At 61.2% G+C, this 57,671-nt stretch carries 52 protein-coding genes (2 of these 52 only partly in view); 47 read left to right on the top strand and 5 right to left on the bottom strand.

Features of this window, described 5'->3' with window-relative positions; genetic code table 11:
- On the bottom strand, nt 1–667 hold the 5' portion of the coding sequence (locus K5880_RS10395; protein ID WP_291125505.1) for a CaiB/BaiF CoA-transferase family protein. 401 nt of this gene lie to the left of the window's left edge; only the first 667 of its 1,068 coding nucleotides appear in the window; its start codon is at nt 665–667; the stop codon falls past the left edge of the window.
- 106 nt (nt 668–773) lie between these two features.
- Between K5880_RS10395 and K5880_RS10390 the strand changes: the two genes are divergently transcribed.
- From K5880_RS10390 to K5880_RS10355, 8 genes are all read left to right on the top strand, one after another.
- On the top strand, nt 774–1,586 hold the full coding sequence (locus K5880_RS10390) for an enoyl-CoA hydratase/isomerase family protein (protein ID WP_291125508.1): 813 nt from the start codon (nt 774–776) through the stop codon (nt 1,584–1,586).
- Nucleotides 1,587–1,601: 15 nt separating this feature from the next.
- Nucleotides 1,602–2,828, top strand: a complete 1,227-nt coding sequence (locus K5880_RS10385; RefSeq protein ID WP_291133988.1) for a phenylacetate--CoA ligase family protein — start codon at nt 1,602–1,604, stop codon at nt 2,826–2,828.
- A gap of 282 nt (nt 2,829–3,110) precedes the next feature.
- The gene (locus K5880_RS10380; protein WP_297651412.1) at nt 3,111–5,288 is read left to right on the top strand and encodes a ribonucleoside-diphosphate reductase, adenosylcobalamin-dependent; all 2,178 of its coding nucleotides are present in this window, start codon (nt 3,111–3,113) and stop codon (nt 5,286–5,288) included.
- A gap of 264 nt (nt 5,289–5,552) precedes the next feature.
- Nucleotides 5,553–5,798 carry a hypothetical protein gene (locus tag K5880_RS10375; RefSeq protein WP_297651410.1) on the top strand — a complete coding sequence of 82 codons (246 nt, stop codon included), beginning with the start codon at nt 5,553–5,555 and terminating at the stop codon, nt 5,796–5,798.
- Between the two features lie 379 nt (nt 5,799–6,177).
- Entirely contained in the window at nt 6,178–7,107 is a 930-nt protein-coding gene (locus K5880_RS10370) for a hypothetical protein (protein WP_297651408.1), read from the top strand.
- Between the two features lie 238 nt (nt 7,108–7,345).
- Nucleotides 7,346–8,452 carry a DUF3150 domain-containing protein gene (locus tag K5880_RS10365; protein WP_297651407.1) on the top strand — a complete coding sequence of 369 codons (1,107 nt, stop codon included), beginning with the start codon at nt 7,346–7,348 and terminating at the stop codon, nt 8,450–8,452.
- 48 nt (nt 8,453–8,500) lie between these two features.
- Nucleotides 8,501–10,684 carry a VWA domain-containing protein gene (locus tag K5880_RS10360; RefSeq protein WP_297651405.1) on the top strand — a complete coding sequence of 728 codons (2,184 nt, stop codon included), beginning with the start codon at nt 8,501–8,503 and terminating at the stop codon, nt 10,682–10,684.
- Nucleotides 10,685–10,935: 251 nt separating this feature from the next.
- Complete coding sequence (locus K5880_RS10355; protein ID WP_297651404.1) at nt 10,936–12,000, top strand: primase-helicase zinc-binding domain-containing protein; 1,065 nt, start codon at nt 10,936–10,938, stop codon at nt 11,998–12,000.
- A 52-nt stretch (nt 12,001–12,052) separates the two neighbouring features.
- On the opposite strand, the gene K5880_RS10350 is transcribed toward K5880_RS10355, so the two are convergent.
- Nucleotides 12,053–12,676 (bottom strand): hypothetical protein, encoded by a 624-nt coding sequence (locus tag K5880_RS10350; protein ID WP_297651402.1) that lies wholly within the window; start codon nt 12,674–12,676, stop codon nt 12,053–12,055.
- Nucleotides 12,677–12,921: 245 nt separating this feature from the next.
- Here K5880_RS10350 and K5880_RS10345 point away from each other — a divergent pair, with 245 nt between their 5' ends.
- From K5880_RS10345 to K5880_RS10190, 32 genes are all read left to right on the top strand, one after another.
- A complete protein-coding gene (locus K5880_RS10345; RefSeq protein WP_297651400.1) occupies nt 12,922–13,524 on the top strand; it encodes a hypothetical protein in 603 nt (200 codons plus the stop codon).
- A gap of 38 nt (nt 13,525–13,562) precedes the next feature.
- Nucleotides 13,563–14,225, top strand: a complete 663-nt coding sequence (locus tag K5880_RS10340; protein ID WP_297651399.1) for a hypothetical protein — start codon at nt 13,563–13,565, stop codon at nt 14,223–14,225.
- A gap of 85 nt (nt 14,226–14,310) precedes the next feature.
- Nucleotides 14,311–16,185, top strand: a complete 1,875-nt coding sequence (locus K5880_RS10335) for a TraI domain-containing protein (protein ID WP_297651397.1) — start codon at nt 14,311–14,313, stop codon at nt 16,183–16,185.
- Nucleotide 16,186: 1 nt separating this feature from the next.
- Nucleotides 16,187–18,142: a conjugative transfer system coupling protein TraD gene (traD, locus tag K5880_RS10330; protein WP_297651395.1), complete on the top strand. Its 1,956-nt coding sequence runs from the start codon at nt 16,187–16,189 to the stop codon at nt 18,140–18,142.
- Nucleotides 18,139–18,756: a hypothetical protein gene (locus K5880_RS10325; protein ID WP_297651393.1), complete on the top strand. Its 618-nt coding sequence runs from the start codon at nt 18,139–18,141 to the stop codon at nt 18,754–18,756. The genes traD and K5880_RS10325 overlap by 4 nt, the downstream gene beginning before the upstream one ends.
- 15 nt (nt 18,757–18,771) lie before the next feature.
- Nucleotides 18,772–19,410, top strand: coding sequence for a DUF4400 domain-containing protein (locus tag K5880_RS10320; protein WP_297651391.1), 639 nt, complete (start codon nt 18,772–18,774; stop codon nt 19,408–19,410).
- 81 nt (nt 19,411–19,491) lie between these two features.
- On the top strand, nt 19,492–20,484 hold the full coding sequence (locus K5880_RS10315) for an ATPase, T2SS/T4P/T4SS family (protein WP_297651390.1): 993 nt from the start codon (nt 19,492–19,494) through the stop codon (nt 20,482–20,484).
- Between the two features lie 59 nt (nt 20,485–20,543).
- Nucleotides 20,544–20,933: a TrbC/VirB2 family protein gene (locus K5880_RS10310; RefSeq protein WP_297651389.1), complete on the top strand. Its 390-nt coding sequence runs from the start codon at nt 20,544–20,546 to the stop codon at nt 20,931–20,933.
- Nucleotides 20,934–20,936: 3 nt separating this feature from the next.
- Nucleotides 20,937–21,242 (top strand): VirB3 family type IV secretion system protein, encoded by a 306-nt coding sequence (locus K5880_RS10305; RefSeq protein WP_297651388.1) that lies wholly within the window; start codon nt 20,937–20,939, stop codon nt 21,240–21,242.
- A gap of 56 nt (nt 21,243–21,298) precedes the next feature.
- Nucleotides 21,299–23,839, top strand: a complete 2,541-nt coding sequence (locus K5880_RS10300; RefSeq protein WP_297651387.1) for a type IV secretion system protein VirB4 — start codon at nt 21,299–21,301, stop codon at nt 23,837–23,839.
- Complete coding sequence (locus K5880_RS10295) at nt 23,826–24,605, top strand: hypothetical protein (protein WP_297651386.1); 780 nt, start codon at nt 23,826–23,828, stop codon at nt 24,603–24,605. The genes K5880_RS10300 and K5880_RS10295 overlap by 14 nt, the downstream gene beginning before the upstream one ends.
- Before the next feature lie 23 nt (nt 24,606–24,628).
- On the top strand, nt 24,629–26,035 hold the full coding sequence (locus tag K5880_RS10290) for a type IV secretion system protein (protein ID WP_297651385.1): 1,407 nt from the start codon (nt 24,629–24,631) through the stop codon (nt 26,033–26,035).
- Nucleotides 26,036–26,111: 76 nt separating this feature from the next.
- Complete coding sequence (locus tag K5880_RS10285) at nt 26,112–28,103, top strand: AAA family ATPase (RefSeq protein ID WP_297651384.1); 1,992 nt, start codon at nt 26,112–26,114, stop codon at nt 28,101–28,103.
- A complete protein-coding gene (locus tag K5880_RS10280; protein ID WP_297651383.1) occupies nt 28,103–28,705 on the top strand; it encodes a lytic transglycosylase domain-containing protein in 603 nt (200 codons plus the stop codon). Before K5880_RS10285 ends, K5880_RS10280 begins: the two co-directional genes overlap by 1 nt.
- Nucleotides 28,706–28,710: 5 nt before the next feature.
- Complete coding sequence (locus K5880_RS10275; protein WP_297651382.1) at nt 28,711–29,202, top strand: hypothetical protein; 492 nt, start codon at nt 28,711–28,713, stop codon at nt 29,200–29,202.
- Nucleotides 29,203–29,416: 214 nt separating this feature from the next.
- Entirely contained in the window at nt 29,417–30,193 is a 777-nt protein-coding gene (locus K5880_RS10270) for a type IV secretion system protein (RefSeq protein WP_297651381.1), read from the top strand.
- The gene (locus tag K5880_RS10265; RefSeq protein ID WP_297651380.1) at nt 30,193–31,089 is read left to right on the top strand and encodes a TrbG/VirB9 family P-type conjugative transfer protein; all 897 of its coding nucleotides are present in this window, start codon (nt 30,193–30,195) and stop codon (nt 31,087–31,089) included. The genes K5880_RS10270 and K5880_RS10265 overlap by 1 nt, the downstream gene beginning before the upstream one ends.
- 1 nt (nt 31,090) lies before the next feature.
- On the top strand, nt 31,091–32,389 hold the full coding sequence (locus K5880_RS10260) for a TrbI/VirB10 family protein (RefSeq protein WP_297651379.1): 1,299 nt from the start codon (nt 31,091–31,093) through the stop codon (nt 32,387–32,389).
- 14 nt (nt 32,390–32,403) lie between these two features.
- Nucleotides 32,404–34,068, top strand: coding sequence for a TcpQ domain-containing protein (locus tag K5880_RS10255; protein WP_297651377.1), 1,665 nt, complete (start codon nt 32,404–32,406; stop codon nt 34,066–34,068).
- Between the two features lie 16 nt (nt 34,069–34,084).
- Nucleotides 34,085–34,477, top strand: a complete 393-nt coding sequence (locus tag K5880_RS10250) for a TcpQ domain-containing protein (RefSeq protein WP_297651375.1) — start codon at nt 34,085–34,087, stop codon at nt 34,475–34,477.
- Nucleotides 34,477–36,156 (top strand): PilN family type IVB pilus formation outer membrane protein, encoded by a 1,680-nt coding sequence (locus K5880_RS10245; protein ID WP_297651373.1) that lies wholly within the window; start codon nt 34,477–34,479, stop codon nt 36,154–36,156. The genes K5880_RS10250 and K5880_RS10245 overlap by 1 nt, the downstream gene beginning before the upstream one ends.
- Entirely contained in the window at nt 36,156–37,448 is a 1,293-nt protein-coding gene (gene pilO2, locus K5880_RS10240) for a type 4b pilus protein PilO2 (RefSeq protein WP_297651371.1), read from the top strand. The genes K5880_RS10245 and pilO2 overlap by 1 nt, the downstream gene beginning before the upstream one ends.
- Nucleotides 37,435–38,094: a hypothetical protein gene (locus tag K5880_RS10235; RefSeq protein ID WP_297651369.1), complete on the top strand. Its 660-nt coding sequence runs from the start codon at nt 37,435–37,437 to the stop codon at nt 38,092–38,094. The genes pilO2 and K5880_RS10235 overlap by 14 nt, the downstream gene beginning before the upstream one ends.
- Nucleotides 38,095–38,125: 31 nt before the next feature.
- Nucleotides 38,126–39,625, top strand: a complete 1,500-nt coding sequence (locus K5880_RS10230) for an ATPase, T2SS/T4P/T4SS family (RefSeq protein ID WP_297651368.1) — start codon at nt 38,126–38,128, stop codon at nt 39,623–39,625.
- Between the two features lie 2 nt (nt 39,626–39,627).
- Nucleotides 39,628–40,707 (top strand): type II secretion system F family protein, encoded by a 1,080-nt coding sequence (locus K5880_RS10225; protein ID WP_297651366.1) that lies wholly within the window; start codon nt 39,628–39,630, stop codon nt 40,705–40,707.
- A gap of 53 nt (nt 40,708–40,760) precedes the next feature.
- Nucleotides 40,761–41,300 (top strand): type 4 pilus major pilin, encoded by a 540-nt coding sequence (locus tag K5880_RS10220; protein ID WP_297651364.1) that lies wholly within the window; start codon nt 40,761–40,763, stop codon nt 41,298–41,300.
- 41 nt (nt 41,301–41,341) lie between these two features.
- Nucleotides 41,342–42,319: an ATPase, T2SS/T4P/T4SS family gene (locus K5880_RS10215; protein ID WP_297651363.1), complete on the top strand. Its 978-nt coding sequence runs from the start codon at nt 41,342–41,344 to the stop codon at nt 42,317–42,319.
- Nucleotide 42,320: 1 nt separating this feature from the next.
- Complete coding sequence (gene pilM, locus K5880_RS10210; protein ID WP_297651362.1) at nt 42,321–42,779, top strand: type IV pilus biogenesis protein PilM; 459 nt, start codon at nt 42,321–42,323, stop codon at nt 42,777–42,779.
- Nucleotides 42,780–42,783: 4 nt separating this feature from the next.
- Entirely contained in the window at nt 42,784–43,842 is a 1,059-nt protein-coding gene (locus K5880_RS10205; protein WP_297651360.1) for an ATPase, T2SS/T4P/T4SS family, read from the top strand.
- 22 nt (nt 43,843–43,864) lie between these two features.
- Complete coding sequence (gene pilV / locus K5880_RS10200; RefSeq protein WP_297651358.1) at nt 43,865–45,403, top strand: shufflon system plasmid conjugative transfer pilus tip adhesin PilV; 1,539 nt, start codon at nt 43,865–43,867, stop codon at nt 45,401–45,403.
- Nucleotides 45,404–45,557: 154 nt separating this feature from the next.
- The gene (locus K5880_RS10195) at nt 45,558–45,713 is read left to right on the top strand and encodes a hypothetical protein (protein WP_297651356.1); all 156 of its coding nucleotides are present in this window, start codon (nt 45,558–45,560) and stop codon (nt 45,711–45,713) included.
- 89 nt (nt 45,714–45,802) lie between these two features.
- The gene (locus K5880_RS10190) at nt 45,803–46,360 is read left to right on the top strand and encodes a hypothetical protein (protein ID WP_297651354.1); all 558 of its coding nucleotides are present in this window, start codon (nt 45,803–45,805) and stop codon (nt 46,358–46,360) included.
- Nucleotides 46,361–46,485: 125 nt separating this feature from the next.
- Here K5880_RS10190 and K5880_RS10185 read toward each other — a convergent pair whose 3' ends face one another.
- Complete coding sequence (locus K5880_RS10185) at nt 46,486–47,268, bottom strand: hypothetical protein (protein ID WP_297651352.1); 783 nt, start codon at nt 47,266–47,268, stop codon at nt 46,486–46,488.
- A 326-nt stretch (nt 47,269–47,594) separates the two neighbouring features.
- On the opposite strand from K5880_RS10185, the gene K5880_RS10180 reads away from it, so the two are divergent.
- From K5880_RS10180 to K5880_RS10160, 5 genes are all read left to right on the top strand, one after another.
- The gene (locus K5880_RS10180) at nt 47,595–47,852 is read left to right on the top strand and encodes a hypothetical protein (RefSeq protein ID WP_297651350.1); all 258 of its coding nucleotides are present in this window, start codon (nt 47,595–47,597) and stop codon (nt 47,850–47,852) included.
- Nucleotides 47,842–48,168, top strand: coding sequence for a hypothetical protein (locus tag K5880_RS10175; RefSeq protein ID WP_297651349.1), 327 nt, complete (start codon nt 47,842–47,844; stop codon nt 48,166–48,168). The genes K5880_RS10180 and K5880_RS10175 overlap by 11 nt, the downstream gene beginning before the upstream one ends.
- Nucleotides 48,168–48,572: a hypothetical protein gene (locus tag K5880_RS10170; RefSeq protein WP_297651348.1), complete on the top strand. Its 405-nt coding sequence runs from the start codon at nt 48,168–48,170 to the stop codon at nt 48,570–48,572. The genes K5880_RS10175 and K5880_RS10170 overlap by 1 nt, the downstream gene beginning before the upstream one ends.
- Nucleotides 48,573–48,839: 267 nt before the next feature.
- Nucleotides 48,840–53,990 (top strand): DEAD/DEAH box helicase family protein, encoded by a 5,151-nt coding sequence (locus K5880_RS10165; protein ID WP_297651346.1) that lies wholly within the window; start codon nt 48,840–48,842, stop codon nt 53,988–53,990.
- A gap of 438 nt (nt 53,991–54,428) precedes the next feature.
- Nucleotides 54,429–55,064 carry a hypothetical protein gene (locus K5880_RS10160; protein ID WP_297651345.1) on the top strand — a complete coding sequence of 212 codons (636 nt, stop codon included), beginning with the start codon at nt 54,429–54,431 and terminating at the stop codon, nt 55,062–55,064.
- A gap of 93 nt (nt 55,065–55,157) precedes the next feature.
- Here the strand turns inward: K5880_RS10160 and K5880_RS10155 are convergent, their stop codons facing one another.
- Nucleotides 55,158–55,646: a hypothetical protein gene (locus tag K5880_RS10155; RefSeq protein ID WP_297651343.1), complete on the bottom strand. Its 489-nt coding sequence runs from the start codon at nt 55,644–55,646 to the stop codon at nt 55,158–55,160.
- 26 nt (nt 55,647–55,672) lie between these two features.
- Nucleotides 55,673–56,236 (bottom strand): hypothetical protein, encoded by a 564-nt coding sequence (locus K5880_RS10150; protein WP_297651341.1) that lies wholly within the window; start codon nt 56,234–56,236, stop codon nt 55,673–55,675.
- A gap of 432 nt (nt 56,237–56,668) precedes the next feature.
- On the opposite strand from K5880_RS10150, the gene K5880_RS10145 reads away from it, so the two are divergent.
- Nucleotides 56,669–57,247, top strand: a complete 579-nt coding sequence (locus K5880_RS10145; RefSeq protein WP_297651339.1) for a hypothetical protein — start codon at nt 56,669–56,671, stop codon at nt 57,245–57,247.
- 353 nt (nt 57,248–57,600) lie between these two features.
- Nucleotides 57,601–57,671 carry the 5' end (the start) of a hypothetical protein gene (locus K5880_RS10140; protein ID WP_297651337.1) on the top strand. It continues 997 nt past the right edge of the window, so only the first 71 of its 1,068 coding nucleotides appear in the window; its start codon is at nt 57,601–57,603; its stop codon lies off the right edge, out of view.

The raw sequence follows: 57,671 nt of genomic DNA, 5'->3' as shown, positions 1-57,671 counted from the left end.
CCGGATCAAAACCACCTGCGGCGCTGATGATCTGCACCAGCGGAGACAGCATGGCCAACACATCCACGATGGCGCCATCCACCACACAGCCCTGCCCGCTCGACCTGGCCGCCAGCAAGCCGGACACCATGCCCAACGCGAAACCCAGCGCGCCCGCCGCATCGCCCAGCACCGTGGGGGGCAGCATGGGCGGGTGACCAGGGCGCTGCGTCAACGCCATGAGGCCGGTGAGCGCCACATAGTTCATGTCGTGGCCGGCGGCCTGCGCCAGTGGCCCGTCCTGGCCCCAACCGGTCATGCGCCCGTACACCAGGCGCGGGTTCAGCGGCGCACAGGCGCCCGGCCCAAGACCCAGGCGCTCCATGACGCCGGGCCGGTTGCCCTCGATCAGCCCGTCACTCGCCGCAACGATCTCCAGCGCGTGGGCGCGGCCGTGGTCCTCTTTCAAGTTCAAGACCACGCGGCGCTTGCCGCGAGACAACAAACCATCCTCACGCGGCGTCATGTCCTTGGGCAATGCGCCCGGTCCCGGACGCGCCACCAGCGTGACCTCCGCCCCGAGTTGCATGAGCAGCAAGCCGGCCAGAGGCCCCGGTCCGATGCCCTCGAACTCCACCACTTTGATCCCCTTCAACGGAGACCCCTGCAATGCCGCCTGCTGGTTCATTCTGCTCTTTCGGTTGTTTAATTTTTACTGTAAAGTAAAATTAACAACCCTGCAGTAATGGAAATTACCGAGGGCCCGACTGCCGGTTGAATCGCAGAATCCGATCATGAAAAAACAAGCCATGGAGAGAGAAACAATGCCGCCACCCGCTGTTGTCGTGGAAGTCCGCCAAGGGGCGATGTGGATCCGCCTGAATCGGCCGGAGGCCATGAACGCCCTCACACCGGAACTGCTCAACGGCATTGATCAGGCCCTGAACGAGGCCGAGAAAAACCCCGAGGTTCGGGCGGTCGTTCTCACCGGCGCGGGCCGGGCCTTCTGCGCCGGGGCTGATCTCAAGTACGTTCGCGCGCAATCGGACCCGGACGGCCCGCGTCGGTTTCTCGACTGTGTCCTGACCACGATGAACCGGCTGGACAGCTTCCCAAAACCGGTGATCGCCGCACTCAATGGACTGGCCCTGGCCGGCGGCCTGGAGTTGGTGCTCTGCTGCGACCTAGTGCTGGCCGCTCGTGGCGCCAAGATCGGCGATGCCCATGCGAACTACGGTTTGTTGCCGGGCGGAGGGGGCTCGGTTCGCCTACCCCGCGTCATTGGGCCCACACGCGCCAAGTACCTGCTTTTCACAGGTGACTTTCTCACTGCGGAAGACATGATGCAGGCCGGTCTGGTCAACCAGGTGGTGGACGCAGGAGATCTGGAGGAGGCCACCCAGACTCTGGTGGACAAGATCGCCACCAAGAGTCCGCTGGGCGTGAGGCGCATGAAGGCGCTGATCGACGATGGCCTGCAACAACCCATGGAGACCGCATTGCGCCTGGAACTGCTCGCCTCGGAAGTGCATTCGCACAGCGCCGACCAGTGCGAAGGATTGTTGGCCTTCGAAGAGAAGCGGCCGCCCCGATTCACGGGCCAGTAGGCGAAGAGGCCGACCATGACGTACCCCTTGCCGCCGGATCGGCTCGCCTACCTTCGTGCCGCGCAGCAGAACGCCTACGACCGCGCGCCCGCCATCCGCGACATCTACGAGCGCACGGGCATGACGCCGCAGGAGATCCGCAGTGCGGCCGACTTGGCGCGCCTGCCCGTCACGAGCAAGGACGCGCTGCTGGACCACCAGCGCAAGGCGCCGCCGTTCGGCGGCTTCCTGGCCGCCGACGAAGCAGCGATCCGGCGCATCTTTGTGTCGCCAGGCCCCATTTACGAACCTCAGTTGAACGACGATCGGGACGGTCACGGCTTTTCCCATAGCTTCCGGCGCGCGGGCATCGGCCCACAGGACCGGGTGCTGAACACATGGTCGTATCACCTGGTACCTGCAGGTGTCCTGCTCGACCAGGGCATCGCGGCCACAGGCGCCACCGTCATTCCCTGCGGCCCCGGTGGCGCCGAACAGCAGGCCCAACTGATACTGGAACTGGGTGTCACCTGCGTCTGCGCCTCAACGGCCTTCTTCATCACGCTGATCAACACACTGGAGCAGTTGGGCCATCCGCTTCCGGCGGCCTGGAAACTCAAGTCGGTGCTGCTCGGTGGGGAAATGGGCGACTGGATGGGCAAGCGGCGTGCACTGGAGAACCGCTACAGCATCAAGACCTTCTCAGCGTACGCGACCGGCGATTTTGGCCTCATCGGCTACGAAGAAGCGGGCCATGAAGGCTACACCGTGCAGCCGCAAAGGCTGGTCCAGATTTGTGACCCCCGAACGGGCATTCCCTTGCCCTTGGGTCACACCGGTGAGATCGTGGTCACCACCCTGAATCACGGCTGGCCCCTTGTGCGGTTTGGTACAGGCGATTTGGCCGAAGGTATCGCCACCTCGACCGACGGATTCGTCAGCCGCATCAGCCCGCTGAAGGGCCGGGTTGGACAGGCGGTGAAAGCCCGCGAAATCTTCATCTATCCGCGCAACATTGAAGAGATGCTGGTGCGCATCCCGCAGATTCAACGCGCGCAAGTGGTTGTCTCGAAGCGTGAGCACAGAGAGATTCTTACCTTCCGTGGGGTGCTGCAGCCCGGTTTGACTGCAACCTCGATCGAGAAGGACTTGCGAGAGCTCTTCAAAAAATACATTCGACTGAAGCTCGATGCAGTCGAATGGATATGCGGGGACGATCTGGCCGCCGACGCCGCTCTTCTGGTCGATCTCAAGCACATCTAGCCCACCGGCAATCAAGCCATTGCTCATCACCCATTGTGTGAGCGATGCAACTCGCGGTTTGCATGCCCGAGCCATTTTTCTGCAAGGCAGCCGCCCGCCATCGACAAAGTTTTCAGCGTCTCGCCAGAAGTCAAGTTGCAAGAACCTTGGCGGCGAAGCAGGTCGGTCGCACCAACTTTGGTCCGAGCGGGTCCAGCCCTGTGGCACGAAGTCCCGCAAGTCCTTGATTTCTCCAATGCGCCAGAGCAACTACTCTGGCGCCCTACGGGTGATTTCAACCTGGTGCACGAAGCCCCTCCGCGCGGCGCGACCGAAACGGTCGTCTGCAAGGACGGCAAAGCGCGCTACGTCTACCGCACGATCAAGGCCCGCTACCTGTGGCAGAAGATCATGCGAAACACGTACGAGACGGCGGACCCTGGCGTGATGTTCCTGGACACCATCAACGAAGCCAACAACCTACGATACTGCGAAACCATCGCGGCGAGCAATCCATGTGGTGAGCAAATGTTGCCAGGCTACGGCTGCTGCGACCTTGGTGCACTGAATCTCTACCGCTACGTGAAGAACCCCTTCACGCACGAGGCGGAGTTCGACTACGAGGCGTTCAGGCGCGTGGTGCCGGGCGCCGTTCGAATGCTCGATCGTGTGCTCGATGCAACCAAGTGGCCGCTGGAGCAACAGAAGCAGGAAGCGCACCTCAAGCGTCGCATCGGTCTGGGCTACCTTGGTCTGGCAAACGCGATGGCAATGCTGGGCCTGAGCTACGGTAGCGAAGAGTCCGCTGAGTTCGCGTCGAAGGTGACGCGCGAGATGCGTGATGCCGCCTACATGGCTTCCGTGGAGCTGGCAAAAGAACTGGGCGCGTTCCCCCTGTTCGACGCGGACAAGTACCTGGAAGAGGGTACCTTCGCATCGACGTTGCCCGAGCACATCAAAGAGGCCATACGCAAGCATGGCATCCGCAATTCGCATCTGCTGTCGATTGCGCCAACTGGCACGATCTCGTTGGGCTTTGCGGACAACGCAAGCTCCGGCATCGAGCCCACGTTCGCGCTGAAGCAATACCGCAACGTGCGTACCGGCAAAGGCGAGGAGCGCAAGCTCTGGACCGCGGACGATCACGCATACCGCGTGCTGAAGATGGTCAAAGGCGAGGACGCGGACACCTCTGTGATCGCGACGGCGCTGGAGCTATCGGTTGAGGAACACCTGCGCGTCATGGCGGCTGTGATTCCTTTCATCGACAGCGCAATCAGCAAGACGGTGAACGTGCCGGCCGACTACTCCTTCGAGGCCTTCTCGCGCATCTACATGGATGCATGGAAATCGGGCCTCAAAGGGATCACCACCTATCGCCCCAACGAAATGACGGGCGCGGTGCTGATGACGGAAGAAGAAGCCAAAGGCGCCGGCAAAGGTGAGCAGGATCTGCGAACCGATGATCCGGACCGTCGCGTGGAGATCAAGGACGTTCCCAACGTCGTTGACAACCTGCGTTGGCCGAGCCGACCGGACGTAGTGGCAGAGGGTGTCACCTACAGCGTGCGTCACCCGCAAGGGGACTTCGCGGTGGTTGTGAACCACTGGCAGAACGGCGAGAAACATCCGTTGGAGGTCTACATTGCTGGTAACGAAGCGCCGCGCGGCCTGGGAGCAATCGCAAAGGCCCTGAGCGTGGACATGCGTACCGACGACGGCGCCTTCTTGCAGATGAAGCTGGACTCCCTGATCAACACGGTCGGTGATGACGGTTTCGAGATGACCCACCCGGCAACGGGCGCACGAGTGCTGATGCCGTCACTGACGGCTGGCTTCGCGGTCCTGGTCAAGCATCGCTTGAACGAGATCGGTGCGCTCAATGAACACAAGGCCTCGCCGATGATGGAAGCCCTGTTCAGCCGGCGCGAGCCTAAGACTGGGCCCAACGGTGGTCTTGGCTGGCATGTGGACGTAAGCAACCCGGCAACGGGCGACGACTTCCTCCTGCATACGAAGGAACTGAAGTTGCCCAACGGCCAGATCCGCCCGTACTCGGTGTGGTTGTCTGGTACCTATCCGGCGGCTCTGAACGGCCTCATGAAGGTGCTGTCGATCGACATGCGAGTGAGCGACCCGAAATGGGTGGCCATGAAGCTGGAGAAGCTGGCGAACTTCGGTGAGGTGCGTGGCGACTTCCTGGCCCAGGTGCCGGGAGACGTCAAGCAAGAGAACTACCCGAGCACAGTTGCCTACGTGGCCACCCTGCTGCTGGCGCGCATGAAAGCGCTGGGCCTGCTGAAAGGCGCTCCGCTGGCTCGCAGTGACAACACCTCGGGTGTGGTCGACGTGGGCGCCAAGGAAAGCCGTGAGGTTCGCCTGGGCGGCAAGCAGTGCCCGGAATGCGGTGCCATGGCGCTGCACAAGGTCAACGGGTGCGAGTCGTGCGATGCGTGCGGGCACATTGGTAGCTGCGGCTAACCAAAATAGTGGAATCGGGGGTAGCGCCCCGGTTTCGCAGTTCCCTCGAAAGAGGGGACTGTCTAAAGGCAACCGAGCTTTCAGACAGTCAAACAGGCCTATTGTCGAGAAGTGAACAACACTTCAGAATTCGACTGCCAGCTGCAACAGCTGGGCGACAGACTAGCCACTGGAGCCAATACGCGATGACCGCGTATGACAAGGTGCTTCTGGCAGTCCCGTTTCCGTTGTGGTCCACGTCTGTACGAGCATAGAGGAGGGCGTATGGAGGCTGTCTATTTGCGCATGGCTTCGACAGGAAAACTGGCCAATCGAGATCCGGTGTTGCTTCGGCGCATACCCATCAAAGGTGAAATCATCATTGCCGCGAATCGGCGGGCTTTTGTGGTGATTCGAGTCGTTCACGATTGGGACGATGCGAACCAGGCAGTTGTTGTGTGCGACCTTGCTCCCGCGGAGGCGGTTCTGGCACAACACAACAACGCGTCTGGCCCGGAGATCGAGATGTAGCTGCTTGGACCTCGGGAGGTGCTTGATGAGCGACTTGCTGGACTTCTTGATCCGGAACCAGGTGGCCTTGTTCTCCCTGACAGGGACGGTAGCTGTAGTTGCACTCGCGTTGCTCGCAATACTGCGAAGATCAGACTCAGTTGCCGTGCAATCGGAGCGTGCTACGGCTGAAGCGGAATCTTTCATCAAGCACGCCAACCGAGATACAAGAAGGAGGCGGCCAAGTTCCAGACTGCCGACACTTTGGCTTCTTGTGGCTTTTGTCGGTGTGTCTCTTGCTTTCTGGAGTCTGCTCGGGGTGCCGACCGCGGTGGAGATTCCGGGTCTGTCAGAGTCGAGCACTGTGCCACGGTGGTTGCGCTCACTGCCTGGGTACATATTGAGCCTCGTCGCCCACGCTGCAGTAGTGGTTGTGGCGGGGGCACTGACGATACGCGTCTATCGCGCAGTCGGAACAACGGCGTACTGGAAAGTGAGCGGCGCCGATCGGTACCGCGCGGCACGACGAGTGGGGACCGTGATTGGGATAGTGCTTGCGCTTGCCATTGCGGTCTGGCCGCGCGTCACGGGGAGCCTGATCATCCCACCTACGGCGGGGCTTGAAGAGCCCGCAGTGGTGAGAAGGGGTACGCAGAACCACAAACTACTGGTGCTTCTGCACGGTTGGAACGGCGATGCGTCCGGCACTTGGAACCAGTTTCCGCAATTGCTCAAGAACGACTCTCGACTCGAGGAGTTCGACCTGTGGATGGTTGAATACCCCACGGTGCTCGCAAGACGAAACTTGCGAATCCGTCAGATGTCACGCTGGCTGAACGAACTCATGGTGATCAATGGACGATACGAACAGTACACGGAAATCTACGTGATCGCCCATTCGATGGGAGGGCTCATCGCTCGGGGGATGCTTCTCGAAAATCGCCTTGCGAACAACAACATGGCCTACAAGAGCGTCATATCAATTGCATCGCCTTATCGAGGGGCCGACATCGCGAGGCTACTGTCAACGCTTGGCCTCAGTCGAGGGTACGCGGAGGATCTTCGACCGGGAAGCGAAATGCTCGATAGCCTTCGAGACGATTGGAATTCATTCCGTGATCGTCCTCACGGCTACTGTCTAACAAGTCCTCATGACGCGGTTGTTTCCGAGGACAGTGCAATCTATCAGTGCAATGAATACCTGCGATATCCACAGTGGGGGCATTCAGAGATGGTCAAACCCGAGAGCACGGCCGATCCTCGATACCAGGTTCCAGTTGAGCGCGTTTTGCGAATCGCAAGCGAGCATGAGACGACGCAGCCCCGGTAGGCTGTATCAGTGCGTGACACAGAGCGGAGCAACTTGCGGGACGCCGTCAGGCTACTTGAAGGCGCGAACCAGCCAACGTGAGCCAGATCCTTTGCGCCCGTGTGCGTGAAGACCTATCATGCAAATGTTCGGCATAGCCGTTCGCAGGTCTTAGCGCCTGCCTTCACCATCCAACCCCCGCGGGAATCCACTTCCCGCATGGGGTCGTGGGTTCCCGCTCCTCTATGGAGCTACCCACATGAACGCACCTGTCGTTCCCAACATCAAGCAGGCCCAGGCCACGGGCATCGTTTGCGTTGCTCTGGAGATCCACCTCTGGTCTGGCCGCAAGCGTCTTCGCAAGGAGAACCTGCTGGCCAAGAACCCAGAGCTGGCACACCTGCCACCCGAGTCGCTGGCCACCCTGGGCTCGATCAAGATCGCAGACCCAGATGACCTCGCTCCGTTCCTCAAGTACAAGCGCGAGGCGGAAAAGCTGCTCAAGCTCAACGGCCTGCCTTTGCTGGGCACCGTCGGCATCCCGGAAGGGAAGGTCGATCGCGTCTACAAGGGCTTGCTGGAGATCAAGCAGAAGTTCGATGAGCATGCCCAGAAGCTGTACCGCGATTTCGACGCGCGGATCACTGACTGGCGCGAGCGCATCGACAACCAGGCCTGGCAACACCTGATCACGGACATTCCGACGCCGGAATACGTCGCAGGGCGCCTGGCCTTTGGCTTTCACCTGTGCCGCGTCAGTGCCCCCAGCACCGACGAGTTCAGCGAGGTCAACAAGCACTACGGTCACCAGATCACCGGCCTCAAAGGTGAACTGTTCGATGAGGCCGCCGAGGAGGCCCGAACCCTGATGGAGAAATACCTGCTGGGTAAGGACGCTCACGGTGCGGTGCGCAAACGCGAGAAGATCACGCAGAAGACCCTCGGTCCGCTGCGTCGAATCGGTGCCAAGTTCAAGAGCTTCAGCTTCCTGGACCACACCGTCGAGCCGCTAGCGCAAATCGTTGACCACGTGCTGGGCATCCTTCCGCAGGAAGGCCCCATCGAAGGCGTGCACCTCATGCACGTCTGGACGCTGGCCAAGACGCTGTCGAACAGCGCAACCGCACTGCAGGCCGCCCATCTGGTGATGGACTCGGGCGCGGCGAACCTCGCTTTCGAAGCACTCCTCGTGAGCGCACCGGAGCAGGTCACCAGCCCTGCACAGCAAGCATCCGGCCCCGCGCCTGAGAGCGTTGCCAAGCAGCGCACGGCACAAGAAGCCGATTCGGCTTTGGACGAGCAAGTGCCCGTCCAGCAACCGATCGCGAACGACGGCTTCGAGCCCGAGTTCGTCGGCTTGTTTTAACGAAACCCAAAGACGCTCCGGCATTGCGCCGGGGCGTTGGGAGAGCACATGCAAACCGAAACTGATATTGCGATGGTCAAGAAGGTCATCGCAGGCTTTGTCTCACTCATCCTGGGCCGCAAGGTCACATTGCGGTGGGGCGAGACAGCAGCGATGGCAAAAGATGGGAGCATCGTACTGCCGATGCCGGCCAGCGCTGATGCCAGCCAGATCGCCGCGCTCACGCGCATGGCGGTTCATGAGGCGGGGCACGCCGCTCACACCGACCTGGATTGCGCACAGAGGCTGACTGAAGAGCAGCTGCAGGTGTTCAACCTGCTGGAAGATCCTCGCATAGAGATGGAGCAGCGCAAGCGTTTCGCCGGCGCCGGTGTCATCCTTGGACGAGGCCTGGATGAAGCGCTGGATACGATTCTCAAAGGGCTGGATCTCCAGCTTGAAGAGCATCGAGCCAAAGCGCTGCAGCTTGACATCATCCTGCGCGGGTTTCGCGCGGTCGCCCCTCAACCGGCGATCGAGCAGAGGGCCAAGGCGTTTGAAGATCTGGCAGCGCAAGTTGTCAATCAACACCAGCGCCAGGCCATCGACGCCGCGATCGCTGAGCTGCCGAAGCTCACTTGCAGCCAGGACACTGAAGCGTTGGCGATCCTCCTGAATCGACAGTTGCGCGAGCAGCCGCCTGAGCAGGAGTCCCAGCAACAGGAGGCGCAGTCGGAGCTCGAACAGGTGCCCGAGCAGGAACAGCCGCACGATAGCGGAACCGACACCATCTCCGACGCTGATGCTGCCCCTGGGCAGGAGCAGGCCGGCGAAGGCGAACCTAGCGGCGATGGCACGAATCCATCGGACCATGCGACCGAAGAGGAAGCACAAGCGTCGAACGAGGTAACTCCAACGCAGGACGAAGCTCAAACCGAGGTAGAAGGTGTCGAGTCCGAATCTGCTCCGCAGGAACAACAGAAGCTCTCGCAAGGGGATCGGGGCAGTGGCGACACCGGCCAGGACTCGAGCGGACAGCAGCAGGGCGAGGCTGGCCAGGGCGAAGCCAACGAGCAGTCCGACGGCTCAGCGCAAGCTGACGCTACCGGTGCCTCGGGGCCGCCTGATCAAGGCAGCGAAGCAGGTGCGCAGAAAGCAACGCAAGCGGGCGAATCGGCCTCAGTCGGTGAGCCTCAGGGGCAGACCGGCGGCGAGCAGAAGCTCAATGCGATGCCCGCAGAACCGACAGTCCCGTTGGCCAGCTACGACCTGGGTGACATGCTGCGCGAGGCCTATGAGTCCAAGTATGGGAAGCCGCAACCGATGCGAACTCCGGATGCTGAACCCGAATCGTCCAACGACGATTTGGTACAAGCGCTTCGAGAGGCGTCCGAGCGAGGTGGAGAAGACGGCCCCAGTCTGGACGAGCTCTTGGAGGCTGCGCTGGCAGCACTAGAGCGCGCGGAGGTCGGAGAGGGTGGTAGCCAGGCAAAGGGTGTTCTCGGTGCCATGGCGCTCGCCGCACCGATCCCCGTGACCAATGAACTCGACGTGCGACTCGACGGGGTACAGGCTCGAATGGTGCGTGTGCTGCTGCGTGAGTTGCAGGACAGGCGCCGGCGGCCAACGAAGATGGCTCGCGCTGGTGGCCAAGTCGCAGTCAACCGCTTCTGGCGGTTGGGCGCGATGGGTGACACAAAGGTGTTTCGCGTGAAAGCGCGAACACACGGAGTGGATGCAGCGGTCAAGGTCATCTTGGATCGCTCGGGCAGCATGAGAAAGAAGCTGCGAACCGCCGCAGAAGCAACGCTTGCGTTCGCTCTCGCGATGCAACGCGTGGGTAATGTCTCCACCTCGGTGGCAATGTTCCCCTCAGAAACTGAGATCACGGAGTCGCTGCAGAGTTTTGGCGAGTCGCCCCAACATGCGATGCGCCGAAGCAAGCACCTCGTGGCCATGGGCGGCACGCCTTTAGGCGCGGCCGTGATGACAGAACTGCCTGACCTGCTGCGTCAGCGAAAGGAGAAGCACATCCTGGTGGTCGTGACCGACGATGGTCCTGATGACCCGGATCTCCTGGGACGGGCACTGGCCGAGGCCGATGACAACGGCGTCGAGGTGATCGGCGTGGGGGTTGGTTGCGACATCCGCGCCTTCATCCCCAGTTCGACCAGAATTGAAAGCATCGAGCAACTGCCCGATGCACTGGAGGCTCTCTTCCGCGCGAAACTTAGTTTGCGACTCGCGGCCTGAAGCACCATGACCCTTCGCTCCCCGCTCAGACGGGGGGCTTTTTCCAACCTTTGCTGCCGAGGGTTGAAGAAAGCCAAGGCGCGTTGCGCCAGAGGTGGACCGAATCGTTGGACGCGTGGCGTAGCGCCTCGGAAAATGACCATGTTTTCGCACTTGCGAGGATCGCAGCCAGCTGGCTGCAAACAACCACCCGTTGGGTCGCAACTGTCCCTTCGGGCAGTGCGCGCCCCAACTTCTTTGGAGATTGGGACGTGAATATCAAAGCTGAAGATCTCGTCTATGGTCGCTGGCCCGACATCCTGACGGCCGCGGGTATGGACGCCAGGTTCTTCAACCAACGAAACGGTCCCTGCCCCTTCTGCGGAGGCACGGATCGCTTCCGATGGTCGAAGAAGAACGGCGGTCTGTGGGTCTGCAATCAGTGCACCGGCGGAAGCTATGCGAATGGTTTCCGAATGTTGATGGAGCACATGGGCTATCACTCGTTTCGCGAGGCAGCCGACCATGTGCGAAGTTACTTTGGGGCAGGCGAGCACATCCAGGCGATTGCGCGCGAAGCGCGTGTGGCCAAGGGAAATGACCTTTCGCCAGAGCAAGAGCAGCGCAACCTGCGGCGTATTGAGCGCTTCTGGGACGAGGCGCGCGAGATCACTTCAGGTGATCCCGTGCATCGCTACCTTCGAAACCGGGTTCCGGGCCTGGACGTGCAGCCGCAAATGCTGCGCTTTCACCCGGCACTGGAGTACTGGGCGCCACCGGAGAAGGAGGGCGGCAAGCCAGTGTCGTTGGGCAAGTTCCCGGCGATGCTGGCGCTGGCTAAGGATGCCAAGGGCGATGTGGTGCAGCTGCACAAGACCTTCCTCACCATGGACGGTCAAAAAGCAGATGTGCCGATCGCCAAGAAGACCGACTACGGCCTGGGCATCAACTCGTTCGCCATTCGCATGATGGAGCCCGTTGGCGACACGCTTGGCGTGTGCGAGGGCATCGAAACCGGACTCGCTGCGACGATGCTCCGCCGCGTTCCGGTGTGGCCCTGCCTGAATGGTCCGGCGATGGCGCAGTTCGAACTGCCCTTTGAACTGAAAGCACAGATCCGCCGCCTGGTGATCTTCGCCGACCACGATGAGCGCAAGCGAGCCGGGGTAGTCGATGGGGTGCAGAAGTATCGGCGTCCGGGCAGCTTCTACGCAGAGCAGCTGGCGCAACGCATCCGAAAGGAGGGCGTTCGGGTCTTGGTCATCAAGGCCGCTAGCGAGGGCCAGGACATGGCCAACCAATGGGCCGCCCAGTACGAGCGCGAGCACAGCCACTGAAACGAGAAAGCCACCAGTCTTCGGACCGGTGGCTTTTTTTTGCCGTGCCGTCTCAGGAAATGAACAGGTACGCCCCGCCATCACGTGGGATGTTCTTGGCGGCCTTGATCACGTACAGGACCTGCGAGAAGTGGTGCATGCCTTCGCCCAGGCAATCCTCTAGGAAGTTGGAATCGCGGCGGTCCGCCTCGGCGATGGTGGGCTTGAGCACCAGGGTGTGCTTGCCGTCGAAGCTGCTGAAACTTGCGCGCAAGGGGCTCTGCGCCACGCAGTTTCGAAGCTCAAAACCTAGTTTTGAGCCGATGAGGTAGACCTCGTTTTTCGTCACGCTCATTGGCGTGACGGGGACCTCCACGGCGAGGATGTAATCGCCGCCCTGGACCCCGAACCCCATGTCGCCGCTGGCGCGCAGGTACAGCAGCTGCTCGTTCGGCTCAACCGACATCCCGGCGAGCCCGTCTGGAAGAGAGAAAGCGAGATCCTCTCCTGAGCCAATGGAGTGGACGAGCCGGGTGCCAGCGGGGAAACTATCCCCGTCCTGATCAAGAAACCAGCCGAGGGGCTTGCCTGTCAGGTCGCTGATCTTCACCAATAGCGGGAGATCTGGCAGCGAGTCGCGACCCATGGCCAGCAACTCATTGGCAGAGCTCTCGTGAATACCGAGCTGAAAGGCCAAGGTGCGACTTCTATCACGCAACCCGGGGGAAAACCCGAGTTCGTCAAGAGAACGTTGCAGCCGAGCCCTAAAGCGCTGGGCCAGTGCGACGATAGCGGACATTGCGGGCTTGACTTAGCGAGGAGCCGTGCTTTGATGAAAGACCGGTGGCCTCACAAAGGACATCGTTCTATCGGCGCCCAAAACCACAGTGTTGGGACGCCTAATTTAACAAGCCCAGAAGATGCCCCGGGGAGTACCTACAATTGATTACAGCACATAGCGAGTCGGAAGTCCGTATTGACTGGAGGCTGCCGAATTACACGCGCTCCATCCTGGCAGAGAACCACAAGGCACTGTTTCGACGCTGGAAGATCGCTCGCAGCACCGAACTGTTCGACCCGCGCGTTCTCTCGCGCTGGTTCCCAGGTCAGCGGGGGCTGCTGGACCTGCTCGCGGTTCTAAGCGAGGAAGAGGTGCTGAGAGTCGCGGACACCAAGGCCCCCTTGTTCACGATGACGCTGCACGACGGCTTGCGCCCCGCCGCATCGGCCGCGCGCGTGCAGCCCGGCGAGTTCGAAGCTGCCAACCGCCAGGAGGCGTTCATGGCGCTGTCGGTGCGCCTGGACGCCATTCGTACCTCCACCGAGCAGGCCTGTGTTCAGTTTGATATGTCGGCGTCGGACGCCAACTTTCTGGGGCGCATGGGGCCGCATGATCTGTGGGACGTTGCGGCTAATCCAACGGCCGTATTGATCCCTGCCGCTTCGGATCAATTCTTCTCGGTTGCAGCAGCGCGCGAGATGACCGCGGCGCAGCGTACCCTCTATATGGGCGTGTCCAAGCGTTCAAAAGACAGCGTTCACTGACCCCCCGCTAGATTCCTGCAATTCCTCCCGTCATCATCATGGACAACTTCACTGGTCGCGCCCTCGTCAATTCAGGTAGCCGTAAGGCCTTGTTCGAAGATCCCGCTTGGGACGATCGCTTTGACGTGCTGATGGACCTCACCAGCCGCACCAAGCTGATCCGTGAGCTCATGGGCACGGACTGCAATGAGCATCGGATGAAGGAGGAGATGAACCGCCGCATGGAGGCGCGGGGCGTCAAAGTCAGCCGCCCTCGTGGCCTGGGCAAGTCGGTGAACTCCGAGACGTTCCTCGAAACCGCGGCCGAGCGATTCGAAGCTGCCTACCTCCTGTCCCTGCATTTCGGCTCGCGCGGCGCAGGCGAATATGCAGAGGTTGAAACCAACTATGCGCGCGCAGTGGACAAGCGCATCGAGGTCTATGCCAAGTACCGCGCGGATGTGCCGGCCACCAATGGCGAGCATCGCATCTCATTTGAGACCTACAACCTGCTGATCGAGGCGGTCAAGACGGGTGACGTAGAAGTGCGCCAGTGCTCCACATGCAATACGAAGCATCCTGTGATGCGTCGCCAGCACGGCACCGCACACTGCCCGGCATGTGCCACGCAGGAGCTGCGAGTGCCTGAGGTGGAGCGTGAAATGGAAGCGCGCATGGCGGCCTATCGACTCTCCCGCGACAAGCAGATCAAGTACGGCTGATCTGTAGCGATGAACCGGCGACTACAGGCAGGTTTGGGGGTGTAGGTCACCGCCCCTTGGAGGCTGCGGGAAGAAAAATACCCGGATGCTCCAAAAGTGGCTTTCAAAACTTGGTTTTATTGCGCCGGCGCCATCCCCCAGTGCCAGGCCGCAATCGCAACCCACAGGCAACCCGGTGCAGGGCAATCCTGCCCAGGCGGCACGACCTCCTGCCTACCCCCCAGTGGACCGCGGTCTCCCAATCGCAACGGCCATCGGTGTCCTGGCGGCCAACCAAGAACTGATGAATCGGTTGCGCCTGCATGCAGCGGTCGAGCCCGACGTGTTCGCGTTGCGTTTTGAGGGGCCACTGTTGAGCCTGGCGGAGCAGGTCAACGTCCTTCCTGCGACCGCAAGCTCGCTGTTCTCCGGCGAAGGGGGCCTGTTCAGAGCGGCGCTTGAGATGGCCTTCTACAGCTTCCAGGCCGGTGATGGGCGAATCTTCACGGGCAATGAGACCGTCGAGAGACGCCACGCACTTGAAGGACGCTGGCGCTACGTGTGCTTCCTCGCGGGCATGTTCTACCCCCTGGGGAAGACATTGGACAACATCGTCGTCACCAGCGAGCAGGGCCAGACTTGGCGACGTCACTTTGGCAGCCTCACCAGCTGGGCAGTGGACCACAGCGTTGAGCGGGTCTTCGCAACCTGGCCTGCCGCGAGCGAGATCGAACAGGAGATTGGGCCGTCCAGCCACATCGCCTCGATCATTGCGACGGTAGTTGGTGCGCAGAACCTGCAGTGGCTTGACGACGGCTCGCCGGAACTCGTCAAGGCGCTCTACGAGATCAGCTCTGGCAGTTCAACGACGGCTGGCAACTGCCGCGATGTTGTGCACACGATGTGGGAGCGCATCTCGCGCCGCGAGGAAGCGCGCCGTCCTCAGGCATTCGGCAGGCAGACCGTGGGCACGCACATGGGGCCGTACCTGGTGGGTGCGATCCGTGCGCTGCTGGCGACCGCGGGATGGAAGCTCAACGCTGACAAGGTCAAAGCTGACCAGAGCGGTCTGTACCTCGTGTGGCCCCAGGCAATTGAGGACATCGCACGCTTTGGCAAAGAGCAGGGATATAGCGGCTGGCCAGCCAATGCCGCCACGATCGCCGAACTGCTCAAGTCCTGTCAAATCGTGACTCAAGACGGTGAGGACCTGGGGATGCACGAGGTCGTGGCCGACTCAGGGGAGATCCTGAGCGCCTTCAAGCTGCGCAACCCCCTGGCCGTTCTGGAGGACTTCGATCCGGACGCATACGCTGAGCAGTCCCCGAAGACGCTTCAGGGCGTCGTCGCAGCAGATCCTCTAGCGCCAGCGGAGGCGCAGGCCGAAGCAGCGGCCGCCACGCCCAAGGCTCACGCCCAATCGAAGGCTGTTGAATCCCGCTCAACGAAGCCCGACGCGGTCCTAGAGCAGCAACAGAGTATCGAGCTCGAGCATGGTGCAGCGCCACTCGAGGCAGAGCCGGAGCCGGCGCCGGAGCCCGTGTCGCGCCGGCCGCAAGGGGGAGAACCGTCAGAACATGTGGTCGAGCCAGAACCGAGCGACTCAGCAGGGCCTGTGCCAATTCGCGAAGCAGCGGAAGTCCGTTACAGCGACCTCGTGCCACAAGAAGTGCAGCGCGACATAAAGAAGCGATTGCACGTCGAACTGCTTGGCAAGGTCATGAAGGCTTGGCAGGATCGTGGACAGAGCAGCAAGTCAATGCGCATGACAGACAACGGTGCGGCGATCTCCGTGGAGACGCTGGCCACGCTGGTGCGCGATGTGCCTGCATGGGTCGGTGAAATGGCTGCGGCAGGACTGATTTACAGCCCGCCAGCGACACCGGGCCTCAAGATCATCAAGGTGGCGATACCCGAAGGCTCCAAGCCCAAGGAAGCAATTGTTCTGTCGCGGTTCGCGGTGAAGAAGTTGGGGCTCTGAAATGGCTGAAAAGAAGCGGTTCGAACAACTCCTACGCCCTGTCTATGAGGCGCGCGCCGCAATCGTGTGGGGCGTGGCCAGCCTCTGGATGATCGGCGTTGCCTTCGCCCTTGACGCGCCTAAGCCAGCCTTGGCTGCCTGCGCGCTGCTCGCGCTGAGCATGACTGGTATGCGTTTCCTCGCGGCCAACAAGCTGCTCAAGTACAAGATGTCTCTGCTCGGCCAGCCCACCGTGGTCATGCCAGCATCCAGACTGCAGAAGTCCATGCACAAGCTGGGCAGCAATCTGTGGCTTGGCTGGGGTTATCGCTGGGAACCGCGGCATACCCAGCGCGCGTACGAGATCATGAAGCGCGACCTCGTGGACGTCTACCCACCCCCCTGGTGGCTCAAGTGGCGTGGAGACAAGCGCGATCCGCTCAAGTCCAAAGGACTGCCTTGGATCCACGGCCTTGACATGGGCGAGAAGGATGTGGTGCTGCCCTTCGACTCGCTCAAGGGGCATTGCGCCATCATCGCGACGACGGGCGCCATCAAGACGCGCTTGGCCGCGCTGGTGATCTTCCAGCTTGCTATGCGCGGCGATTGCGTGATCGTGATCGACCCCAAGGGTGACAAGGACCTTCGCGAGATTTGTCGCCAGGCTGCAATCCTGTCAGGCAAGCCCGAGCGATTCCTGATGCTGCACCCGGCGTTCGCCAGCGAGTCGGTGCGCCTTGACCTCATCAAGAACTGGGACCGCGTTTCCCAGGTGGCCTCGCGCATCACGATGGTGCTGGACAGCCAAGAGAGCGACAACTTCAAAGAGTTTTGCTGGATGGCCGTGCACCGGATCACCAACGCAATGAAGTACGTTGGTCGCCGGGTTTCCATCTACACGCTCAAGACCGCCATGGAGTCCCGCACCGCGGTGGAAGCGCTCACGACCCAAGCGCTCAAGAAGTTCTTCGAAGACGAGTGCCCGGACTTGCATGAAGCGCTGGAGAAGCAGATCAACGCACTTGCCTCTGCCGGGGGAAAGCCCCAGAAGGGCGGAGTCGAAACCTCCTCGCCTGAACTGGCGGCCATGATCAAGGTGTTCCAGGAGATGGTGCCTGAGAACGAAGAGGAGGCGCGTCTGCGGGGCCTGCCGATCAAGCCGGAAGAACTGCGAGGGCTCATCGCCATTCTTGAAGCCAACCGCGAGTGGTTCGGCAAGATGATCGTCTCCATCACCCCGATGCTCACGAAGCTCACGACTGACGACTTAAAGGGTTTGCTCTCGCCCGATTACGACGACATCAACGACACGCGCCCCATCATGGACGGCAAGCGCATTGTCGAGGGTAACCACATCCTCTATATCGGCACGGACACACTGGCCGACGAGTCGGTGGGCAGGGCCATTTCGACGATGGCGCTCGCGGAACTTTCGGCGGTGGCGGCAGAGATCTACAACCATGGGACGGCTGCCGACACCGGGGAGGAGCCGCGCCGCGTGCACGTGGTCATTGACGAATGGGGCGACGCAGTCTGCGCGCCCGTCATCCAGCAGGCCAACAAGGGACGCGGCGCTGGCTTCTTCATCTGGGCGCTCGGGCAGACGTTCAGCGACCTGGTCGACAAGTTTCAGGGAAACACGGCGCGCGCCAAGCGCTTCATCGGCAACATGAACAACATGATTGTCGGCGCCACCCAGGATCCGGACACGATGGCCCTGATCACGGAGAAACTGGGCGAGACAACCATCACCGTCCGTGGTCAATCGACAGGTATTGGCTCGAAGACAGAGGACGTTGGGCTGGAATTCTCGGCAAACTCAAGCACGTCGATCTCGGAGAAGGACAAGGAGATCTTCCCGCGCTCGTTGCTGCCCAGCCTGCAGGATTTGCACTACATCGGGTTTTTCAACCGCGGCGAGCTCGTCAAGGGCCGGATTCCGGTGATCGTCGAAGACAAGAGATATCGAAAGACATGACCACGATCGTCACGCTGAACGCCGCGCGTGCACGGATTGCTCCCAAAGACCTGAGAACCGCTTCGGTGGTGTACTGGCCGGTGAGCGAACTGCATGAAGCCGACGAGGACGAATGGATCAAGACCGCCGTTCGCGATACCCCGCATGAGTCGTTTGCCGAAGTCATCTGGGCGCATCACCCCAACTTGAAGGAAGCGACGCGCAAGCTCGCTGAGTACATCGGCCCGCACTGGCCCGACAAGGCGGGCGGCTCTCTGCTGGCGCTGTGTATTGCCGAAGCGCTGCGGCGCTCGCACGCCTCGGTGAGCAATGGCGAAGCCTTCCTCGGCCGAATCGTCGGGGTCTACCTTTTCGGGTTGACCGAGCATGCCGCAGACGTTGCGCGTCTGACCATTTCGGGCACTGATCTGAGTGGCGTCACGCACCGCTGGACGCCCTTTGCTGAGCCACTGGGCGCCTGGGCGAAACGCTTGTGCATCGACACGGTTTGCGCTGAGTTCACAAGCCCCGCCCCCAGCGAAGGGACCATCGCGGGCGTTCGCACCCACATGGTCACGCGTCTGGCAAACCCCACTGATACCGGTCACCTCTTGCGACACGCGGCCAACGGCTGAAGTTGCGCGCATCCGATGAAAAACTCCCAGCATCTCGGCTTCTGGTTCTTGCTCGCGATCCTCGGCTTCTTGCTATCCCCCTTGCTTCGCTCGGGCGATAGCATGGAGCGCTTTGTCATCGGCGAGATCCAGCAGACGCGTGCGGCGATGGGATCGCGCGCTTCCGACATGGTGGTGGGGTTTGCCAACTCGATCTTTGAAGGTACGCCGCTTGCAGTCGTCGCCGGCGCGGCCAAGACCGCAAAGCTCACGAAGGCTGAGCGCCAACTGAGCGCGAGGGTTGCAGGACCGGGTGGCGCAATCATGGGCAGCATGTTCAACAGCTACATGCAAGGCTTGGTGCTTCAGTCCTACATCGTGGCCATGCGACTGGCCATCGTGCTCATCTGGCTGGTGTTTCTCTCGCCAATGTTCATCGCCTCGGTCTACGACGGGCTGATGCAGCGAAACGTGAAGATGAGCGAGTTCGGCGCTTTGCGCCCTGCCACATTCACGTTGGCGGGCATGGTGGTCATCCCCGTTGTGGCGCTGCCCGTGCTCTACCTGGTGCTTCCATTCAGCCTTTCGCCCTTGCTCGCACCGGCATGGGCCGCGCTGGTGGCGCTGCCACTGTCAATCCTGGTTTCCAACTCGCAGCCGATCTTCGGAAGGTGATCGCGAAAACCTCGGTCTACGCCCCTTTCCGGGGTCGTTGGCCGGGGCAGCAAGGGGCCTCCCCGCGTCAAGAATTCCTGCATGAGAACAGGAATTGCCCCTGGTGCCGAAGTACCAAGCTCTCGTGGCGGCTACAAGCACAGCGTTCTGACCCAGATCAAGGACACGCTGCACCCGCTTCGCAAGTACTTCGAGGACGAGGAAGTCAACGAGATCATGGTCAACGGCCCAGATGACGTGTTCATCTCGCGCCGAGGCAAGGAGCACCGCGTGCCAGTTCAGCTGAGCGCGGGCACGATCAAGACCGCAATCACGCTTATCGCCTCTCTGGTCGCAAAGGAAGTCGGCGAGAAGTCGAACAACCGCATCCTGTCGGCTCCGCTTCCGGGATTTCGGGTTGAGGCGATCCTGCCGCCGGTTGCAGTCAAAGGCCCATCGATGTGTATTCGCCGCCATGCTGCGCGCGTCTTCACGATCGAAGAATACATCGCGTCAGGAACGATCTCTGAGCGCTACGCGACCCTACTCGCAGACGCGATCGCTGCCCGCCAGACCTTCCTGGTCGTGGGCGGAACCGCTTCTGGCAAGACCACGCTGCTCAACACAGCGCTTTCGATGATGCCGGCCGACGAACGACTGTTCGTCATCGAGAACGTGCATGAGCTGCAGATCACCAGCGAGAACCACGTGCTCATCGAGTGCGACGACGAGCAAGGTGTGACCCCTCGCAAGGCCGTTCGCACAGCCATGCGCTATGCCCCTAAGCGCGTGGTGCTGGGCGAGTTGCGCGGTCCGGAAGCCTATGACTGGCTGGATGCTGCCAATACGGGCCACCCCGGTTCAGCCGCGACGATTCACGCCAACAGCGCACCAAAGGCGCTGCCACGCCTTGAGAACCTGCTGCTGATGGCAAACATGGGCGTGCCCTACGACCCGCTGCGCACAGCCATCGCTGAAACCCTCGACTGGATGTTTTTCATCTATCGGGACGGGCCCAAGCGCACCGTCTCGCAAGTCAGTCGCCTGCACGGTTTCAACCGGGCCGCCGGCGAGTACGACGTTGAGAACTTCTAAGCCCGAGTAACCAAGTTTTCACCAACCCCCCCCACTTTTTCACCCTGGAGAGACCTTCGATGAACTTCGCTCATTCCGTCCAACTGTTTTCTTCGCCGTTCACTGAGCGCCGCGCCTCCCCCGCCCAATTGCCGATTCTGATCGCTGTTGTGGCGCTTCTCGCTGCCATCCTCCTGCCCGGGCAAGCCTTCGCCCAATCGACCATCTCCGTTCCCTTCATTCAGGACTTCGGCTGCAGTGTCGTAGCGTGGCTCAAGGGCCCGTTGGCCATCGTGGTGTTCGTCATCAGCGTCGTGGTGACGCTGGTCTTTGGGATGATCTCCAAGATGGATTGGGGCAAGATCATCACGGTCTGCATCATCTTCGGTGTGCTGATCGGCCTGGGCTCCATCCTCTCGAGCAACGGCTACATCAACAACATCGCCGGCATGTCGGCTTGCCTGCAGTAAGCCGTGGCATCTCGCTCCAGCCCGTTTCACATTTCCCTTCATCGCCCCAAGCTGATCATGGGGGTGGAGAAGGGCAGCTTCGCAGGGATCGTCTTCCTCGCAGTCTTTGCCCTGGTGGCCAAGATGTATTGGGCCTTCCCGGTCGTTGGCGTCATCTACTTGATCGCACGTTGGGTGACCAAGAAGGATGACCAGTTCGTGGCGATCCTTCTGCGCTACCTGAACGAGGAACACGTCTACGACGCAACGCCGCGCGCAAGCGACGTCAACAGTCGGCCGCGGGGCTGGGGCAAGGGCCTGCCCCGCTGATTTCGCGCGCGGCTCTGCCCGCGCGCTTTCGCATTTCACTGATACCAACGCTCGCCATGCTCGACTTCGACGACCTCTTCACCAAACCCCGCAAAGCAGCAAGGAGCTTCTCCGAGTTGTTGCCGTGGTTTGGCCAAGTCACGCCCAGCCTCGTCCTCTGCCAGGACGGCTCTTTGCTGGCTGGCTTCTCCTTCACCGGCGAAGACGTCGAGGGCAAAGAGAACTTCGAGGTCGACCAGCGCATCAACCAGCTGCAGACGGCCCTGCGCTCCCTCGGTGATCGTGTGACACTTTGGAGCATTCAGGAGCGCCGCTTCACCGAAGGTTACCCATTCGGCGAGTTCAGCAGCCCTGTCGCGCGTTTGATCGATGAGCAGTGGGGGGCCGCCTGCAAGGTGCGCCGCAACGCTGTCATCACGCAGCGGCTGTACCTGAGCTACAACTTTCCCAACAAGTCCGAGCGCTTCTTCGAAGCCCTTAGCGCTGAGATCCAGGAGGCAGACGGCAACTTCTTCAAGGCGACCAGCAGCCTGATCAAGCGCCGACTATCTGAGAAGGGCGCTGTCGCCCAGGTGCGGGGCCAGCTCGCCGAGATGGCTGCCGAGTTCGAAAAGGTCATAGCTTCCTTCGCCGGCGTGGTGGAAACCAACCTTGGCTTCCGTCGTATGGAGGGGGCTGACTTCCTGGGCGAGCTGTACGCACGCGCCAACCTTGCCTCACCGCGTGGTCCGGTGAAGATCCCTGAGGGGACGCCTTACCTGAACACCACGCTTGCGACCGACATGATCGAGCGCAAGAACGACCAGCTGGAGTTCAAGGGCCCGACCAAGTCGACCTACGTGGCTGCATTGACCACCACGGGAACGCCGCGCGAGGCCCATTGCCTTGACGTTGACCGTCTGATGGCAGCTGACTGCGAATACGTGCTGGTGCAGTGCTTCCGTTTCCTGGACCGGATGGTGGCCGAGTCGGCGATCCAGAAGGCCGAGATGTTTTACCGCTCCGAGGTGAAGTCGGTGGTCACGCGCGTCTTCGAACGCTTGTTCGACACCGAGAGTGAGAAGGTGAATACCGGCAACCTCCACCTGGCCCAGGACGCTCAGGATGCGCTGGTCGAGTTGACCACTGAGGACCTGACGTACGGCTACTACAACATGACGGTGCTGGCCCTGGGCGATACCCAACGCCAGGCGGATGCAGCCGCAGACGTTCTGGCTGGCAGCCTGCGCAGCAGCGGATTCACCATAGTGCGTGAGCGACAAGGCCTGATGTCTGCCTACCTGACGAGTCTGCCGGGAAATGCCAACGCGACGTTGCGCTGGAAACTGGCATCGACGGCCAACATCGCGGACCTCGCACCCATTCGGACGATCTCCCGCGGCGAGGATCACCATCCGCTGTTCTCGCGCGTGCTCGGCCATGACGTGCCGCCGCTTTGCCGCTTCTTGACCCCCTACGGTGTCACCTACGACTTCAACCCGCACGAGGGGGATCTGGGCCACACGGCAATCATCGGCGGTTCGGGCTCTGGCAAGACATCCCTGATGACGCTGCTCATCGCCCAGTTTCAGAAGTACAACCCAGGCCAGACCTTCATCTTTGACAAGGACTACAGCCTGATGATGGGCTCAGTCCTGATGGGTGGGAAGCACATCGACTCGGGTCCCAAGGGCAAGGACCGTGGGATGAATCCAGTCAAGGTCATGATGCAGAACAACGACGACATGCGTCTGCGTCAATGGGTCGAAGTGCTGATCACCGCCGGCGGTAGTGAGGTGAGCCCCACAGAAAGCGCAACGATCTTCACCGCCATTCAAGGCCTACGCCGCAGCCCGGAGTCTGCCTGGCGGCTGTCTGCCATCTACGCGCTCATTGCTGGCGAGAACATGGACTTGGCCGCCAAGCTCGCTCCCTACGTAGACCGATCGGACGAAGAGGACGACTACGGCGCTGGGCCCTACGCCGCCTACTTCGACAACGACGTAGACAACTTCAAGTTGACCCGCATGGTCTGCATGGAGTGCGGCGGCATTTTGGAGACTCCCCAGCTGGCCAGCCCGTTCATGGACTACGCCTTCTATTGCATTGAGCGCAGCCTCAACGGGACAACGCCCACGCTCATCTATGTGGAAGAGGCGTGGTACATGCTTTCAAACCCAGTTTTCGCTCAGAAGATGGAAGACTGGCTCCGTACGTTCCGCAAGAAGCGTGCGTTCGTGATGTTCGCCACGCAGGCCTTGGATGAGATCGCGCGACTGCCAAACATTGGCAGCTTTGTGACCAACATTCCCTGCCAGATCTTCCTTCCGGCCGTAAAGTCATCCGTGCATGAGCAAGCCGAGTTGTTTCGCTCGGTCTTCGGTACCACAGACGCTCAGATGGATTTGCTCGCCGGAGCGATTCCCAAGCGTGACTATCTGCTGGTGCGCCCCACAGTGACACGCCTTGTGAATACGCAGATGCCGGCGGCCGTTCTAGCGATCAACGAGGCGACCACGCAAGAAGCTAAACGCGCATCGCTAGCGGAGTACGCCGCTGCGGGCCAAGGGAATTGGGAAATGAAGTTCTTGAGAGAGGTGCTACATGTTCAAAGCTAAGCAACTGGTAGTGAAGGTCGGCTTCGTCGCAACTTCGTTCTGCGCGGCCAACGCAATGGCCGGCGCCGTCGCGGGCGGCGCGTCAGAGTGGACACAGATCGCGAACAATTTCCAGCTTATCCAGGTGGCCATGGACAGTGCCGCCTCGGCGTCGGCCGAGGCGAGCCAATACGCGCTACAGATTCAACAGTTCCGCACGCAGATCAACAACCTGGAGAAGCTCGGGCAATTGCCTTCAAACATCGTCGCCAATCAAAGCGCCTTGGAGGGACTGCGGGCATACACCTCCGCGCTAGGCCAGTTGCAAGGTTCGTTGGGCGAGCAAAAGTCGCTGATGGAGAAGCGCTTTACCGAAGCGAAGCTCACCGGAGCGAGCTGGGACGAGTACATGGCCGCGGTGCGAAAAGATGCGAGCAACAAGAACAAGCGGGCGATCAACCGACTTGAATATGAGGCATCAGTCCTGGACCAAGTTCAGAAGGATTACGCAGAGGTTCGGCAATACGAGCCTCTTGTGAAGGAATCCATTGGTGCCCAACAGTCGATGCAGCTGATGAATCAACAGATGAACCGGCTGTTGGTGCAGAACGCTCGCCTGACCGAAGTAATGGTCGCGACGATGCAAGAGCAAACACGCAGCCAGACTGAGAAGGCCGTCAGCGCCGAGCGTTCGGCAATCGAAAGCCAGGAGCGCTTCAATCAGGAGCGTGCCATTGAGGCTCGTCGTAAGGCTGTAGCTGATGCGCTGCGCCAGTCCACGAAGTAACTCCCTAGAAAGTCAGTCGAATCATGCGCGACCACTCCAATCACTTGTTCGCATTCTGGGTAGGCCTCCTCGCTGAGAAGGTTGTGGAGTGGTTCGCTGACAAACGGCGTCGGCTGAGCCGTCCGCGCAATCTCATCATTCTCTTCATCGTCATTGCAGGCATCGCCAGCGCAGTCGTGAACGCGGCGCCAGATTCAACAGGTTCGTCACCCGCAGCGGCGACGGCGACATCCGGGTACGCGGTCAGCCCAGATGAAATTGTGGGCAAAGTGTCGGAGGCGATTGGCGGCGCACTGAAGACCTTGGAGAATGGTCCGCTGAATGGGATGGGCCGCACTATCAGCGGCTTCTTTCTGATCGCTCTCATGGTCTGGACGGCCGTGAAAACGATGGCGGGCGGGAAAGGATTTGGCGAACTGATTGGTGAGTGGGTGCCGATCTGGGTTTCGTTCGCGTTCGTCTACGCGTTCTTGGACAAGTCAGCGGGCAATGCCATCGTGAGCACGATGGACTCCATTGGAACTGCCCTTGGTGGCGGGTCGATGGCAGACCTCAAGAGCGCGCTTGGAACTGTTGCCACGCCAATCTTCTCGGCGATCTCGGAGGTCTTCGCGATGCCGAGTACCGCTGAGGCCAGCCTGATGGATCCCGGTTCGTGGGCTCCGGCGCTCGCGTCGACTTTGGTCAGTGCGCTCGGGAAGCTCCTGACCGGTTTCTTGCTGGTCCTTGCGGCCGTTGTAGGCATGGGGACAGTGCTGATGTCCTTCATCTCGCTAGCCCTGGTGCTGGCGTTGGCGCCGGTAATGGTGCCCTTCGTGATGTTCCGTCCGATGTCGTGGGTCTTCGATTCGTGGCTGCGCTTTCTCCTGGGAGCCTGCATGATGAAGATCGTGCTGGCATTCCTCCTGACGGCGGTCGCGGGAATTCTCGTAGGCGTGAGCCAGCTGGGACAACAGATGGCCACGGAGATGGCGGGAGCAACGAATACTCAGAAGCTGGTGCAGGACTTTCTTATGCACGCAACCATGGCCATCCTTGCGTTGCTGGGCTCGCTCCTGCTCACACAGGTGCCCAGCATTGCCACCGGCTTGCTTGCGGGGAGCGCTGGCGGCTCGGGCTTCGGGGGCATGAAAGGAATTACCCAGTCGCCAACTGGGAGGATTGCGGACCGAGGTACGAGCAATGTGGCGGAGGCAGGTGGTCAGGCAGGTAGTGCTGCCGTCAGGGGTGGCTCCTACGTGGGCGGTAGGGCAGCGGGTACGGCCGTCCGCAAGATGGAGTTTGCCGCAGGCGCCGCAGCGGGCCGGTCGCAGGGCAATGCGCGTCGCCAAGCGGACGTGGGAGATCGGTCTGGGAACCGCGCTTCAGGATACATGGCAGGGCATGCGAAGGCGGTTCGAGGTTTCGTCGGGCCCCTGGGCAAAGCTTGACTCCGACTAGATTCAGCCCTCAGGGCCGCTTGAACTTCTTCAATCGGGTGCTAGCCTGATTGCAAGGAGAAACCCCATGTCGCTCAGGAACGCACTCACCCCCTTTGTCCATCTGCCGATGATGCTTGTCTGGGTCGTATTGATCCTGCATTCGGCGTTGGCGTGGCTGAATGGCTGGGACCTGGACTTCCCCTTGGCCGCTGTTCGAGCCAATGCCCTGGGCGACAAGGGAGGCTTTGAACTGCTATGGGCCGGAATCATCGCTGCGGCGACCGTGTTCTTCACCGCACTTCACCTCGTCTGCGCTGCGGTTCTGCGGCGGAACTGGTTTGTGGAGACGGCTGCCTATATCTGGATCGTCAATCTCGTGGCGGGAACAATCGCGTACGGGATGTGGCTCGTCGGCGCAAGTACCGGCATGGGTGGCCACGTGTTCTTTGGTGCAACGCTGGCGTTCAGCGGCGCGATGCTGGCATGGCTCCGCTTCGGCAACATGCAAGCGGCCGAGCGCGAGCGAGCGGTGCACGGTGCGGGAAATTCTGGCGACGGGGCAGAACCAGTTCAGGTTGCGCGCTCTGTTCTTCCCAGTCAGACCTTCAAGAGCATCTACGGCAACACCGAGATCAAGGCGCGGCTCAAGGACGCCGCCGAAGCCATCGTGGCCCGACGTGATGGCCAGAAGACTGCCCGCAACGGCATCCTTCTTTCTGGCGAACCGGGCAACGGCAAGACCGTCTTTGCTGAAGCGCTGGCCGGCGAGTTGCGCTTGCCTTTCCTCCAGCTGTCTTACGCCGATGTGGCGAGCCAGTGGGTGGGCGAGAAGACCTCCCGTATCAACCAGGCGTTCGCTGATGCGCGCCGTCAGCAGCCGTGCGTGCTGTTCATTGATGAGGTCGACAGTTTCCTGGAGTCGCGTGATGGCGGGGGCCAGGGCGTCAAGGAGGACCGCGATGTGGTCAACGCCCTGCTGACCCTGATGGTCGACATCCGCAAAGAGAAAGTCATCCTTGTGGCTGCGACCAACCATATCGATCGCCTGGACGGCGCAGGCATTCGCGAAGGCCGCTTCGACTTCAAGGTGGAGATCACGCCTCCCGACAGTGAAGCGCGTATCGGTCTGCTCAAGCATGGCCTCAAAACCAACCTGCCCAATGCAGTGGTGGCTGACTCGGTCGTGGACTCCGTTGCTCGCCGCTGGAATGGCTTCTCTGTCAAGCGCATCTTGGCGGTCACCGAAGAACTGCCGTCCTATCTGGACCGCATGGGTAAGAAGCAGCCCACGTTCGAGGACTTCATGGGGGCACTACGCACCCTGCAAGGCCGAAAGGGAACGACTCTGGAGAATGTGAAGCCGCTGAACGAGCTGGTGCTTTCGTCGACCACCCGAGAGATGCTCGACCTGGTCGCTGGTCGCATGTCCGACCCCGAACACACCGAAGCCCACGGCGGCACACTGCCTACTGGGGTGCTGTTCTATGGCCCGCCGGGCACCGGTAAGACGGCAACCGTCAAGGCGCTTGCCAAAGAGATCGATTGGGCCTTCCTGCCGGCTACTGGCGCTGACCTCGCGCGCAACCCCAAAGAGTTGGAGAAGTTGTACGCCAAGGCAAAGGAGTTGCGCCCCTGCATCATCTTCGTGGATGAGGCCGACGAACTGCTGAAGAACCGCGACTTCTCGACCAGCACCGAAGCCACCAACAAGCTGCTCACTCTCATGGATGGCGTTGGCGATCGGGTCAGGGACGTTGTGTGGGTTGCCGCGACGAACAACCCCGAGCAGATTGACGCCGCCCTGCTGCGTGGTGGCCGATTCACGGAGAAGGTTCGCTTCGAGCGCCCGAGCGCAGAGGGCCTGGGTCGCTATCTGGAAGCATGGTTCATCGCTCGCAAGGTCAAGCTCGACGATGGTCTCACCATTGCCTCGGTGGGTAAGTTGCTCGACGGTGAGAGCATCGCCAACGCCGAGGCAGTAGCTCAAGCCGCACTTAACCGCGCTATCTCCCGGCGCACTACCCCCGTCGTAGTCACACAGGCGGACGTCGATCAAGCCGTTCAAATGGTCCTTTGATGAGAGCTCGCATCGCATCCCTCGCTTCCCTGTGCTGGCTGGCTGCTGGCAGCGCGTTCGCCCAGACCGAGGGGGAAACGGCCACACTGGGTGCCATGCCACTGACAGCGGAGACGCGGTGCGTCGTGACGGCAGCAGAGCGGCATTCCGTGAACCCATGGGTGCTCAAAGCCATCTTGAAAGTGGAAAGCAACTTCAAGCCCGGTGCGGTCAATCGCAACCCGAACGGCTCTGTCGACATAGGGATGGCGCAGATCAATTCGATCCACCTCAAAGAGTTGAGGAAGTATGGGATCAGTGACAAGGACCTGCTCGATCCCTGCGTTTCCACGTACGTTGCGGCTTGGCACCTGGCCAAGCAGTACCGGGCCCATGGAAACACCTGGTTTGCGGTCGGTGCATATCACTCGGCCACTCCCTGCTTCAACAACCGCTATGCGGGTTTGGTTTGGAACACGCTCGTTGATTGGAAGGTCATCGATTCGGCAAAGCGAAAGCTAAAGTCACTTGAGGCGTGTGGCTTCAAGAGCCAGCCGACCGGTCCATCGAGTGTGCGCGTCGCCAAGTCCAGCACAAGCAGTCTCATCGCCTTTGATGAGTAGACACGATGAACAAGACAGATTCAGTTCAGGTCGGCTCGAGTCAGTCCACCCCGATTGACCAGGTGCTGCAGCAATTCATCGCCTTGGGCGAGGTGGACCGGGCGCGCGTGATGGCAGTGCTTGATGCAATGCGCGGCAAACCATCAACTGCGCATTCCGTTGAGGCCGAGGGAGACAGGGAAATTCATGGTGATGAGGTCCAGGAGTCAGAGGTTGAAGGCGTCATGCGATGGTATGAAGGCCTCGATACTGGAATCAGCCCGTACGATCGGGTGCAGATGATTGATGCGGCGCTTGAGGAAGTCGCTGAACAGGCCTCTGTGGCCTACCTCCAGGAGAAACGCCGCACGATCATGGACGATGCGCCTGCCGTGTCTGTTCGTGTGGCGGTGACCCGAATAGCAAGCGAACAGCCTTGGTTGATGGTAGGAGGCGTCGTAGGGGTCATCCTGGGCGGCACCGCCATGATCCGATGGGGCCTGGGCTTGGTCTTCTGAAGTCCGTGTCCACAATGGAAGCCAGCGCGAGTCGCTGGCTTTTTTTTGCCTACTGCGGGAGTGTAGGCATCGAGCCCCCGCGCACGAGCGATGCCAGCTTGAGCCTCCGAGGGTCGAGCGCATCTGAAACCCGGTCTACGCATGGATATGGGGTCGTTGTCTGACCTCGAATTTTGCGCTTCCTACCTAGCATTCACTGGGAAAGGTAGCGCACATGTCATTCTTCAATCGTTCAAAGCTCGGCAAGGGCTCATCCCTCATCGATCCGAGTGAGGAAAGGCCTAGCAAAGGCAAGAAGGCCGACCCGCTCGACGTCCTGACGAAGCAGTCCAACACGCCGGCTGCCGTCTACGAGAAGGGCGCAGCCAAGTTCGCCGAGGTCTACGGCTCGTCCAAGGTGGAGGCGGCGAGGTGGTTTCTCATGGCCATCCTGGCTTCGCTTCTGGCCATCACGGCGGTCGCCACTCTCGCCGTGGTGACCCCGCTCAAAGAAGTGCGTCCTTGGGTCGTCGAGATCAACCCGACGACGGGCATCGTAAACCGCCCCGTCCAGGTTGAGCGCATTGATCCCAACATGGCCGTCGTGAAGGCCGAACTCGCCCGCTGGGTCGAGGCGGTCTACACCATCGACCCGCTTCGATCCTCGCAACTGTTGAGATGGGCAAACAGCCGCGCTGCCGACAAGGCAGTTGGACAGTTCACTGAGTTTCGCGCACGCGAGCGGATTTTCGAACGCATACGCGGAGAGGCGGACATGGTCCGTGAGGTCAAGGTGACGGCGGTTGATGCATCGGTGCGCGGTACCGCCTTCATCTTCATCACGACGACCGAGCGCGTCGGCTCCGCGCCGCCCGCTGCCGACAAGATCCGGCGCTACCGCGTCACCCTCAACTACCGACTGACCCCGGCAACGCAGGAAGCAGACCTTCTGGCAAACCCGCTCGGGATCCTTGTCACCTTCTTCAGCGACGCCGAGGAGCGCGCCCTGTGATGCAGAACCATACCCCTGTCCGCAAAGCTTTTCGTCCTACCGCCATCGGGATGATTGCAGTCGCCGTCTCCGCGCTGTTCCTCCATGCGCCCGCGTCCGCGGAGCTGGTTGCCACGCCGCTGCGCGGCGATACGCGGCTGGTCGAGTTCCAGTTCGACCAGGACAACACGTTTCTGGTGCTTACCAAACCCCGCGCTGTGACCCACTTGCAGTTCGCCGCGGATGAGCAGATCACTTCGGTTGCAGCTGGAGACACAGCGAACTGGGAGATCACGCCGACGAAGAATCGCAAGAACCTGTTCATCAAGCCACGCTACGACGATCAAGAGACGTCGCTGACGGTGCTTACGGACAAGCGGCCCTATCAGTTCGTTCTCAAGTCAACCGGCGACGGCCGCAAGTGGTACCAGCGAATCTCCTGGATCTATCCCAAGGAGGTCGTTCTCGACTTTGATCCGGCGACTCCGAACGATGCGGCTCGTGTACTGGCAACGCAGATCGACGCCCGTGACGAGAGCCAATCGCAACCACGTGCAGATCGACAGGACTCGCGTGCGACTGATGGCCGCCTCGCAGGGGACTTGCCGGCTGGCATCAAGCCGGAGTCGATGCGGTTTGACTACAGCATCGAGGGCGATGCCAAGTTCCGCCCAGAGATCGTGTTCGACGACGGCAAGTTCACCTACTTCCGCATGCCCGCGGATCTGCAGGAACAGCCGGCCTTGTTCTCAGTGATCGAGGGCACCGATTACAGCCTGGTCAACTACACCGTGAGCGGCAACTACATCGTAGCGCAGCGCTTGCTGGACACCGCGGTTCTCAAGCTCGGCAAGCCAGAAGTGCGAGTCCATCGCGTACAGAAGCGCAACTGGCTTGGCCAGCCCGTGAAGGACTGACATGGGCCTGTCCAAAGATTCGCTCATTTCCCCAGAGGAGCCCAAGCCGGGCATACCGCTCAAGAAGTCGACACTGGCTGTGATCGTCGTCGCCGTCCTGGTGCTGGGCGTCGTCTCGTCGATGATGTTCAGTGGGGCGCCTTCACAGCCCACGGATCTCACTGCTCAGGTGAAAGAAGCGCCGGCCTCCCAAGTCCTGGGCCGGCCGCAGTCAATCGATGAGGAGATGAAGGCCGCACAGGAAACACCGTCGCCGGTGCCTGCATCGGTCCGTCGTCCAGACTCAACGGCCAGCCTTTACGAAAAGCCGCTATCCAAGCTGGAAGGGGAAAGCGTCACTCCTGTGGTCGCCCCCCGGCGGGAGTCCTCCGTCGACGAGGAGGGAGCACTGCGTGCCGCCGAGCGAGAAGCAGAGGTTCGACTGTCCAAGTCCGTCGTGGTCGACTTCGATGGTGGGCCAGGGTCCACCCTTGGTGCCGTGGCTGGTGCGCTTGGCACTACCCCCGCTGGTTCGGCCCTAGGGGCGGCGAATTCAGTCTTCGGCAGCTTGCCGCCGACAGGAACTAACAGCGCGCCGAGCGCAGGCATCGCGCCAACCCTCAACGCGGCACTGGACCAGCTTCGCGGAGCGGCTGCACAAAAGGTCAGTCGTACGAGTTGGGTCAAGGAGTACGCCGGCGACGTTGAGGACAAGCGCCAAGGCGGAAAGACGCTGCGAAGCTATCAGTCGCCGAGCAACCTTGTGCTGCACCAGGGCAAGGTCATCCCCGCCGTGCTGGGTCGCGCGATCAACTCAGACCTGCCAGGGCGACTCACTGCCTACACCACGCTCGACATTTACGACAGCCTGGGCAAAGGCCAACTTTTGATTCCTAAGGGGAGCGTACTCGATGGCCAGTACGACTCCGACGTCAAGGTCGGCCAGGCGCGGATCCTGTTCGCCTTTGAACGGCTGATCCTCCCAGACGGAACGAGTTTCGATTTGCCCCCAGCGCCTGGTTCTGACCTGCGGGGTGCCGCAGGCCTAGACGGTGACGTGAACAACCACTTTTTCAAGATGTTCGCCTCGAGCTTCTTCATTGCCGTACTGGCCGACCAGACGACCACACCCACCGGAACAAATATCGGTTCGCAAGGTGCGATCAAAGGCGCGGCTGGTGAGGTTCTTGTTGACGTGAGCAAGACGATCTTGGACCGCAACAAGGTCATCCCACCAACTATCACCGTCAAGCAGGGCGTTCGAATCAACGTCGAAGTAGTGAGCGACATGGTGTTTCCACGCGCGTATAGCCGTCGTTAACAGGTCTTCCAAACATGAAAACCACCTTCACCAAAACTGCCGCCGCCCTTGCAGTGGTTCTCCTCAGCGCGAACGCGGCTGTGGGCAGCACGTCACAACGGGTCGGAGCCTACGACTTCTCCTACGTGACTTCGGGGAGCCAGCGAGCTACCCCAGTACAGGTCTTCGATGATGGCAAGAGCACATATTTCCAGTTCCGCGCAGGCGAGGCCGTCCCGGCGATCTTTGCCCGTGCGGGCGGTGCCCTGCAGCTGCTCGTGCCGCAACACGAAGGGCCGTATATCAAGGTCCCTCAGGTCCATGGGCAGTTCACATTGCAACTGGGTCGCGCGCAAGCGATGGTGATTCACAGCGCGGGTACACGCCTTGATGCTCCATCCCTGCGGCAAATTGACACAAACGGCATGAGCAATGCGTTCACGGGTGGCACGGTTCGCCCGGGTGAACGCCTGGTCGCCTCGCTCGCGCCCGTCGCGCCGTCTCTGATCGATGACGCACTCGAGCGAAACAGCTACGCAACGCCGGTCCGAGGCGATCGAATGGAATGGGTCGATCCTCAGGTGCGAACCACCGATCACACGATCTGGTTTCCCAAAGGCAGCTCCACACTGGGGCCCAAAGGGCGCAAGCTTATCGCCTCCATCGCAGCGAGCGCTCAAAAAGGTGCACGAGTCGAGGTTGTAGGGCGTGACGATGAAACCCTCAAGGAGGGCCTTGATCAAGCGCGAGCGAATGCCATGCGCGATGCGTTGGTCAAGGCGGGGGTGCCGCTTGACTCGATCGCCACGAAAGTGGGTGTGGCTGGCAAGCAAGACAAGAGTCTCTGGGAATCCAACGTACGAGTGGAAGTGGAGGTTTCTCGCGCGCCTTCGCGGCCCACGAACGGACAGCCGGGAGCGGGAACGGCCCAAGAGAACGTGCAGGCGTTGGTCCGATCAGGCGTGCTGACGCTTGCTCAAGGCAACGCAATTCTGCATCGACAAGGCGCGAGTGGGACACCCAGCGCGGCAGCGTCAGCGCACCAGGAAGTCCCTCCTGGCGGCTTTCGCATGATTGCTTCCGACAAGACGGTCCAGGCCACGGTTCGTCGTTGGGCCGCAGCGACCAACCACACCATTGTTTGGGAAGTTCCCTCTGAGCTCGACGCGCAGGTTGGCGGCGACGCCGTCATCCCAGCCGCGTCGCTCAAGGAGGCGGTCGAGCGTCTCGTAGCCGGGCTTCGACAAGCGGGCTACGCGTTGGATGCGACTTTCTACAGCAACCGCGTAATCCGCTTCACGCCCGCTGCCGCCGCCCAGCAATCGCAGAAGGCTGCGCCGACGCCCTCCACTCCGAACACTGGACAAGGCGCTGGCAAGCGCCAAGACCCGGCTGCGCAAGAAATCTCTGCCCAACCTGCGACTACGGGGGTGTTTGGGGGTGATGAGCAGGGGCGCAAGTGGTCGATGAGGACCGACGATCGGAGCGTTGAACAAATGCTCAGTCGCTGGGGCCAAGGGGCCAACTGGTCGGTTGTGTGGAATGCGAAGGACTCGGTGCCGATTGGAGGCGATGCGCTGGTGGAACAGCCCTCATTCCTGACTGCGGCCGACTACGTGATGGCCCAGGCCGTGAACGCCGGCTATCGATTGAAGGCAGTGGCCTACGCAAACAACACGCTGGTGGTCAGCAGCTATTGAGAACTGAGGAAAGAACATGAACGCAAAACATACCGTCGCCGTGCTGGCGCTTCTCGCCGCGTCGGCGCAAGCCCAGGTGGTCCGCATCGTCCAGGAAGAGTTTCCGGTGCATGCCGCGCCGAGCGCACTCCCCATCAAGCCGATGCCCAAGGCAGAACCGATCGTCGAACGCTCGCTGTCCATCAAGGCCGGCGATCTCATCTCGCACCGGATAGTCGACTGGGCAATGCGCAACGGATATGCCGTGACCTGGGAAGCTGATGAATACCGCAGCGAAGCCGACCTGGTGCTTGCTGACGACTTCGACAAGGCCTTGAACGTGTTCCTGGGGTCCATGCGTCTGAACAGGGTTCGCCTGGAAGCGGAAATTTACGCCAACAACGCCGTTCGCATCTTCGAGGTGAAGTGATGTCCGTGTTCAACAAGACTATCGTTTGTGCAGCCGCGGCTGCTGTTCTTGCAGGGTGCTCGACCACCACGATGCAACCCGTGGTTGAAACTGTCGACGCCTCTACCGCGAAAGCTGAGGTATCGATGCAGCAGATCCGCAGCAATACGCCTGTGACGCGGGCTGCAGACAGTGCCGTGCGCCGCGTTGACCGCGTGTGGATCCCGGTGAGCAAAGTTCCGGTTGCCAAGGACGCCAAGGCAGACGCAATGCTGAACCGGTCGCTGGCGGTCAATCGCCGTTTCGTCGGGCTGGTGGACGCGGCAAGCTACCTCACGCAGATCACGGGCATTGTGACCAGCGTGTCGGCGGCTGCTCGCACAACCAGCGAAGCAGAGCAACTTGCTTCCCAATCCAATGCGACCGCGCAAAGTAGCGCCCCCGGCGGCGCCCCGTTGCCACCTCTGCCTGCGAGCACGCCCCAGGGACTGAACGCGTCCTCGGCCAGCTCCAACGCCCAGGCTACGCCGATTGTCTTCAGCGGCCCGGTGAGTGGGTTCCTTGATCTCATCGCTTCGAAGTACGGCGTGTTCTGGGAATGGGACGGCAAAGGCATTCAGTTCTTCAAGACCAAGGCTCGCACGTTCCGTCTGGCCGCATTGCCGGGTGACACCAGCTTGCAGGCGCGGGTGGGAACCCAATCCAATACAGCAACTGGCGTGGCCGGCAGCTCATCCAGCAGCTCAGGCGCAACGTCCGGCGGCTCTGCCAACAGCGAGATGCGTGCGGGCGTGGAGTTCAACGGCCTGAGCGTCTGGAAAGGCGTTGAAGCGAGCATCAAGGCAATGATCTCGGCAAACGGGCGCCTTGTCGTCACGCCGGCCACTGGCACCATCACCGTGGATGACACGCCGGTGGTATTGGAGCAGGTGGCGGCTTTCGTCGAGCAACAGAACGCAGCCTTGTCGCGCCAGGTTTCGATCAACGTCACGGTGCTCTCTGTCGAACTGACCGATTCGCAGAACTACGGGATCAACTGGGACGCGGTCTACAAGAGTGTCAACCGCGGGATTGGCCTGTCGCTGACTACCGCCGCTGATGTCCCGACAGGCGCCTCCTCGTTCGGTATGCAGGTACTTTCCTCCGGGAGTAACTGGAGTGGTACCGAGGCGATGGTGGATGCGTTGTCTAAACAGGGGCGCGTCTCCCAGGTCACGTCGGCTTCCCTGTTGACCATCAACAACCAGCCGGCACCTATCCAGGTGGGCCGCCAGACCGCCTATCTCGCTTCGAGCACGACCACCATCGGCACTGGGGGCGCGGGCAACACCACGACGCTGCAGCCAGGTCAAGTCACAACAGGCTTCAGCATGAACACGCTGCCCCACATCCTCGACGACAAGCGTCTCATGCTCCAGTTCAGCGGAGACATCTCGTCGTTGCTCGGCATCGACCAAGTGACTTCGGGTGGATCGTCGATCCAGACTCCAGAGATCGACACCCGCAACTTCCTGCAGCGCGCGATCCTGAACAGCGGTGAAACTCTCGTCGTCACTGGTTTCGAACAACTCGCAACCAATGGGGCCACTGCAGGCGTCGGCAAGGCTACCAACGTAGCGCTTGGTGGCTCAGTCAAGACCTCGACCAGCCGCACGATTCTCGTCGTGCTCATTCAACCCATCGTCGCGGGTGCCGTGTGATGGACCATGTGCAGGTCATTTCCCACGGCGGGCGTGACTTCGCGGTCGGCCTCCTCTGGCAACCCTTGAGCGCATCGAACGCTGGCGAACGGCAGACGGAGATCAAGGGTCTCGGCAAGGAACTGGACGTGAACCTTCATGTGTTGCCGCGCGAAGCGCAATGCGTGGGGTTCGTCAAGTCCGGCGGAGAGGTCAAAGCGGGCGTTGTCTCGATGGCTGCCGCGGTTTCCAGCCGTCTGGCAGAGGAATTCAACGCCAGAGACTTCATCTTCGTGACAGAGATCGATGCCGGTCGGTGGTACTACCTGGCTCAGAAGGATGGCGTCATCCTCTCGGACGGCGACCAGATTCTCAGCTCTGAGGATGCAGCCAAGTCCCAAATGTACGAGGACAGCAGTCTGGGCGACTGGTCGAACGTCATCGTGCCTTCGCATTGGGGTATCGCCGATTCCATCGAGTCGCCTGGTCTGGGTCAACTTCTGCCGCGCAAGAAGAAGGGCCCGGTTCCTGTCCAGAAGGACTGGCAACTGGCTCCAGTCAGCATCACCCCGCTGCAGATCCTTGCACAACATAGCAAGCCTCTCCTGGTGATCGGCATAGCCATGATCGGAGGCTACTTCGGTCTGCAGTACATCAAGAGCTACCAGCGCGAACAAGCTATCGCAGAGGCGCGTCGCGTAGCACAGCAGATGCAGGCGCAGCAAAAGGCGGAACTGCCTCGTCCACGGCCATGGGGCGAGATGCCCGCGCCTCTGACAGCGATGCAGGCTTGCCTCGATACCGTGGCACAGGTGCCCCTATTTCCCGGCAACTGGGATCTCTCGGGGATCACCTGCTCGGGCGGCGTGGTGATCGTCGCGTGGAAGCCGCGAGGCCTCGGCTGGATTGATCACCTGCGCCAAGTAGTGCCGCAGGCGGTCATCTCGGTCGACGGAAGCCTCGCCTCCGTAACGCGGCCTCTGCCGCCGCTGCCCAACGCAAGCGACGAAGACGTGGCTTCCGCGAACGAGCGCATCAGTGAGATGTACGCCCAGGCGCAGAGATATGGCGTGAAGTTCGCCGCCAAGCCACCCAGCATTGGTGCACCGGCGAGTCTGCCGGGCCAGGGTGGGGAGAAGAGCGAGCCCAAGCTTTGGGACGAAATGGGCTGGAAAGTCGACGGAGCAACGCTGCCCGACGTCGCTCTCCACGCACTCAATGGAAACGGCTTCCGCCTGCGCGCAATGTCGGCGCAGTGGAATGCAGGACAGCTTGTATGGACGATGGAAGGGTCTCAGTATGTTCGAAAGTAAGTTTTTCATGACGAAGTGCGTTGCTGGCGTTGCGGGCCTGGCGCTTGCATTCAGCGCTTCTGCGCAGAATCTTCCGAGCGGCGAGTCAGCGGCGCAAGCCGAGCAGGCAGTGCTCAACGCGGCACCCGCGCAAGTTACGCCAGCGCCAATGACGCCAGCGCAGGTGGCGCCCGCGGCTCCTGCTCTGGTTTCTGTCGCAGCGCATCCCAACGCCAGAATCAGCCCGTCTGCCGCAGCGATCGCGGTAATCAACGAACGCATGAGCGTGATGCAAGCGCAACTGCTTCAGCTTGAGCTGGAGGCGCGCATCGAGGCCAAGCGAGCCGAAATTCATGGAATGAAGAGCGCTGGCGCGCCCATCTTGGATGATGGGTTTGCACCGACCGTGCTCGAGATCGGAGGTATTGACGGCAACCTGACTGCCAGCCTCGTCGTGCCCGGTGGAAACGTCCAGATCGTCCGAGTTGGCGATGCCGTCAATGGATGGACTGTGCGCCATATATCCGTGAACGCCCTGACCCTGGCAAAGGGCAAGACGGTCAAGCGTCTGGCCTTCGGTAGCAGCCCGACGAGCTCAACGACTCCTGCCGAACCACGGCCCCAGTCTGCTGGGTTCGTATCCGCCACGCCCGCGCGCAATCCCTGATCCAGAGTTCAGAACTCGGAGCCTTCGCGATATGAAAGTCCTCACGGCAAGAGACGGTGACCTGCAGATTTCAGACGAGCTGCGTTCCCACATTGCCTACTTCGAAGACGGCCGTCTGCTTGTGTCCTTGTCCCATCGGTTCAATCCGCACGTTCGCGGGTTCATGGGGCGCCTCAAACACCTGGGCAGGCCCTATGAGGTGGTCATCTGCGATCTCGCGGCCATTGCCAAGGCCTACGAACAGGCGGGTACGACCGAGGAGCATTCGAACATGCAGGCGACAGCCAAGCAGTTGTTCGAACGTGCCGCAGAGAAGAGGGCTTCGGACATTCACATTCGCGTCAGCTCGCGCCAACGCACGCAGATCTTCTTTCGAATTCACAGCGAACTCACATTCATTGAGGAGCACACCTACGAGTACGGCGACCAGCTGTCCACGACGATCTTCCAGGCGATGGCCGATGTGTCTGACGCCACATTCGAGAAGCTGTCTCGCCAGGACGCACGAATTTCTGTGCGGTCGCGTCTGCCCGAGTGTCTCGACGGCATTCGTATTGCCACGTCACCTCAGGTAGATGGCTACATCGTGGTCTTGCGGCTGCTCTACAACGACACGTCCAATGACCTCGACCTTTCTCGCCTTGGCTACAGCCCCGCGCAGATCGATCGCATCGAAGTCCTCAAGAAGAAGCCCACCGGCGTCGTGCTCATCGGCGGTCCAACAGGTTCCGGCAAGTCGACGACGTTGCAGCGCATTCTCGGCGCGATCATCAGCTCATCCCAGGGCCGAAAACACGTCATCACGGTTGAAGACCCGCCCGAATACCCGATTCCCGGGGCTGTGCAGACCCCAGTGACCAACGCCGACTCAGAGGAAGACCGTTCCCGCGAGTATCAGAAGGCCATCAAGGCGGCAATGCGACTTGACCCGGACATCATGATGCTCTCCGAGATCCGAGATAACCCGACTGGACGCCTGGCTGTGCAAGCCGCGATGACGGGTCACCAGGTCTGGAGCACGGTGCACGCCAATAGCGCGCTGGCCATCGTGGATCGACTGGCCGACCTGGGCGTGAATCCAGCCCTCTTGACCGATCCCACCATCGTTTCCGGGCTGGTGTGCCAGCGCCTGGTCAAGGAGCTTTGTCCGCATTGCCGGCAGCCTTTGGCCAACCACTTGGACGATTTCGAACCGCGCACTCGGGAGCGGTTCCTGCGCGCATTGGATGTAGAGACGGCCTGCGTCCAGAACCCGGGTGGGTGCGAGCACTGCGGTGGCACTGGCACTGTGGGACGAACAGTCGTTGCGGAAACGATCGTTACGGACGAGAAGCTCATGGAACTTATCCGGAAGAACGACCGGGTTGCGGCCATCGACTACATCCGGAACGAGTTGCGTGTCGCTTCGATGCTCGAGCACGCGATTCAGAAGATCAACGCCGGCCTATTGGACCCACTGCAAGCGGAAGACGTTGTCGGCCCGCTTTCGGAAGGCCAAGAGATCGATTCACGCCTGTCGCTGGTGGCCTGAAGATGGATGAGCTTGAACTGAAATTCGCGAAGCTGATGTTTCGCACGAACGCCCAGTTGCGCCGGCGCTTGTATCTGAAACTGGCGAAACTCCTATCCAACGGCGTGCAGATCATCGAAGCGCTTGAGACGATGCGCGTGCGCAGGGTAGCACTCAAGAGCGCGAAGGACCCCCTTGCTCTCGCTTTGTCCGAGTGGCTTCGCAGAATGCGAAACGGCAGCCGCTTGTCGCAGGTCATGGCTGGATGGACGGGCGACGATGAGGCCATGCTGATCTCGGCTGGCGAGCAATCGGGCAATCTGGAAGAAGCGCTTGTGTCCACGGCTGATGTGATGGAAGCGAAGAAGAAGATCAAGAGCGCTGTCGTGGGCGGTCTTGCCTATCCAGGCTTCATGCTGTTGATCGCCTTTGCGGTGCTGATGCTATTCAGCTTCAAGATCATTCCGCAGTTCGCTGCCATCGTCCCCTACGAAAAGTGGCATGGCCTAGCGAAAACCATGATCGACTTCGCCAACTTCTCGCGTCAATGGATGGCGTTGATCGCGGGCGTACCCATCTTAGTGGGCATCGCATTCTGGATGAGCCTGCCCCGTTGGAAACAGGGGTTGCGCGTTCACTTCGATCGCTGGTTGCCTTACAGCATCTATCGAGTCTTGCATGGAAGTACCTGGATGATCAGCTTTGCCTCGCTCGTAAGTGCAGGGGTAAGGACTGAGGAGGCGCTTGAAAAGCTGCAAGAACGGGCATCGCCGTGGATGCGAGTGCGAATTCAAGCGTGTCTTCGAGGCATGCGATCGGGTCTAAACCCTGGTGATGCCCTGGCCAAGTCCGGATTCGGCTTTCCCGACGTTGAGATCATCGACGACCTGGGGGTCTATGCACGGCTGTCGGGGTTCGACGCAGCGCTCGCCATCCTCGGTAAGGAATGGATTTCGGAATCGGTCGAGCGCATTCAGACCCTGATGAATGCAGTCTTCGGCATCAGCATCCTCTTCGTCGGCCTATTCGTTGCAGGCATGGTCGGCGGCCTGATCGGTATGGAGTTGCAGATGACCCAAATCATGCAGAGCACTTATCGCTAACCAAACGCCTGAAGCACCTGACGTTTTTCACACTCACCAACGGAGCTCCCTATATGCAATCAGTTCGCAACATCAAGATGATCAAGAAGCAATACGGTGTCACGCTGCTGGAACTAATGGCTGGCCTGACCGTGATGGCGGTCGTCGTGGCTGGTGCGCTGTCTCTCTACCAAAGTGCGATGGCGTCCCAGAGGACCACGCAGCTGGCTCAGGATCTCGCCGCAATTCGCGCAGCCGCCAAACAGATCTGGCAGGGCCAGGGCAACTATGGCGCAAATGGCACCAGTCTCAACAACGTGTTGGTGTTCTCCAAGCGGGTTCCTACAACGATCCGCGTGGACACCAACACGAACCCCCCGACGCTGACGCATGTGGCCAACGGAACGATCAGCCTCACCTCGGCGGTCTCGGCGTTCGACGTGACGCTGACCAACATTGACGAGGAGTTGTGCGTACCGATGCTCACTGGTGCCCACGGCTGGCAGAGCGTTACCGTCGGCAGCGGCAGCGCGATCACGGTGTTTCCTGTAAATCCTCCGACGGCCGTGAACGTTTGCAGTGCCGGCACCACAGTGGTGTTTCGTGGCAACTGATTGACGTAGCGGCAACCTTAGACACGTATGGGAGTGGCGTAATGCTGGAAGAACTGGACTTCAAGGACATCTACCTGAGCTCGAACCAAGCTTGGCTTTCAGGAGTCCCTGGCACAAAGGACCCGGTTGTCGCTCCTGTGGCAGCGTCGGAGGAACTTGCCGAATTGCGCGCGCTTTGCGGCAAGCGAGGTCAGACCACCAAGAACGACGAGTTTGCAGTGCGAAGCAATGGAATCTCCTATCGGGTGTCCTACTTGAAGTCGGTCAACGAGGACATCTTCGTACTGCGCCGCATGCCTGCGAGCATTCCGACGCCCGAAGAACTCAGCATCCACCCTTCGTACGTCGAAATGCTGGTGAGAAAGGAACTGTCCGGCTTGGTGGTCTTCGCTGGGACGTTCGGACAAGGGAAGACCACCAGCGTCTCGGCAGTGGTGGTTGAGCGATTGAAGCGTCATGGTGGTGTGGCGATGACCATCGAAGATCCGCCAGAGATGCCGTTGGAAGGCACCCATGGTGAAGGCGTCTGCTTCCAAACCTGGGAAGAGCACGGTGACTTCGGTGAGGCATGCCGCAAAATGCTTCGCCGCTCGCCGAGCATCATCTTTATTGGCGAAGTGCGCGATCCAGAGACTGCGGCTGAGGCGCTGCGCGCGTCGGCAAATGGCCGGCTGGTGGTTTGCACCGTCCACGGTGAGTCGGTTCCCATGGCTGTCGAACGACTCTACTCGCTGGCGAATAGCGCCATTGGGAACCCCGACGACACCTCGAGCATGCTTGCCAACGGGCTTGCGGCGGTGATGCATCAGCGCCTGGAAGGCACTCCTCGCAAGCCGAAGCTTGAATTTCTTTGGCTGGCTGACCCGGACTCTCATGGGGTCCGTACTACCTTGCGTCAGCGCAAGTGGGAACAGATCGCCAACGAAGTACAGATGCAGCGCAACAGGCTGTTTGTTCAGCGCCGGCCCGCGTCGGCGACGGCGAGCGATACGGATGCTCGCATTGCACTGAGAGGCTGAATTGGTTCCCATCTGGGTCGCGGCTGTCTTCTTCGCGCTGATGGTGTACTTCACCGGGCAGGCGGCGCCACGCCAAGAGGCTGCCACCGCATCAATTGTGGCGAGCGTTTCCGCGACGAACATGCTCGCGTATCGCAACGCCTTGAGCAGATACCTTGGCGCCAATCCAGGTGCGTCCGGCGTCATTCAAGACCATGCGTTGGAGTCGTACTGGTTGCCTGGCTACAAGAAGAACCCGCTCTGGACCAACCTCGTTCAAGGTGGGCAGCTCTATGTGTATGCATCGGGCAGCGCGGAAGTCGGAACGGTTCACCGCCTGGCCGAAATGACAAGGAAGTCCTTCCTGGTCGGAACGAAGAGCGCCATAACGGGGCGACTCGTCTCGAGCACTGGCCTAGACACCGGCATTAGCCTCCCCACGGCCATTCCAGACGGCGCCGTGGTTATCGTAGGGACATAAGAGCATGAAAGTTACGCAGGCAGTGCTTGCCGCATTGGCGAAGAACGCGCACATCACTGACATCATGGTCCAGTCAGAAGACACGATCATGGTCAAGACGGCACGCGGGTGGAGCGATGCTGGTACAGGCGAGAAGATCACCTACAAGGAGATCTTTGAGCTCTTGCTGGCCATCGAGCCCGATGCAGAGCAGCTGATCACGAAAGGCGAGATCAATCGACCGCATCAGATCGAAGGTCACCGCCTACGCATCAACGCCTACCTGGCAAACGCGGGCAAGCGACTCATGCTGTCGATGCGCCGTATCCCGTCTGAGATGCCCACCCTGCAGAAGCAGGGACTGCCAGGTGGGCTTCGGGTACTGCTCGACACCCCTTCTGGGTTGCTTCTGATTTCAGGGCCCACCGGCTCCGGCAAGACATCGAGCATGGCGGCGATGGTCGACGCCATAAATCAATCACGCGCAGTTCATGTCGTGACGGTGGAAGAGCCGATTGAGTACGTGTTTGAGCGGAAGAACGCGATTTTCTCGCAGCGTGAGGTCGGAGTGGATTGCGACTCGGTGCTTGATGGCGTACGCGCGGCCTTGCGTCAGCGGCCCGATGTCATTGTGATTGGAGAGATCAGAGATCGAGAAACCGCTGAACAAGCGTTGATTGCTGGCGAATCCGGACATCTTGTGATTGGCACGTTGCACGCAAGCTCTGCCCTGCACACGGTCACCAAGATGCTGGCCTTCTTCAGCGATACGGAGCAGGAGGCTAAGTCGCGATCCTTGGCGGCAAGCCTACTCGGGGTCGTCAACCAGACCTTGATCCCCCGAGCAGATGGGGGTGGGTATGCGCTTGCGGTCGATTTTCTCGCGAACCACAAGCGCACCTATTCCAAGCACTTCGGTGACGCCGACAAGATGAACGCCATGATGGAACGCAAGGAAGACGGCGTCTCGATCCCACTGGGCGATTCGATTCAGGCCCTCATTCGTCAGGGCGTTATCTCAAAGGCAGATGCTGTGCGGGCGGTTGCCGGCAATCCGATCGCATACGACCGTGTGCGAGCGTAAATCACGGAACAGAGGAGGCGCGATGAAAGTGAACAAGGCGATGGGCAATGCCCGGGGCGTGACCCTGCTCGAAATGTTGATCGCACTCGTGGTGATGGCATCGGTTGCAGTAGGTGTCGCCCAACTTAGCAACAAGGCGGGGGAGGATGCTGAGATCTCGGTAATCGCCGCTCACACGCGTGCGGTAGGCGATGCAGCGAACGCCTACATCAAGGACAACTACGGTGCGATCGCAGCGATTGCGACCGCCACTCAGCCGGTGCTCATCCGAGTCCAGGACTTGGTCACTGCCGGCAATCTGCAGCCGGGCTTTTCCCTTACCAACGGCCGTGGGCAAGCCACCTGTGTGCTTGTGCTTCAGCCTAGCGCCTACAAGCTAAATGGATTGGTCGTTGCTGAGGGCGGCGAGGCGTTCGACGATCTCGCCCTGGCTCAACTTGCCGCCACGATCGGAGGTGCGGGGGGAGCAATCTACTCCACCGACGCTTCAACAGTGCGCGGCGCAATTGGCGGGTACGAGTTCGCTATTGGGGCGTTCGCGAACGCAAACCACTTGGCGCAGCGATGCGACGGCACCGGCGGTGCGGTTGCGATCACTCAGGGACATGCTGCCATGGCCCTCTGGTATGCAGATGGCCCAGGCAATGAGTCCACGCTGTACCGCGACGAGGTACCGGGGAACCCGCAACTCAACACCATGAACACGCCAATTCTGTTTGGCGCTTCTGCTGTTCAAGTTGAAGGGGCCGCATGCTCGCCACGCGGGGCGCTTGCTCGCGATGCTCTAGGTAGTGTGCTGGCCTGCGAGTCGGACGTCTGGCGGAAGGCCGGCAGCACGTTCTGGCGTGACCCGGTCGAAACCGCAGCTGGCCTTGGCACATGCGATGCAACGCAACGCGGCTTTACGCGAGCTGTGCTTACTCCCACGGTCGGTACCGGCCCCCGAGCCTATACGTGCGATGGCACCGGCAGCTGGGCCGCCATCGGCGTCGATGACAGCGGCAACATTCGTGTCGACGGTACAGCCGTGATCAATAGACTGGCAGGCTCTCTGGAGATTTCGGAGATAGCAGTCGAGGATGCTGCATGCGTGCGCAACGGTAGCATCGCCCGTGAAGTAGATGGCAAATTCCTTTCCTGCCAAGGCGGCATCTGGAAGGGCGCGGGCGGGGGCGGGGAGTCTGGTATGTACGCCTACTTCAACGCTGGATCCTGCCCGGATGGCTGGCGCGCGGCCAATGGAACCAACGGCACCGTGGACCTGCGTGGTGAGTTCATCCGGTCATGGGATGCAGGCCGAGGCGTCGACCCCGGGCGTGCTTTGGGGTCCGCACAGCTGGATGCGCTGCAGCAGATTACAGGCACCTTCCACAACTTCGAAGAGCCGTTCGGCTCGGGCTGGGGCGCGTTCGCCGGCTCCTCACCGGGTTCGCGTTGGTATGGCGGCTCCTACTATCCGAGTGCGCCGGTCTACATGACGTTCGACTCGGCCCGGGTCACTCGTTCCGCGGCAGAAACCCGTGGACGCAACGTCGCCTTGTTGGCCTGCATGAAGGAATAGCGAAGGGCCGACCTGGACTTCAGGGCCAGCAGGGAATCGCTGGCCACGGTAAACTCTAAAGACCTTGCTCATTCGAGCATTCGCATGCCCTGCGCATGCCTTCACCCAGACGGGACCTGTCCCGTCGGGGGGGGTTCCATACCAGGAAACTGATATGCAATACCTCCTCGCCTTCGTCGGTCTGATCGTAGTTCTTGGCGCCTTCAGGGGCCGCCACGAATCGTCACTAGCCGACCATCACCAAGAAGACGAAAAGGTCGCCGACGCGGATCCGTTCCGTGAAGTCGACTTCATGTTCGACGACAACTGACCGTCGTCATCGTCTCCATATTGCAACCCTGCAGGGAAACCTCCCTGCAGGGGGGATTCCTTTGCGCTCTCTCACTCAAAGGAAATCCCATGAACTTCAACATCGTTTCTGCACTTCGCAAAGCTTCTGCGAGCTCGATTGCTCTCGCCGCCGCCGAGATCCTCGCGGTCCTGGTGGTCGGCTTCGTGATGATGGTCCCCGACAAGGCGCATGCTCAGTCGGGCAACGTGTACGGCAGCGGCCAAGCACAGGTCTACTCGCAAACTGAGGACGCCGTGGTGGTGCAGGTTCGCATGGCGCGTACCGAGCCGACCTGGCAAGCTCGCGCAGCGGGCACCGGTGTCGGAGCAGTTGTTGGCGGGTTGTTGGGCCGCAAGGCCTCGACCAACAGCGCAGCAACCGTCATCGGAACCACCCTGGGTGGCCTCGCTGGCGAACGTGTGACGACGGCCATGGCGACCAATCAGGCGCAGGAGATCGTCTTGCAACTGCAAGGCCGCAACGGCATGCCGGCGCGCGTCATCACCATCGTGCAGCCCGCGCCCTTCGACGCGGTTGCACCTGGTCAACGAGTCTTCCTGATCAATTCCGCGGGTACGTACCGCGTGGTCAGGGCATTGCAACAGCCCGTGGCGTATTGGCGCTAACGAGCAACGAAAAGGCCTGCGCTCCTTCGGGAGGGCAGGCCTTTTTTCATGGCTCTGACTTTTACCTGCTAAATGACGTGGTGGCCACGGCAGGATTGCACTGATTTGCTTTGGCGCCAGGGTGACTACCGTAGGCCCTCCAGTTCTCGAGGCAGCTCAGCAGCTGGCGCGTAGAGTTCCAGTGACACCTTCTTCTTCAAGTGGCGAGCGTGCGAGATCACGGCGTCGTGGCGCTTGGCCTGGCGCTCTTCAAAAACGACCACCTGGTCACACTTGTCCACGAGGTCACGCAGATAGCCGCGGGTGAGTTTCGTGCTGGGTCCACCCTGGTACTCGGCCGGGATGAAGTTGGCGAGACACCAGTCGTGCAGACGCCAAGGTGCTCGCGCCGAGGCACTGGTGACCAACGTCCATGTTGGCATGGCCGAAACCAACTTTCCCAGCGCCTTGCCGACGACCTGCTCGGGCGCGCTATCGGCTCCGATGAAGGTGATGCGCGGGCCTCTTCTCCATGTGTCGAAACGCTCAAGACATGCGTCGACAAATCGTTCGGGGAGACCCATGGGCGCCATTCCGGTCTTGATCATTGACAGGTCCACCTCGCGCAATCCAAGGTCCGGACGCTGTAGGGTCAGGAATCCCAGGCCGGCGATCAGGATAGAGGGGCGCACGAGATTCCAGTCGCTACGCCAAGAACTCTGCCGCAGCTTGCCAAAACGCTTAACCTCCTTGACGGTCGGCTGTAGCAGAACTGCGTCGCGTAGGTCCGGGTGATGGGGCATGAACTTCGCGGCTTCGTACCAATGCAGTAGCGAGCTGTACACGTGCTGTGTTCGCGGGCCATCGCCTGGCGCGCGCACCCAAGGCCCCAAGAAGGCGGTCTGCAGAAGTTCGGCGTGGCTGTGCATCGTCCTAATCTACGAGGGACTCTGGGGCGCGGAACCGCATCTACAGGGGAGAAACGCCTCATAGACCGAGGCGATCGCCTGACGTGAGCCAGATCCTTTGACGAGGCTTTGCGGCGCCAATAAGATTGCCGCTGATTGGCAGTTCCCTGCCTTCGCTGGCTCCGCGCCAGCCCTCACCCGTTGACCTGCTCACCCCTGAGCGGCCCCGGCTCTGTGCCGAGGCGTGATGGTCAGTCTCAAGACAAACCCGCCGTTTTGGCGCTTCTGCGCCCGCAACGGCCAGAAGCGTCGCATTCGTGGTCGCACGACCACGTGGAGATAGAACAATGAACTACAACAACCTGCTTTCCAGCGCCCGGGCTGCGGATAGCGTTGGGGAGCCACTTGTGATCTACCTGGGTGGACGCCCAGTTGCAGTCAAGCCCGAGCGCAATGACGAGATCCGCGTGTTCTCGCTCGATTCGGGCGAAGCTTCCCGGACTTACAACCAGAGCAGCTTCGAGGCGCTCAACGACACCAAGTGGTCGGTACACCCGAACTTCGTTTCGTTGATGGACGACGTGGGAGGCTGCTGTGTCGCGTAACCACTTTGACATCGAGCGCCCACGCAAGATCAGCATTGCCATCAACGGCTATGACGGTGCTGCGCAGGCAAAAGATCGTGAGAAACGGCGCCGAGAGCAAATGGCCAAGGTGCAGCGCGCCGCGGACAAGGCCCGGGAAGAGCGAATGACAGAAGTCGTGAATCAGGCAACTGTGGACGACAAGCGTGCTGAGCTCGACCTGGAGCAATTCGCCAACAGCGACGCATCGTCGGACCAGGCGAAAGTCATGGCCGCGTTGCTGGAGGCTTTCGAGCCGAGCGCGATGAACCAATGCGTGGACGGGGAGGGCAAGTAGTGCGAGTCTCGCAATACAGCCACTTCATTCCTGCGGAGGCGGCTCGTGCACTGGATTTCGACAGCCTCGTTGAGATCGGCCTGGTGATCGATGTCTCGGGCGCCTTGGCGCGAGCGTTCGCCGGCGGGCGCATCGGGATCGAGGCGGGAACCTATGAACGCTACGTTGCGTGGGACAACCACGCGATGCGTCGTCACAGTCTCCACCTCGAAACCAGTCAGCGTTTGCATGCACTGCTGGAGGCAAGCGCCTTCGCGGCCGTCGCCCAACAAGACGCCAGCTTCGTCTGCAGGACTGTGGATGCAACGTCGAACGACCCGCGGGCGCAGCGCGCGATCTTCAATCTGAAGAGGCTCAGCGCCGGCGCACGTACGGGCTGGGTGATCACCTTTGACTCGCCTTGAGCGAGCACAACACCAATCGAAGGCCCCCGAGAAGGGGGTCTTTTTCAAGTGCGTTCACACCGAGAGCACTTGAACAAGACGGCGCTTCCCATCTGGACGCGTCGCCTTCGTTGTACATCCGGGCGCCTTAGCGCACCCAGATGCTCCCTTGGAGTTTCAAGCCCAGGGGGGCGGACACCAACCTTCAAAACCTTCGCGGGAATGCACGCCACTCCCGCAAGGGAGGGGTGTGTTTCCTGCATTTCCTCAACAGGAATGGAGAAACACATGGCATCCAATGCCCATCAAACAGCCCGCGTTGCCGAATCGGTGAAGTGGGCCGGTGGCCTGACGTTCGAAGACTTCGAGATCCCCTCTCGCAAGACTGAGATCGCTGTGGTCACCTCCGTCATCGCTCAGGTGGCTCTGGAAATGGACCAGTCCGTTTCGAGTGCCCCCGAACATGGCGAGGAAATCGAAGTCCTCAGCAGTGCTGAAGCCGACAGCGGTGATGCCTTGGGCAGCATCGTTGATCAGGTCCTGGCAGGCTGGGGAGAGGCCAACAACGATCTGGACATCGCTGTCCGCAAGACGCTGTGGCCCTTGATTGACTCGGACGACTATCGCCCATCGGCTTCGGCTGAGCAGCGCGTCCTGGACAACATCTCCGCAATCAAGCTGGTGCGAAGGCTGTCGCAAGACAAGGCCAAGCCCAGTGAGCAGGAAATGGTGCAGCTGCTGAAGTACAGCGGCTGGGGCGGAACGGCTCGGGTGTTTTCCCCGGACGGATCCAAACAGCACGCGTTCTCTGTTCTGCGAGATGAACTCAAAGCACTGACCACTGAACGGGAGTTTGCAGAGATGCAGTCGTCCGTGAACACGGCGTTCTACACGGACCCGCACGTGGTGCAGGCGCTCTGGCGCATCGTGGACCAGCTGGGCTTCGAAGGCGGGCGGGTTCTCGAACCTGCCGCTGGCGTCGGGCACATCATCGCTGGCATGCCCCAAGCCATGGTGGCCAAGAGCGAGTTGACCGCAGTCGAGCTCGACTCGGTGAGCGCAAGCATCCTGGAAGCCAACTTCGCACCCTACGGATTGCAGGTTCATGCCTGTGGACTGGAAGAAGCGAAGCTGCCCACGGCGTTCTTTGACCTGATCGTCACGAACGCACCCTTCGGCAAGTACAAAACGAAGGACGTGAGCAAGGCACCGTATGCCGACTGGAGCATCCACAACTACTTCCTCGGCAAGGGGCTGGAGTTGGTGCGACCGGGTGGCCTGATGGTGATGATCACAACTCGTCAGAGTCTGGACAGCATCAGCGACAAGCATCGCAAGTGGCTCTCGGCTCACGCCGAACTGCTTGGGGCCTTCCGTCTGCCAACGATGGCGTTCGAGTCGTTTGCAAACACGCAAGCGGTGACGGACATCCTGGTGCTCAAGCGCCGGGAGTTGCCTGACTTCAGTGCAAAAGCTGGATGGGTCGAGCTAGGAGGCGCGAGTGACGCGATGTTCAAGGACGGTCAACCGACCTCGAAGTACGCATACAACCGTGCAACCGGGCGCTCCTACGAGCAGAAGGTGGCCATCAACAGCTACTACGTGCGCAACCCGGATCACATCCTGGGCAAGCTCGCATGGCAGTCGGCTCAGTACGGCGAAGAGGCCGTGCCCGTCTTCGACGGTGACACCGAGCAGTTGGGCATTGCGCTCAACCAGCTGATCGCCACGTGCATGCCCTCCGGGGTCTACGTGCCGAGAGCAATGGATCAGTTTGACGCTGCTCCGAGTGCGATGGTCCGCTACAGCAACACCACCCAGGCCCTGCCGGGGGCGTTTGTGATGCAAGGTGGTCGGATCTGCATCTCTGAGGGTGACGAACTTGTCGACGTGGACTCGCTGTACGCAGGCACCGCGCGCAAGCGCTTGCTGGGCATGGTCGAGGTTCGCGATGCGGCCAAGGCCGTGATCGAGTTTCAGGCATCCTCGGAAGATGACGTCGCACTCGCCAAACACCAACAGCATCTGAACAAGGTGTACGACGCCTACGTGGCGCAGATGGGCTACCTGAGCACTACGGCTAACAGCCGTGTGATGCGAGGAGACCCCAGCTGGCCGCTGATGCTCGCGTTGGAGATCTGGGACGATGAGGAGGGCAAGGCCGTCAAGGCTGACGTCTTCACCAAGCGCACCGTCGGACAAGTGGTACTGCCTGACAAGGTGGAAACCGCAAAGGACGCGATGCTGCTGAGCCTGGCCGTTTACGGTCGGATCGTTCTGAAGGACATGGCGCTCCGCACCGGCAAGCCGGTGATGGAAGTGGTCAACGAACTCAAGGCGCATGGCACCGCGTTTCGCGACCCTATGCTGGCGTGTTGGGTTCCCGCGGATGAATACCTCTCGGGGCACATTCGCGAAAAGATCGAGCAAGCCAAGGCCGCGGGGCCCGCTTACGAAAGCAACATCCCAGCCCTTGAGGCCGTGATTCCTTCCGACCTGGGCCCTGCCGAGGTGGAGGCAAGACTGGGTGCACCGTGGATTCCCACCGACGTCGTCAAGACGTTCGCGGCGGAGCTGGTGAACGACACCCGGAATGAGATCACGGTGAGCTATGACGTGAACACGGCGACGTGGAGCGTCAAGGGGGGCTACAGGCTGCAGAACGTGGGCGACTACACACTGCAGACCACAAAGTGGGGAACGGAAAGACGCTGTGCGTTGCAACTGGTGGAAGCCGCGTTGAACCAGCAGCCGCCAACCGTGCTGGTGACGATCAACGGCACGTCGATGGTCGACCCCCAGGCAACTCTGAGCGCGCGCGAGAAATGGCAAGCGATTCGGGACCAGTTCAGGAATTGGGTCTACCGCGATGACGCACGCCGTGACCGGCTGCTGCGCCTGTACAACGACACGTTCAACCAAGTCGTCCCCCGGCGATTTGACGGATCACACCTTCAGCTGCCGGGCATGAGCGCGGTGGTGGTGCCTTACCCGCATCAGAAGGACGCCATCTGGCGGATCGTCGTGAATGGCAACACCTTGCTGGCGCATTGCGTCGGCGCGGGCAAGACGCTCACGATGATTGCAGCAGGTATGGAGTTGCGCCGACTTGGCAAGGCTCGCAAGCCGTTGCATGTGGTTCAGGGCTCTACCCTTGAGCAGTACTGCGCTGAAGCATTGCGCCTGTATCCGCAGGCAAAGGTGCTGATGGCAACGAAAGAGGATCTCAGTGGCGACAAACGCCGCACGTTCGTGGCGCGAGTGGCCACGGGTGACTGGGATGCAGTCGTGATGACGCAGTCGACCTTCGAACGGTTGATGCTGAGTCCCGAGGTGCAACAGGACTTCATCGAACAGATGATGAGTGAGGCGCGCATGTCGCTCTCGCTCACGTCAGACTCGGGCGCAAAGCGATCCATCAAGGAGATCGAGCGCCGGATGAAGGACTACGAAGCCAAGCTGGAACGCTTGGTGGAGAGCGGAAAGGCCGACGAGACGGCAGTGTGGTTCGACGACCTGGGCGTCGACTACCTGTTCATCGATGAAGCCCATGCCTACAAGAACCTGCAGAAGATCACCAAGATGCCACGCATCGCGGGGATTCCGAACACCGCCTCACAGCGAGCGTTCGATGTGTTCATGAAGACGCGAGTCATCATGGATATGCGCGGGGGCAAGGAGGAGGGGCTGACGATGGCGACGGCAACGCCTCTGGCGAACTCGATCTGTGAGATGCATACCTTCCAGATGTACTTGCAGCCGCGCACGCTCCGGCGTTACGGCATCTACGAGTTCGACGCCTGGGCGGCAAGCTTCGGCGAGAGCGTCACAGGTATAGAGCTGGCGCCGGATGGCAGCGGCTTCAGGACAAACACTCGGTTCTGTCGTTTCTCCAACCTGCCGGAACTGATGGCGATCTTCAAAGGGGTCGCGGATGTCAGAACCAAGCGGATGTTGAACCTCCCCACACCGGTGATCGAAGGCGGCAAGCCTCAGGTCATGGTGGCAGAGCCTAGCGATGTGCTCAAGGAAGTGATCAAGGGACTGGTCGAGCGTGCGGACAAGATTCGCAACCGCGCGGTCAAGCCCGAGGAAGACAACATGCTCGCAGTGACCAACGATGGCCGCCGCGCGGCGATCGACGTGCGGATGGTGATCCCAGGCGCTGCGTTCGATCCCGAGGGCAAGCTGGCGAAGGCCGCAAGCAACGTGTTCCGCATCTGGAAGGACGGTGCGCAGCAACGGCTGACGCAGCTGGTGTTCAGTGACCTGGGCACGCCTGGCGCGCCTGGGTTCTCGGTCTATGAGGAGGTCAAGCGCCTACTCGTTGCGAAAGGGATCCCGGAAGCCGAGATTGCGTTCATTCAGGACCACTCAAGCGACAGCGCGAAAGCGAAGCTGTTCAAGAAGGTCCGTGAGGGCATCGTGCGAGTGCTGTTTGGGTCCACGCCGATGCTTGGTACCGGAACGAACGTGCAAACCAGGCTGAAGGCACTGCATCAGATTGACGCCCCATGGCGCCCGTCGGATGTCGAGCAGCGAGACGGACGCGCGGACCGTCAGGGCAACGAATGTGAAAGCATCGAACTCTGGCGCTACGTGACCGAAGGCTCGTTCGACAGCTACAGCTGGAACCTGCTGGACGTGAAGGCGAGATTCATCGACCAGGTGATGACGGCCGAGCAGGGATTGCGCACCGTGGAGGACATCTCCATGACGGCGCTGTCCTACGCGGAGATCAAGGCGATTGCGTCGGGCAATCCGCTGGTGCTTGAGAAGGCAACGGTGGACGCGAAGGTGCAAAAGCTCTCGTTGAAGTTTGACCACTTTGAGCAGGATCGCTGGAAGATGGGACGCCGCAAGGCCGACCTGCAGCAGCGGCTCAACTGGATCGAGAAAAACATGGCCAAGGTCGAGGGGGTTTCCCGAGAAGCCGCGGCGATCACGCCCGAGGTTGCCTTCCAACCAATGCTGGCAACAGCAGCGGCGGCAATGGCGGGCGAGACGGACAACTACCTGGCTGTGGGGATGGCATTGAGGGCAGTGAGCAAGATCAACGGTGGCGACACCGTGATCGCGCGCATCGGCAACTTCGTGCTTGAAGCCTCACGCTGGGGCGGCACGACCGACCTGATCCTGCGGGAGACGTCGACGGGCATGCGAGTGCGCGTCAACCGACCGCAGATGGCGGACATGAGCGGCGTCGGCCTGGCTGCTTACGAGACCTTCAAGGACTTCGTGAAGTGGCCGCAGGACCTGCGTGAGGAATTCGGTCACAAGACCGAGGAACTCGCCGGCATCCAGGCGATGCTCGACATGGACTTCGAGTTCCGCGACGAGCTTGAGGCGGCGCGCGCGCGTCAACGCGAGATCGAGGCCGAGCTGGACCTCGACAAAGCGACAGTTGGCACTTCAGCAATGGAGGCCGAGGCGGCTTAGAGCCGTTTGTGAAACCCCCCGAAGCCGAAAGGCTCGGGGGTTTTTTTTCGCCTCGGCTCGAGTGGCCAGCAACCATGGAAAGCCGCCATGCCTAAAAAGCGAGCAACCTAATGCCAGCCGTTGACGCGCAAGGGTTTGATCTGCGAAGGAGGGCGCTTGAGGTCGAGTTATCCCCAGTAACAGTGGATAACTGCGTGGGTGGAGCGCACAAAGGCAGTTCGCTGGTTCGCCGGGAAGGACGCTTGGCAGCGGACCGCACGAGCGGACACGGTGTGCGCGCGGCGCTACAGTGCGAGCACTATCGTTTCGACGATTCGTCAAGGCATTCTTGACCTTCACTCGCAGGACGCCTCGTCTTTGGTGCGCGCTGCGTTCATCTATCCCCTGCCGGGCCACTTGCGCTTGGCGCGGGGGGTCTGGCTCTATTCCTGTATTGACATGAATGACCATGACCAACATCAGATCGCTGGCTATGCACGCCAGCTGCAAAGCTGCAGCGATGCGCTCGCACAAGGCTTGCTCGAGCTCAATCGCATGTGCCTTGGCACGCGTGTGAGCGAGGACGCGCTGGCCGAGACGCTTGCGAGCGCGCGCGCGTTGCTGGGCGATCGAGGGCGCGCACGGCTCCTTCTGGCGGCCCACGGAAAGACCAGTTGGCCAGGCTCGTACGGGCAGTCGCCTTACGGCGAGATCTTCGCGCTTGTGGCGCTGGCGCTAGCTGGGCAGGCGATGCGCCGTGGCTGCAGTGGCAACGAGCGTCGACTGCACGCGGGTCTCTTTGATCTGTTGGCGCCGGCGGCCGCTCGTGCGCGGGTCGAGCTTGACGCCAGCGGGCGCGAGCGGCGTTACGCGCGCGTGCTCTTCGGCATGCGCGAGGCGGCGATCCTCACCCGAGGCGAGGCTGATGCCGCGCTGCGCCAGCTGCTGGGTGCCCACCCGAGCGAACGCGAGCAGGCATTTCCAGCCTGCGAGGCGGTGGCCAACTTCGGCGGCAACCTTCGGGTGCTGCAGCATGCTTTGCGGCGCAGGCCTGAGCTGAGGCTGATGCGTGCGCGCCAGGCGCAGCTGGCCTGAGCATCAAGCGGTGTGAGGTTCCAAGAAAAAGCCCCCTGTCTCTCGACAGGGGGCCTTTTTTGTTGGGCGCCGTGGCTGCGGGCGGGATGCGGCTCAGGGGCTAAAAGTCAGTCTGGAGTCGGCGACGTCGAAGAAGTCGGCGCCCACGCGAAAGCGCCGGGCCAGCGCACTGGGTTTGGCGTAGTGCCACTGGGGAGCGTCGCTGGGGTTCACCACGAGTGCCCAGGTAGCGTCGGGACCAATGGCGCAGCCACGTGTGTAGTGCTCGACCCAGACCAAGCGCTCGCGCGCCAGGGCCACGAGTTCGGCGGGCTTGGGCGCACGGCGCCAGAAATGCCAGCGCGGGTGAGAAGCCACAAGTGGGGCCAGGGCGTTGCAGCGGGCGAGCTCCTCAAGCGCGTTGGTGACGATGGACTCGACGGCATTGGTGATGGACGGGCCGCTGTACTCGCGCAGCTGTGTGCACAGCACCAGCACTTGTTCTGCGCTGATGCGTGCGCGGATGAAGCACTGCCCGAGGTTGCTTGCGTGGTCAAAGCGCAGGCGGGTGAACTCGCGCTGGAAGTGGTTTGCAGAGGGCATGTTGGGACCTTGGGTGGGGATGGTGATCACGCGCGCACGGGGCGCTGCTCCAGTGCATCACCCAGGCTGCAGGCGCGCAGGCGGGCGAGTTCGGCGTTCTTGGCGGCGGTGGCGGCGTGCAGGGTGGGGTAGATGCGCCCGCGCCAGGAGATCTGGACCTTACGAAACAGAAGCAGGAAGCGCGAGTATTGGTGCTCGATGGGGGAGGCGGCGAGGGCGGTGATCAGGCGTTGGCGGCGGCCCTCGAAGTCGATGAGGTGCTCGTTGTGCACGCTGTGGGGGTCCACCTCGAGATGGATGGCAGCCTTCCAGCCGTGGTCGCGGAATGTGGTGACGCCGCTCTCGTAGATGCTGCGTGCGACCTCTGGCTGCAGGATGGGGTTGTCCGGGGACAGGCGCGAGATTTCACGCAACGCAGCGTTGAGCATGGCCAGGTCGCCGGCGTGGTGGGCGCGCTGCTCGCTCTCGGTGAGCGAGCTGAGGGGGTAGGTCATGACGCTGGTGTCATGGAACTGGGAGGTGCCCGCAGAGCGGGCGAAGGCGCGGGATTTGGGCGACAGGCGCAGCAGGTCAAGGAGTTTGAAGTTCATCGCTGATGGGCGTGCGAAACAAGGCTTCAACGATAGGGCGATGTGGGTGCCTGACAACCCTGGCCAACGGGGGTGCAATGGGTTGTTGAGCGGGGCTGGCCCTCGCCCGGTGGCCGGTGGCAGAAAACCAAGTTTGCGCCGGCGCACCCCGTTCTAATAAAACATATATAACTAGCCATCTGCCCGCGCCCACCAAGACACGCGATCCTGAGATGCCCTGGTTAGAGGGGGGCCCTATTGCCCGACCTTCCCCCCTCCTAGCGCCCACCTCACATCTATGGCGCCGGGCCGCCGCGAGCCCCACGCCGCCCTGGCGCATCGAACGACGAGGTTTATCAGGAAAGAGGGGGAGTTGGGCTTGACGCAGCTAGCTATTCATATATGTTTTATTCAAGACCAACTCACCGAAACCTAGTTTTCGTACGTACCCCAGTGAATAGCCCCATCCCCCACCTCTACCTCGGCAAGAGCCTTGACGTCATCCCCACAGATGCCGGCGCCATCTGCCTTGTGATCGCACGCGAGGAGTTGATGCAGCCCGGCGTGGGCAGCAGCCTGGACACCCTCTTGCACCTCTCAAGTTCCGAGGAAAACGCTCGCCGCTTCGCCGGCTCCGTGCTGCTCGCCTTCGACGGCTACAACGAAGACCCCAGGCCCATTCACGCCATCCCAGAGTGCCGGGCCTACCTCGGCGCCCTCACCGCGCAGTGGCCGTTCTGGATGCACTTTCTGGCCCCCATCCCCGATCAATGGTCCCTGCTGCTGCTCACCCTGCTACCCCCTGGCCAGCGCAGCGCACTGCCCGATGGGCGCTTTGGCCAGGAGTTCGACATCGAGGCCATGGAAGCCCTGCTCACGCATCAGGTCAAGGCCATGAACAACCTGCACCAGATGCACAAGCTCGCCCCCAAGCTGTGCCACCAGGTCTTCAATCAAGCCATTTCCGCCGTCGAGCAAGTCACCGGCATCAGACCCATCTCACAACGTCAACGCCCCCGAACACAGCCATGAGCAGCACCGCCCCACGCAAACGCGGCCGACCGCGCATTCACCCTGAGCGGCCCGAGCGAGAGCCTGAGACGCCCGCGCCAACCCCCCCAGCCAGCGGCCGCGCCAACCCGCATGCACCCAACCACCTGCAAGCCGTGCAGCTGTGGAGCGAGATCTGCCGCACCCAGCAGCCGAGACCCATGGCTCCCAGCTCCATCAGCGCCAACGAAGTGCTCTGGGGCGCCTGGTGCACATGGCTCGCCGGACAGGCGCTGCACTGGAGTGACGCAAGCGCAGAGACGATCCGCGCCTTTCTGGACGGCCCAGCCCCCAGCCTTCGGCGCAAGCACCGACCAGCCCGTAATCCATCGAGCATGTCCAGCCTCACCCGCGTGAGGTACTTTCGCGTGCTCAAGGGCGTCTACTCAACCGCCAAAACCAAAGG

Source organism: Hydrogenophaga sp., from assembly GCF_025699295.1.
In the GTDB taxonomy this organism is placed as follows: domain Bacteria; phylum Pseudomonadota; class Gammaproteobacteria; order Burkholderiales; family Burkholderiaceae_C; genus Hydrogenophaga.
This window is presented reverse-complemented; position numbering and strand designations above follow the sequence as displayed.

Coding starts and splice junctions, on each gene's coding strand:
- K5880_RS10390 (WP_291125508.1), top strand. CDS start 774: ATGAAAAAACAAGCCATGGAGAGAGAAACAATGCCGCCACCCGCTGTT.
- K5880_RS10385 (WP_291133988.1), top strand. CDS start 1,602: ATGACGTACCCCTTGCCGCCGGATCGGCTCGCCTACCTTCGTGCCGCG.
- K5880_RS10375 (WP_297651410.1), top strand. CDS start 5,553: ATGGAGGCTGTCTATTTGCGCATGGCTTCGACAGGAAAACTGGCCAAT.
- K5880_RS10365 (WP_297651407.1), top strand. CDS start 7,346: ATGAACGCACCTGTCGTTCCCAACATCAAGCAGGCCCAGGCCACGGGC.
- K5880_RS10360 (WP_297651405.1), top strand. CDS start 8,501: ATGCAAACCGAAACTGATATTGCGATGGTCAAGAAGGTCATCGCAGGC.
- K5880_RS10340 (WP_297651399.1), top strand. CDS start 13,563: ATGGACAACTTCACTGGTCGCGCCCTCGTCAATTCAGGTAGCCGTAAG.
- K5880_RS10335 (WP_297651397.1), top strand. CDS start 14,311: ATGCTCCAAAAGTGGCTTTCAAAACTTGGTTTTATTGCGCCGGCGCCA.
- traD (WP_297651395.1), top strand. CDS start 16,187: ATGGCTGAAAAGAAGCGGTTCGAACAACTCCTACGCCCTGTCTATGAG.
- K5880_RS10325 (WP_297651393.1), top strand. CDS start 18,139: ATGACCACGATCGTCACGCTGAACGCCGCGCGTGCACGGATTGCTCCC.
- K5880_RS10320 (WP_297651391.1), top strand. CDS start 18,772: ATGAAAAACTCCCAGCATCTCGGCTTCTGGTTCTTGCTCGCGATCCTC.
- K5880_RS10315 (WP_297651390.1), top strand. CDS start 19,492: ATGAGAACAGGAATTGCCCCTGGTGCCGAAGTACCAAGCTCTCGTGGC.
- K5880_RS10310 (WP_297651389.1), top strand. CDS start 20,544: ATGAACTTCGCTCATTCCGTCCAACTGTTTTCTTCGCCGTTCACTGAG.
- K5880_RS10300 (WP_297651387.1), top strand. CDS start 21,299: ATGCTCGACTTCGACGACCTCTTCACCAAACCCCGCAAAGCAGCAAGG.
- K5880_RS10295 (WP_297651386.1), top strand. CDS start 23,826: ATGTTCAAAGCTAAGCAACTGGTAGTGAAGGTCGGCTTCGTCGCAACT.
- K5880_RS10290 (WP_297651385.1), top strand. CDS start 24,629: ATGCGCGACCACTCCAATCACTTGTTCGCATTCTGGGTAGGCCTCCTC.
- K5880_RS10285 (WP_297651384.1), top strand. CDS start 26,112: ATGTCGCTCAGGAACGCACTCACCCCCTTTGTCCATCTGCCGATGATG.
- K5880_RS10280 (WP_297651383.1), top strand. CDS start 28,103: ATGAGAGCTCGCATCGCATCCCTCGCTTCCCTGTGCTGGCTGGCTGCT.
- K5880_RS10275 (WP_297651382.1), top strand. CDS start 28,711: ATGAACAAGACAGATTCAGTTCAGGTCGGCTCGAGTCAGTCCACCCCG.
- K5880_RS10270 (WP_297651381.1), top strand. CDS start 29,417: ATGTCATTCTTCAATCGTTCAAAGCTCGGCAAGGGCTCATCCCTCATC.
- K5880_RS10265 (WP_297651380.1), top strand. CDS start 30,193: ATGCAGAACCATACCCCTGTCCGCAAAGCTTTTCGTCCTACCGCCATC.
- K5880_RS10260 (WP_297651379.1), top strand. CDS start 31,091: ATGGGCCTGTCCAAAGATTCGCTCATTTCCCCAGAGGAGCCCAAGCCG.
- K5880_RS10255 (WP_297651377.1), top strand. CDS start 32,404: ATGAAAACCACCTTCACCAAAACTGCCGCCGCCCTTGCAGTGGTTCTC.
- K5880_RS10250 (WP_297651375.1), top strand. CDS start 34,085: ATGAACGCAAAACATACCGTCGCCGTGCTGGCGCTTCTCGCCGCGTCG.
- K5880_RS10245 (WP_297651373.1), top strand. CDS start 34,477: ATGTCCGTGTTCAACAAGACTATCGTTTGTGCAGCCGCGGCTGCTGTT.
- pilO2 (WP_297651371.1), top strand. CDS start 36,156: ATGGACCATGTGCAGGTCATTTCCCACGGCGGGCGTGACTTCGCGGTC.
- K5880_RS10235 (WP_297651369.1), top strand. CDS start 37,435: ATGTTCGAAAGTAAGTTTTTCATGACGAAGTGCGTTGCTGGCGTTGCG.
- K5880_RS10230 (WP_297651368.1), top strand. CDS start 38,126: ATGAAAGTCCTCACGGCAAGAGACGGTGACCTGCAGATTTCAGACGAG.
- K5880_RS10225 (WP_297651366.1), top strand. CDS start 39,628: ATGGATGAGCTTGAACTGAAATTCGCGAAGCTGATGTTTCGCACGAAC.
- K5880_RS10220 (WP_297651364.1), top strand. CDS start 40,761: ATGCAATCAGTTCGCAACATCAAGATGATCAAGAAGCAATACGGTGTC.
- K5880_RS10215 (WP_297651363.1), top strand. CDS start 41,342: ATGCTGGAAGAACTGGACTTCAAGGACATCTACCTGAGCTCGAACCAA.
- K5880_RS10205 (WP_297651360.1), top strand. CDS start 42,784: ATGAAAGTTACGCAGGCAGTGCTTGCCGCATTGGCGAAGAACGCGCAC.
- pilV (WP_297651358.1), top strand. CDS start 43,865: ATGAAAGTGAACAAGGCGATGGGCAATGCCCGGGGCGTGACCCTGCTC.
- K5880_RS10195 (WP_297651356.1), top strand. CDS start 45,558: ATGCAATACCTCCTCGCCTTCGTCGGTCTGATCGTAGTTCTTGGCGCC.
- K5880_RS10190 (WP_297651354.1), top strand. CDS start 45,803: ATGAACTTCAACATCGTTTCTGCACTTCGCAAAGCTTCTGCGAGCTCG.
- K5880_RS10185 (WP_297651352.1), bottom strand. CDS start 47,268: ATGCACAGCCACGCCGAACTTCTGCAGACCGCCTTCTTGGGGCCTTGG.
- K5880_RS10180 (WP_297651350.1), top strand. CDS start 47,595: ATGAACTACAACAACCTGCTTTCCAGCGCCCGGGCTGCGGATAGCGTT.
- K5880_RS10165 (WP_297651346.1), top strand. CDS start 48,840: ATGGCATCCAATGCCCATCAAACAGCCCGCGTTGCCGAATCGGTGAAG.
- K5880_RS10160 (WP_297651345.1), top strand. CDS start 54,429: ATGAATGACCATGACCAACATCAGATCGCTGGCTATGCACGCCAGCTG.
- K5880_RS10155 (WP_297651343.1), bottom strand. CDS start 55,646: ATGCCCTCTGCAAACCACTTCCAGCGCGAGTTCACCCGCCTGCGCTTT.
- K5880_RS10150 (WP_297651341.1), bottom strand. CDS start 56,236: ATGAACTTCAAACTCCTTGACCTGCTGCGCCTGTCGCCCAAATCCCGC.